This is a genomic window from Streptomyces guryensis, from assembly GCF_021261325.1.
Taxonomy (GTDB): domain Bacteria; phylum Actinomycetota; class Actinomycetes; order Streptomycetales; family Streptomycetaceae; genus Streptomyces; species Streptomyces guryensis.
This window is the reverse complement of the sequence record NZ_JAJSBI010000041.1, coordinates 1-55,452: the sequence shown is the minus strand read 5'-3', so window position 1 is coordinate 55,452 and position 55,452 is coordinate 1. Positions and strand designations below refer to the sequence as shown.

The 55,452-nt window shown below is 70.6% G+C and carries 55 protein-coding genes (1 of these 55 only partly in view); 26 read left to right on the top strand and 29 right to left on the bottom strand.

Translation table 11 applies throughout. The features are described from left to right. Window positions 1-435 carry the 5' portion of a Crp/Fnr family transcriptional regulator gene (locus tag LJ657_RS44750; protein WP_232655473.1) on the bottom strand. 282 nt of this gene lie to the left of the window's left edge, so 435 of the gene's 717 nt are visible here — the first part of the coding sequence; the start codon lies at window positions 433-435; its stop codon lies off the left edge, out of view. A 61-nt stretch (window positions 436-496) separates the two neighbouring features. Beyond that, window positions 497-1,705 carry an MFS transporter gene (locus tag LJ657_RS44745; RefSeq protein ID WP_232655472.1) on the bottom strand — a complete coding sequence of 403 codons (1,209 nt, stop codon included), beginning with the start codon at window positions 1,703-1,705 and terminating at the stop codon, window positions 497-499. A gap of 73 nt (window positions 1,706-1,778) precedes the next feature. Between LJ657_RS44745 and LJ657_RS44740 the strand changes: the two genes are divergently transcribed. The 3 genes from LJ657_RS44740 to LJ657_RS44730 all read left to right on the top strand — a co-directional run bounded on the left by LJ657_RS44740 (window position 1,779) and on the right by LJ657_RS44730 (window position 4,228). Further along, entirely contained in the window at window positions 1,779-2,774 is a 996-nt protein-coding gene (locus LJ657_RS44740) for an ArsR/SmtB family transcription factor (protein ID WP_232655471.1), read from the top strand. Window positions 2,775-2,783: 9 nt separating this feature from the next. Then, window positions 2,784-3,293 (top strand): glutathione peroxidase, encoded by a 510-nt coding sequence (locus LJ657_RS44735; RefSeq protein WP_232655470.1) that lies wholly within the window; start codon window positions 2,784-2,786, stop codon window positions 3,291-3,293. Between the two features lie 68 nt (window positions 3,294-3,361). Further along, the gene (locus LJ657_RS44730; RefSeq protein WP_232655469.1) at window positions 3,362-4,228 is read left to right on the top strand and encodes a MerR family transcriptional regulator; all 867 of its coding nucleotides are present in this window, start codon (window positions 3,362-3,364) and stop codon (window positions 4,226-4,228) included. 98 nt (window positions 4,229-4,326) lie between these two features. Here LJ657_RS44730 and LJ657_RS44725 read toward each other — a convergent pair whose 3' ends face one another. Beyond that, the gene (locus LJ657_RS44725; RefSeq protein ID WP_232655468.1) at window positions 4,327-6,222 is read right to left on the bottom strand and encodes a DUF8823 domain-containing protein; all 1,896 of its coding nucleotides are present in this window, start codon (window positions 6,220-6,222) and stop codon (window positions 4,327-4,329) included. Between the two features lie 203 nt (window positions 6,223-6,425). Continuing rightward, window positions 6,426-9,170 (bottom strand): D-alanyl-D-alanine carboxypeptidase, encoded by a 2,745-nt coding sequence (locus LJ657_RS44720; RefSeq protein WP_232655467.1) that lies wholly within the window; start codon window positions 9,168-9,170, stop codon window positions 6,426-6,428. 221 nt (window positions 9,171-9,391) lie between these two features. Between LJ657_RS44720 and LJ657_RS44715 the strand changes: the two genes are divergently transcribed. The 3 genes from LJ657_RS44715 to LJ657_RS44705 all read left to right on the top strand — a co-directional run bounded on the left by LJ657_RS44715 (window position 9,392) and on the right by LJ657_RS44705 (window position 11,783). Next, window positions 9,392-10,153: a GOLPH3/VPS74 family protein gene (locus LJ657_RS44715; protein ID WP_232655466.1), complete on the top strand. Its 762-nt coding sequence runs from the start codon at window positions 9,392-9,394 to the stop codon at window positions 10,151-10,153. A 366-nt stretch (window positions 10,154-10,519) separates the two neighbouring features. Next, a complete protein-coding gene (locus tag LJ657_RS44710) occupies window positions 10,520-11,377 on the top strand; it encodes a helix-turn-helix domain-containing protein (RefSeq protein ID WP_232655465.1) in 858 nt (285 codons plus the stop codon). A gap of 214 nt (window positions 11,378-11,591) precedes the next feature. Further along, on the top strand, window positions 11,592-11,783 hold the full coding sequence (locus LJ657_RS44705) for a DUF397 domain-containing protein (RefSeq protein ID WP_099929558.1): 192 nt from the start codon (window positions 11,592-11,594) through the stop codon (window positions 11,781-11,783). A gap of 163 nt (window positions 11,784-11,946) precedes the next feature. On the opposite strand, the gene LJ657_RS44700 is transcribed toward LJ657_RS44705, so the two are convergent. Continuing rightward, window positions 11,947-12,786 carry a hypothetical protein gene (locus tag LJ657_RS44700; RefSeq protein ID WP_232655464.1) on the bottom strand — a complete coding sequence of 280 codons (840 nt, stop codon included), beginning with the start codon at window positions 12,784-12,786 and terminating at the stop codon, window positions 11,947-11,949. Window positions 12,787-12,865: 79 nt separating this feature from the next. Between LJ657_RS44700 and LJ657_RS44695 the strand changes: the two genes are divergently transcribed. After that, window positions 12,866-13,651: an SDR family oxidoreductase gene (locus LJ657_RS44695; protein WP_232655463.1), complete on the top strand. Its 786-nt coding sequence runs from the start codon at window positions 12,866-12,868 to the stop codon at window positions 13,649-13,651. Window positions 13,652-13,813: 162 nt separating this feature from the next. After that, window positions 13,814-15,388, top strand: coding sequence for a sodium:solute symporter family protein (locus tag LJ657_RS44690; protein ID WP_232655462.1), 1,575 nt, complete (start codon window positions 13,814-13,816; stop codon window positions 15,386-15,388). Between the two features lie 95 nt (window positions 15,389-15,483). Here LJ657_RS44690 and LJ657_RS44685 read toward each other — a convergent pair whose 3' ends face one another. Next, the gene (locus LJ657_RS44685; RefSeq protein WP_232655461.1) at window positions 15,484-16,599 is read right to left on the bottom strand and encodes an ADP-ribosylglycohydrolase family protein; all 1,116 of its coding nucleotides are present in this window, start codon (window positions 16,597-16,599) and stop codon (window positions 15,484-15,486) included. 114 nt (window positions 16,600-16,713) lie between these two features. Between LJ657_RS44685 and LJ657_RS44680 the strand changes: the two genes are divergently transcribed. Next, a complete protein-coding gene (locus LJ657_RS44680) occupies window positions 16,714-16,935 on the top strand; it encodes a hypothetical protein (protein ID WP_232655460.1) in 222 nt (73 codons plus the stop codon). A gap of 384 nt (window positions 16,936-17,319) precedes the next feature. Continuing rightward, the gene (locus LJ657_RS44675) at window positions 17,320-17,826 is read left to right on the top strand and encodes a DUF2165 domain-containing protein (protein WP_232655459.1); all 507 of its coding nucleotides are present in this window, start codon (window positions 17,320-17,322) and stop codon (window positions 17,824-17,826) included. 12 nt (window positions 17,827-17,838) lie between these two features. On the opposite strand, the gene LJ657_RS44670 is transcribed toward LJ657_RS44675, so the two are convergent. The 4 genes from LJ657_RS44670 to LJ657_RS44655 all read right to left on the bottom strand — a co-directional run bounded on the left by LJ657_RS44670 (window position 17,839) and on the right by LJ657_RS44655 (window position 22,715). Further along, window positions 17,839-18,318: a hypothetical protein gene (locus LJ657_RS44670; protein ID WP_232655458.1), complete on the bottom strand. Its 480-nt coding sequence runs from the start codon at window positions 18,316-18,318 to the stop codon at window positions 17,839-17,841. Between the two features lie 213 nt (window positions 18,319-18,531). Beyond that, window positions 18,532-19,095: a hypothetical protein gene (locus LJ657_RS44665; RefSeq protein WP_232655457.1), complete on the bottom strand. Its 564-nt coding sequence runs from the start codon at window positions 19,093-19,095 to the stop codon at window positions 18,532-18,534. A 54-nt stretch (window positions 19,096-19,149) separates the two neighbouring features. Beyond that, entirely contained in the window at window positions 19,150-21,732 is a 2,583-nt protein-coding gene (locus LJ657_RS44660) for a bifunctional FO biosynthesis protein CofGH (protein ID WP_232655456.1), read from the bottom strand. Between the two features lie 137 nt (window positions 21,733-21,869). Continuing rightward, window positions 21,870-22,715, bottom strand: coding sequence for an LLM class F420-dependent oxidoreductase (locus LJ657_RS44655; protein WP_232655455.1), 846 nt, complete (start codon window positions 22,713-22,715; stop codon window positions 21,870-21,872). 84 nt (window positions 22,716-22,799) lie between these two features. Here LJ657_RS44655 and LJ657_RS44650 point away from each other — a divergent pair, with 84 nt between their 5' ends. Next, entirely contained in the window at window positions 22,800-24,275 is a 1,476-nt protein-coding gene (locus LJ657_RS44650; RefSeq protein WP_232655454.1) for a CehA/McbA family metallohydrolase, read from the top strand. A 41-nt stretch (window positions 24,276-24,316) separates the two neighbouring features. Here LJ657_RS44650 and LJ657_RS44645 read toward each other — a convergent pair whose 3' ends face one another. Next, window positions 24,317-24,898: a TetR/AcrR family transcriptional regulator gene (locus tag LJ657_RS44645; RefSeq protein WP_232655453.1), complete on the bottom strand. Its 582-nt coding sequence runs from the start codon at window positions 24,896-24,898 to the stop codon at window positions 24,317-24,319. Between the two features lie 204 nt (window positions 24,899-25,102). Between LJ657_RS44645 and LJ657_RS44640 the strand changes: the two genes are divergently transcribed. Next, window positions 25,103-25,501, top strand: coding sequence for a nitroreductase/quinone reductase family protein (locus LJ657_RS44640; protein ID WP_232655452.1), 399 nt, complete (start codon window positions 25,103-25,105; stop codon window positions 25,499-25,501). Between the two features lie 39 nt (window positions 25,502-25,540). Here the strand turns inward: LJ657_RS44640 and LJ657_RS44635 are convergent, their stop codons facing one another. The 6 genes from LJ657_RS44635 to LJ657_RS44610 all read right to left on the bottom strand — a co-directional run bounded on the left by LJ657_RS44635 (window position 25,541) and on the right by LJ657_RS44610 (window position 33,020). Then, window positions 25,541-27,004 (bottom strand): aldehyde dehydrogenase family protein, encoded by a 1,464-nt coding sequence (locus LJ657_RS44635; RefSeq protein ID WP_232655451.1) that lies wholly within the window; start codon window positions 27,002-27,004, stop codon window positions 25,541-25,543. Continuing rightward, window positions 27,001-28,731 carry an N-acyl-D-amino-acid deacylase family protein gene (locus LJ657_RS44630; protein WP_232655450.1) on the bottom strand — a complete coding sequence of 577 codons (1,731 nt, stop codon included), beginning with the start codon at window positions 28,729-28,731 and terminating at the stop codon, window positions 27,001-27,003. The genes LJ657_RS44635 and LJ657_RS44630 overlap by 4 nt, the downstream gene beginning before the upstream one ends. A 120-nt stretch (window positions 28,732-28,851) precedes the next feature. Further along, the gene (locus LJ657_RS44625) at window positions 28,852-29,970 is read right to left on the bottom strand and encodes an LLM class flavin-dependent oxidoreductase (RefSeq protein WP_269787654.1); all 1,119 of its coding nucleotides are present in this window, start codon (window positions 29,968-29,970) and stop codon (window positions 28,852-28,854) included. 115 nt (window positions 29,971-30,085) lie between these two features. Beyond that, window positions 30,086-30,856: an SDR family NAD(P)-dependent oxidoreductase gene (locus tag LJ657_RS44620; RefSeq protein WP_232655448.1), complete on the bottom strand. Its 771-nt coding sequence runs from the start codon at window positions 30,854-30,856 to the stop codon at window positions 30,086-30,088. A gap of 11 nt (window positions 30,857-30,867) precedes the next feature. Beyond that, a complete protein-coding gene (locus LJ657_RS44615; RefSeq protein ID WP_232655487.1) occupies window positions 30,868-31,770 on the bottom strand; it encodes an LLM class F420-dependent oxidoreductase in 903 nt (300 codons plus the stop codon). Between the two features lie 17 nt (window positions 31,771-31,787). Next, window positions 31,788-33,020 (bottom strand): amidohydrolase family protein, encoded by a 1,233-nt coding sequence (locus LJ657_RS44610; RefSeq protein WP_232655447.1) that lies wholly within the window; start codon window positions 33,018-33,020, stop codon window positions 31,788-31,790. Between the two features lie 231 nt (window positions 33,021-33,251). Between LJ657_RS44610 and afsR the strand changes: the two genes are divergently transcribed. Continuing rightward, entirely contained in the window at window positions 33,252-36,224 is a 2,973-nt protein-coding gene (gene afsR, locus LJ657_RS44605; RefSeq protein WP_232655446.1) for an SARP-family global regulator AfsR, read from the top strand. 203 nt (window positions 36,225-36,427) lie between these two features. Next, the gene (locus LJ657_RS44600; protein WP_232655445.1) at window positions 36,428-36,589 is read left to right on the top strand and encodes a hypothetical protein; all 162 of its coding nucleotides are present in this window, start codon (window positions 36,428-36,430) and stop codon (window positions 36,587-36,589) included. 177 nt (window positions 36,590-36,766) lie between these two features. Here the strand turns inward: LJ657_RS44600 and LJ657_RS44595 are convergent, their stop codons facing one another. Beyond that, window positions 36,767-38,326 carry a FadD3 family acyl-CoA ligase gene (locus LJ657_RS44595; RefSeq protein WP_232655486.1) on the bottom strand — a complete coding sequence of 520 codons (1,560 nt, stop codon included), beginning with the start codon at window positions 38,324-38,326 and terminating at the stop codon, window positions 36,767-36,769. Between the two features lie 132 nt (window positions 38,327-38,458). Between LJ657_RS44595 and LJ657_RS44590 the strand changes: the two genes are divergently transcribed. From LJ657_RS44590 to LJ657_RS44580, 3 genes are read left to right on the top strand one after another with little or no spacing between them, the layout of a single operon-like run. Continuing rightward, complete coding sequence (locus LJ657_RS44590; protein ID WP_232655444.1) at window positions 38,459-39,607, top strand: lipid-transfer protein; 1,149 nt, start codon at window positions 38,459-38,461, stop codon at window positions 39,605-39,607. A gap of 2 nt (window positions 39,608-39,609) precedes the next feature. Next, complete coding sequence (locus LJ657_RS44585; RefSeq protein WP_232655443.1) at window positions 39,610-40,026, top strand: Zn-ribbon domain-containing OB-fold protein; 417 nt, start codon at window positions 39,610-39,612, stop codon at window positions 40,024-40,026. Further along, window positions 40,023-40,799: an enoyl-CoA hydratase/isomerase family protein gene (locus tag LJ657_RS44580; RefSeq protein ID WP_232655442.1), complete on the top strand. Its 777-nt coding sequence runs from the start codon at window positions 40,023-40,025 to the stop codon at window positions 40,797-40,799. Before LJ657_RS44585 ends, LJ657_RS44580 begins: the two co-directional genes overlap by 4 nt. A 4-nt stretch (window positions 40,800-40,803) precedes the next feature. Here LJ657_RS44580 and LJ657_RS44575 read toward each other — a convergent pair whose 3' ends face one another. The 3 genes from LJ657_RS44575 to kbpA all read right to left on the bottom strand — a co-directional run bounded on the left by LJ657_RS44575 (window position 40,804) and on the right by kbpA (window position 44,749). Then, complete coding sequence (locus LJ657_RS44575) at window positions 40,804-41,295, bottom strand: hypothetical protein (RefSeq protein ID WP_232655441.1); 492 nt, start codon at window positions 41,293-41,295, stop codon at window positions 40,804-40,806. A gap of 135 nt (window positions 41,296-41,430) precedes the next feature. Continuing rightward, window positions 41,431-43,791 (bottom strand): protein serine/threonine kinase AfsK, encoded by a 2,361-nt coding sequence (gene afsK / locus LJ657_RS44570; protein ID WP_232655440.1) that lies wholly within the window; start codon window positions 43,789-43,791, stop codon window positions 41,431-41,433. A 211-nt stretch (window positions 43,792-44,002) separates the two neighbouring features. Further along, window positions 44,003-44,749: an AfsK-binding protein KbpA gene (gene kbpA, locus LJ657_RS44565; RefSeq protein ID WP_232655439.1), complete on the bottom strand. Its 747-nt coding sequence runs from the start codon at window positions 44,747-44,749 to the stop codon at window positions 44,003-44,005. 135 nt (window positions 44,750-44,884) lie between these two features. Here kbpA and LJ657_RS44560 point away from each other — a divergent pair, with 135 nt between their 5' ends. After that, window positions 44,885-45,520: a TetR family transcriptional regulator gene (locus LJ657_RS44560; protein ID WP_232655485.1), complete on the top strand. Its 636-nt coding sequence runs from the start codon at window positions 44,885-44,887 to the stop codon at window positions 45,518-45,520. A gap of 96 nt (window positions 45,521-45,616) precedes the next feature. On the opposite strand, the gene LJ657_RS44555 is transcribed toward LJ657_RS44560, so the two are convergent. Next, window positions 45,617-46,069, bottom strand: coding sequence for an Lrp/AsnC family transcriptional regulator (locus tag LJ657_RS44555; protein ID WP_232655438.1), 453 nt, complete (start codon window positions 46,067-46,069; stop codon window positions 45,617-45,619). An 82-nt stretch (window positions 46,070-46,151) separates the two neighbouring features. Between LJ657_RS44555 and LJ657_RS44550 the strand changes: the two genes are divergently transcribed. Beyond that, window positions 46,152-46,778 (top strand): LysE family translocator, encoded by a 627-nt coding sequence (locus LJ657_RS44550; protein WP_232655437.1) that lies wholly within the window; start codon window positions 46,152-46,154, stop codon window positions 46,776-46,778. A gap of 68 nt (window positions 46,779-46,846) precedes the next feature. Then, on the top strand, window positions 46,847-47,155 hold the full coding sequence (locus LJ657_RS44545) for a hypothetical protein (RefSeq protein ID WP_232655436.1): 309 nt from the start codon (window positions 46,847-46,849) through the stop codon (window positions 47,153-47,155). On the opposite strand, the gene LJ657_RS44540 is transcribed toward LJ657_RS44545, so the two are convergent. Both LJ657_RS44540 and LJ657_RS44535 read right to left on the bottom strand, forming a co-directional pair. Then, window positions 47,136-47,606 carry a nitroreductase family deazaflavin-dependent oxidoreductase gene (locus tag LJ657_RS44540; protein ID WP_232655435.1) on the bottom strand — a complete coding sequence of 157 codons (471 nt, stop codon included), beginning with the start codon at window positions 47,604-47,606 and terminating at the stop codon, window positions 47,136-47,138. The two genes, LJ657_RS44545 and LJ657_RS44540, sit on opposite strands and share 20 nt — an antisense overlap. Then, window positions 47,603-48,793 carry an acyl-CoA dehydrogenase family protein gene (locus LJ657_RS44535; RefSeq protein ID WP_232655434.1) on the bottom strand — a complete coding sequence of 397 codons (1,191 nt, stop codon included), beginning with the start codon at window positions 48,791-48,793 and terminating at the stop codon, window positions 47,603-47,605. The genes LJ657_RS44540 and LJ657_RS44535 overlap by 4 nt, the downstream gene beginning before the upstream one ends. An 85-nt stretch (window positions 48,794-48,878) precedes the next feature. Here LJ657_RS44535 and LJ657_RS44530 point away from each other — a divergent pair, with 85 nt between their 5' ends. Beyond that, window positions 48,879-50,072: a thiolase C-terminal domain-containing protein gene (locus LJ657_RS44530; RefSeq protein WP_232655433.1), complete on the top strand. Its 1,194-nt coding sequence runs from the start codon at window positions 48,879-48,881 to the stop codon at window positions 50,070-50,072. A 13-nt stretch (window positions 50,073-50,085) separates the two neighbouring features. On the opposite strand, the gene LJ657_RS44525 is transcribed toward LJ657_RS44530, so the two are convergent. Next, window positions 50,086-50,433 (bottom strand): DUF1330 domain-containing protein, encoded by a 348-nt coding sequence (locus LJ657_RS44525; protein WP_232655432.1) that lies wholly within the window; start codon window positions 50,431-50,433, stop codon window positions 50,086-50,088. Between the two features lie 250 nt (window positions 50,434-50,683). Here LJ657_RS44525 and LJ657_RS44520 point away from each other — a divergent pair, with 250 nt between their 5' ends. The 5 genes from LJ657_RS44520 (at window position 50,684) to LJ657_RS44500 (ending at window position 52,944) form a co-directional block, all read left to right on the top strand. After that, complete coding sequence (locus LJ657_RS44520; RefSeq protein WP_232655431.1) at window positions 50,684-51,016, top strand: type VII secretion target; 333 nt, start codon at window positions 50,684-50,686, stop codon at window positions 51,014-51,016. Beyond that, window positions 51,013-52,134 (top strand): WXG100-like domain-containing protein, encoded by a 1,122-nt coding sequence (locus LJ657_RS44515; protein ID WP_232655430.1) that lies wholly within the window; start codon window positions 51,013-51,015, stop codon window positions 52,132-52,134. The genes LJ657_RS44520 and LJ657_RS44515 overlap by 4 nt, the downstream gene beginning before the upstream one ends. A 2-nt stretch (window positions 52,135-52,136) precedes the next feature. Beyond that, window positions 52,137-52,379 (top strand): hypothetical protein, encoded by a 243-nt coding sequence (locus LJ657_RS44510; protein WP_232655429.1) that lies wholly within the window; start codon window positions 52,137-52,139, stop codon window positions 52,377-52,379. Between the two features lies 1 nt (window position 52,380). Continuing rightward, window positions 52,381-52,632 carry a hypothetical protein gene (locus tag LJ657_RS44505; protein WP_232655428.1) on the top strand — a complete coding sequence of 84 codons (252 nt, stop codon included), beginning with the start codon at window positions 52,381-52,383 and terminating at the stop codon, window positions 52,630-52,632. Window positions 52,633-52,698: 66 nt separating this feature from the next. Next, complete coding sequence (locus LJ657_RS44500) at window positions 52,699-52,944, top strand: hypothetical protein (protein WP_232655427.1); 246 nt, start codon at window positions 52,699-52,701, stop codon at window positions 52,942-52,944. Window positions 52,945-52,985: 41 nt separating this feature from the next. Here LJ657_RS44500 and LJ657_RS44495 read toward each other — a convergent pair whose 3' ends face one another. The 4 genes from LJ657_RS44495 to LJ657_RS44480 form a co-directional block, all read right to left on the bottom strand. Next, on the bottom strand, window positions 52,986-53,381 hold the full coding sequence (locus LJ657_RS44495; RefSeq protein WP_232655426.1) for a VOC family protein: 396 nt from the start codon (window positions 53,379-53,381) through the stop codon (window positions 52,986-52,988). 108 nt (window positions 53,382-53,489) lie between these two features. Next, window positions 53,490-54,260 carry an MBL fold metallo-hydrolase gene (locus LJ657_RS44490; RefSeq protein WP_232655425.1) on the bottom strand — a complete coding sequence of 257 codons (771 nt, stop codon included), beginning with the start codon at window positions 54,258-54,260 and terminating at the stop codon, window positions 53,490-53,492. Further along, window positions 54,257-54,628, bottom strand: a complete 372-nt coding sequence (locus tag LJ657_RS44485) for a hypothetical protein (RefSeq protein WP_232655424.1) — start codon at window positions 54,626-54,628, stop codon at window positions 54,257-54,259. Before LJ657_RS44485 ends, LJ657_RS44490 begins: the two co-directional genes overlap by 4 nt. Then, window positions 54,609-55,037 (bottom strand): ATP-binding protein, encoded by a 429-nt coding sequence (locus LJ657_RS44480; protein WP_232655423.1) that lies wholly within the window; start codon window positions 55,035-55,037, stop codon window positions 54,609-54,611. The genes LJ657_RS44485 and LJ657_RS44480 overlap by 20 nt, the downstream gene beginning before the upstream one ends. Window positions 55,038-55,452: the final 415 nt, after the last annotated feature.

Here is a 55,452-nt window from a genome sequence, read left to right as displayed (position 1 = left end):
GCGGAAGTCCAGGCGCCGGCGGTTGGCCCAGCGCAGCCGTTGGGCGATGATCCCGGTCAGGGTCAGGTGCACGTCCGGTCGCCGCGCCAACAGGGAGTGCACTTCGGCGGGTTTCCATATCCGCGCGATCACCAGGCCGCACGCCGTCACCGTGGCGGAGCGCGGCGCCCCGTCCAGCGCCGCCATCTCCCCGACGGTGTCGCCGCCCACCCGGACCGCGAGCAGGGACTCCTCACCGTTCTCCACCCGGGCGGTCACCTTGGCGAAGCCGGAGAGCAGCAACAGCACATGCCGGTCGGCTCCGCCCTCCCGCAACAGCACGTCACCCGCCTCGAACCGGCTCTCCACCCCCAGCGCGAGCAACTCCTGCCGGGCCTGCGGGGACACCGCCCCCAGCAGACCGCGGGCGGGCCACTTCACGGAGTCGTACGACATGGGCGCTCTCCCCCGGACGTCTCGACGAACGCACCCTTGAATGCTGCCCGCTGAAGAGCCCTCAGGGACGGGAAACGGCGGTACGCCGCGCTGCCCGGCCGCCGGCCGGCGACGCGGTGCGACGCCCGGCCCATGCCAGCGTCGACGTCACGACGGCCGACGCGGCCGCCATGACGGTCATCGCGGCGGCGGGGGAGGCCAGTTGGGCGAGGGAGCCCGCCAGGGCCGCCGCCACGCCCTGCATGGTGAGCATTCCGGCCGAGTGCAGCCCCAGGGCGTGGCCGCTCAGTTCGTCCGGGGTGAGGGCCATCAGGCGCTCCTGCTGGACGAGGCTCGCGCCGAAGCCGGCCGAGGCGACCACGGCGAGGACGGCCGACCAGGGCAGCTCGGGGCGCAGGGCGAAGAACAGGTACGGCGTGGCCAGCAGGAGGAGCAGCGGGGTGGCCAGCCGAGGGCGCAGCGCGGCCGGTACGAGACGGCCGACGGTCACGTCTCCCACGAACATGCCCAGCGCCCCGCAGGCGAACAGCGCGCCGGCCGCGTGGGGATCGTAGGAGACGTAGAGGGATTCACAGCCGACGACCAGGCCGTTGGGGACCCACAGGCCCAGGTAGGTGAGGCGGCGTGGGCGCGAGGACCACAGGAGGGCGTTGGTGCGCCAGGTCGCCGTGACGGACGGCCGGCCCGAGGAGCGCGGCGGGCGGGCGGTCAGGCCCAGCCGGGTGCCGAGGGCCGCGGTGGCGTAGAGCGCCGCCGAGATGAGCAGGCAGGCGTGCGGGGACAGGATCGTCAGCAGGGCGCCGCCGGTCGCGAACCCGGCGACCTGCATCAGCCCGGAGAGCATGTTGAACACCGAACGTCCCAGCAGATAGCCGTCCTTGGAGAGGATCTCGTTCAGCAGCCCCCAGCGCACTCCCCCGCCCAGCGAGGCGATCAGGCCCTGGACGAGGACGACGCCGAAGACGGCCGCGACGGGCAGACCGGGCAGGGCGAGGACGGCCGTACCGACCGCGAAGGCGAGACCGATGCCGGCCAGCGTGGACCTCGGCGGCAGCCGGTCGGCGCCCGACATCAGGAAGGTGGCTCCGAGCACCTGCGCCAGCTGCGGCCCGAACATGCTCACCGCCGAGAGCAGCGGCGAGCCGGTGACCCGGTAGACCAGCGTGCCCAGGGCCAGGGCGCCGATCGTCTGTGCAGCGGTGTGGGCGGCGGAGGCGAGGAAGAACGGGGTGAACTCGGGGGTCCGGAACAGGTCTCGGTAGCTGCGCATGCACGGAGTCTCGGGAGGGCCGGAACGCGCACGTTATTGTTTCGCGCTGACGCGAAAGGTCGTGGGAGGCGGCATGGGCTGGTGGCAGATCAACGCCGACACCCTCGCGGGCAGCCGGTTCGTGCTGTCGCCGATGGCCGAGACCCTCGCCTCCCTCAAGCTGCTGCACGCGGGCGAGGCCGCACACCCGGGCGAGCGGGCCTGGCTGGACCGGCATCTGCCCGGCTACCGCGCACGGCTGGCCGCCGATCCCGTCGCCGCGCTGCTCCTGCGCGCCGGGCTCGGGCGGGTCTGGACCGCCGACTTCCTCGCGCCCACCCCGGGCGACGGGGAGACCTTCGAGGAAGGAGCCGCACGGATACGGGCCACCACCGCCGACCGGGCCCGCGCCGACCTCGTCGTCTCCCTGGCCGGCGGCCCGCTGCCCGCCGCCCTCGACCGCGACGACCTGCCCGAGTGCGCGGCCGACCTCTTCTGCTACGTCTGGACCGAGACCGTACGACCGTACTGGGACCGGCGCCGGCGCATCCTGGAGGCCGATGTCGTCGCCCGCATCGCGCAGGTCAGCCAGGGCGGCTGGGCGACGGTGCTGGACGCGCTGCGTCCCGGGCGGACGCGCTGGCTCGGTGACAACCGGCTGCAGGTGAACCTGCACGAGTACCCGCCGCGTGAGATCTCCGGCGCCGAACTCGTCTTCGTCCCGGTGACCCCGCAGCGGCAGGGCGGCTGGGTCTCCTGGGAGGACACCCGGCAGCGGTACGCCCTCGTCTACCCGTGCACGGGTGCCCTCGCCGGCGGCCGCCCGTCCGCGGTACCCGCGAGTCTGGCCGCCCTGCTCGGCCCCGCCCGCGCCGGAGTCCTGGCCCTCCTCGCCTCCCCCATGAGCACGAGCCAGCTGGTCGCGGTGACCGGTCAGGGCCTCGGCTCGGTCGGCCGGCATCTGAAGGTGCTGCTGGACGCCGGGCTGGTGGAGCGGCGGCGCGCGGGCCGCTCGGTGCTGTACTCACGCACGACGGCGGGTGACGTCCTGGTGGAGGCCCGGAACCGGCCCGACACCTACCGGAGTTAGCATCCGCTTATGACGACTGCAGACAGCAACGGCGCCGCCCCCCTCGACGTGGAGATCGGCGCCCTCAAGGGTGGCTCCGCCGGCCTCTCCCAGTACGAGGGCAAGGCCGTCCTCATTGTGAACGTGGCCTCCAAGTGCGGGCTGACCCCGCAGTACACCGGCCTTGAGCGCCTCCACGAGCGCTACGCCGAACAGGGCTTCACCGTCCTCGGCGTGCCCTGCAACCAGTTCCTCGGGCAGGAGCCGGGCAGCGCCGAGGAGATCGCCGAGTTCTGCTCGGCGACGTACGGCGTGACCTTCCCGCTGACCGAGAAGGTCGATGTGAACGGCGAGGACCGGCACCCCCTCTACGACCGCCTCACCGGTTTCGCGGACGCCGAGGGCCACACCGGCGACATCCGCTGGAACTTCGAGAAGTTCCTGATCGGCCGGGACGGCAAGGTCGTCGCCCGCTTCTCCCCGCAGACCGAGCCGGAGGCGGCGGAAGTCGTCGCGGCGGTGGAGAGCGCCCTCGCGTAGCCAGGCGTTGACCTTGCCCCTGGGGCAAGGACGAGCGTTCCCGTCACCGGGCGGAAAGGACCCGTCCGGTGACGGAGGATGCTCAGGTGGACGACGAACTGCTCACCATCGGCGCGTTCGCGGCCCGGGCGCGCCTGTCGGCCAAGGCACTACGGCTCTACGACCGCCTCGGCCTGCTCGCCCCCGCGCACGTCGACGAGCTCAGCGGCTACCGCTACTACCGCGCCGACCAGGTGGAACGGGCCCGACTGGTGGCCCTGCTGCGGCAGCTCGACATGCCGCTCGCCCGGATCGCCGACGTGGTGGAGGCGGACGGCAGCGAGGCCGCCGACCGGCTCGCCGCCTACTGGGCGGACGTCGAGACGCGCGTCGCGGGGCAGCGGACGCTCGCCGAGTACCTCCGTGGACGACTGTCGGGGAGGAGCTCCGAGATGTACGGGAAGTTCGTGGTCGAGACGGTGGAAGTGCCCGAACAGGTGGTGATCACCCAGTCCCGGCACACGCTGACGGACGAGCTGCCGGCGTGGATCGACGCGTCGCTGGACCGGCTGCTGCCGGCGGCGGGCGAGTGCGGGGGTGTCGCGGCGGCGCCCTACGTCGTCTACCACTCCGAGGTGTCCATGGAGAGCGACGGCCCCGCCGAGACCTGTGTGCCGGTCGCGGACGAGGCCGCGGCCCGGGAGTGGGCCGAGCGGCAGGGCCGGGCCTGGGACACGAAGGTGCGCGTGGAACCCGCCCAGCGGCTGGCGTACACCAGGATCACCAAGGCGCAGGTCGCCGCCCCGCAGATCGGCGCCGCCTTCGAGGCGGTGGAGCAGTGGATCGCCGCGCGGGGGCTGGAGCAGGCGGGGCCGTGCCGGGAGGTGTACTTCGCGGACTGGGCTGCGGCGGGGCCGCAGGACGCGGTGTGCGACGTCGCCTTTCCGGTGAGGTGAGCGTTTTCGGCCCGTCCGGCCTCTGAGGACGAGGCCGTTCAGGACGAAGCCGGGGTCTGGGGGCGCGGCCCCCAGCTCACGGTCACTTCAACTCGTCGTCACTTCAACTCGTCCGGACAGGGCGTGCCGCGCGGCAGCTGGTACGGCGCCCCGAGCCGGTAGGTCCCCGCCTTCGGGGCCAGCAGGATCGTCCACTTGTCGCCCTTGTCGTCCTCCTGCGTCTGCATCAGACAGCCGTTGACGTTGTCGTACGACTTGGGCGTGCCGTCGGCGCGGTGCTTGGAGGCGTAGGTCTCCTGCGGGGGTTTGACGCCCTTGCCCTTGGTGTCGACGAGGCCGAGCCACGGGGAATAGGGGACGCGGATCAGGACGCGGGCGGGCTTCTTGACCTCGATGGTCAGCTCGCCCTGGGCCGCGCGGTCGACGATGGCGGGCGGGTCGGCGAGCGGGGTGGGGTCGGTGACGCGGAACAGCTGCCAGTTGGCGTCGCCCCAGATCTGCTTCAGATACGGCATGCCCCGCTGCACGAGCTCCCGCTCGCGCTGGCCGCCGTCGCCGTCCGGTTCGCCCTTGGGCAGGACGACGAAGTGGACGGCCCAGCGCTGCAGCCACTCGTGGTAGTTCGCCGAGTTGAGGGTGTCGTCGTAGAAGAGGGGGTTGCGCTCCATGTCGGCCTGGCGGTTCCAGCCGCGGGCCAGGTTGACGTACGGGGCGAGGGCGGAGGCCTCGCGGTGGGAGCGGGCGGGGACGACCTCGACGCGGCCCTTCTCGGCACCGACGCCCTGGAGCTCGTTCACGAGGGGGGCGAGCTCGCGCGCCCAGGACGCGGCGGGCGACGTGTGGATGATGTCGTCCACCGACTTGAAGCCGATCCAGACGACGAAGCCGGCGAACGCGAGCACCGTGACGTACCACTTGCGCGAACGCGGAACCGTGAACGGGAGCGCCGCGACCAGGGTCACGCCGGCGAACAGCATCGCCAGCCGGGTGATGTTGGATCCGATCTGCGAGCTGACCAGCCAGACCGCGAGGACCGAGATGCCGTAGACCGCGGCCGTCAGGCGGACCGTCGTCCACTTCTTCGGGACGAGCACGAAGGCGAGGACGGCGTACAGGAACGGCAGGATCACCGACCAGATCGTCATCGGCTGGGTGCCGGAGAAGGGGAACAGCCAGGCCGACACGGCCACCACCGCGGCCGGGGTGAGCCCCAGGGCCCAGGCGCCGGGACGGCGCTTCTGCAGGAACAGAGCGACGGCCACCAGCCCCACGAACAGGCCGGCGACCGGTGACGACATCGTCGCCAGCGCGGCCAGCGGGGCCGCGCACAGGGCCTTCGCCCACCGTTTGTAGCGCCACTTGTACGGCCAGCAGAAGACGGTGGCGACCGCGCCCAGCGCGAACATCGTGCCCAGGCCGAAGGTCACCCGGCCCGAGACCGCGTTGCACAGGAACGCGAAAAGACCCGCCAGGGACGCCCACAGCGGGTTCTTCACACTCCGGCTGCGGATGAGGAGCATCGTCAGCAGGCCGGCCGAGAACGTCCCCGCGATCATCATCGTCGTACGGACGCCGAGCACCGACATCAGATACGGCGAGACCACGCTGTACGACACCGGGTGCATCCCGCCGTACCAGGCCAGGTTGTACGCCGAGTCCGGGTGCCGGCCGACGAACTCGGCCCACGCGTCCTGCGCCGCCAGATCGCCGCCACTGTTCGCGAAGGTGAAGAACCAGACGATGTGGAGTACTCCGGACAGGGCGGTGAGGGAGAGCACCGGGTGGCGCAGCAGCCGCTCGCGCAGGGCGAGGAAGGCGGCCTCCGCACGTGACGTGCTGTCGATCGTCGCCCGCTCGCTCAGCTGCGGACGATCGGTGTCAGTTCCATGCATACCGGGCATACCGTCCGTGCGCGGTGCGGGTACGCGTATTCGCGGGCCGTTTCCCGGGCCCGGATCGGCGTCGTCGGCGTGTGTCGGCTCCGCAGTGGCCACCTGAAGGCACTCCCCGTGGTGTCCCGTCTTTCTGTTCCGGGACGCGTCCCGTTGTCCGCTGGTTCGCGGCTGCGTCCCCGGGGATTTCCCGGTCGCGTCCCGTGAGCGGCGGCCTGCCCCGTTTCGTGACGCTAGCACGCACCCCGTCGGAGGGCTCCCTGGCGGGCCCTCCGACGGGGTGCGACGACATCCGCGGCCCGACGTCAGCCGAGGCGTTCGAGCTTCGCCGCGAAGCCGGGTTCGGCGAGGTCCTTCTGCAGCGCGACCGGGACCTTGACCGCGCCGCTGGAGCCGTCGCCCACGGTGAGCGTGCCCACCTTGGTGCCGGCCTTCGCGGTGTGCGGCAGGTCGGCGGCGTCGAAGGACAGCTTCACCTTCAGGCCCGCCCAGCCGACCGCGGCGACGTCCTTGGTGAGCACGATCGGCGTGTGCCCGCCGAGCTGGTCGTCCACGTAGCCGACGACGTCGCCCTTCTTCAGTATCTTCGTCGAGGTCAGCGCGTTCTGGGCGGCGATCATCGCCGTCTTGCTGACACCGTTGACGGTGTCGATGATCGGCGCCGTGTGCTGGCCGAGGATCGCGCCGACGACGGTGACCGTCTCGCCGCCGACCTGCTTGGTGGCGGCGAACAGGAGGTTGCCGCCGGCCTTGGTGGTCGTACCCGTCTTGATGCCGATGGCGCCGTTGTAGGGGACGAGCTTGTCGAAGTTGGGCCACTTCGTGCCGGAGGGGTCGGTCCAGGAGGGAAGCTTGGTGATGTCCATCAGGGCCGGGATCTTCACCAGCTGGTTGCCGAGCTCCACCTGGTCCTCGGCTGTGGAGACGGTGGTCTCCTTGAGGCCGGAGGCGTCGGTGTAGGTGGTGTTCTTCATCCCGAGCTGCTTGGCGGTGTCGTTCATCTTCTTGATGAACGCCGCCTCGGAGCCCGCGTCCCAGCGGGCCAGCAGGCGCGCGATGTTGTTCGCGGACGGGATCATGATCGCCGACAGCGCCTGCTTCTCGGTGAGGACGTCGCCCTTCTTGACGGTGTTGAGGGTCGACTCGTTGTCCTTGTCGTAGCCGCCCTCCTTCTCCGCCAGGGCGTCGACCGTGATCTTCTCGCCCTCCTCGCCCGGCTTCAGCGGGTGGTCCTTGAGGACGATGTACGCCGTCATGGCCTTGGCGACGGAGCCGATGGGGACGGGGGTCGGCTTGCCGAAAGTCCCCATCGTGCCGATGCCGTTGACGTCCAGCCGGCCCTGCCCCTCGTTCGGCCAGGGGAGGCCGGCCTTGCTGCCGCCGAAGGTGTACGAGTCGTCGGCGGTCAGCGCGAGGGTGGGGGTGGGCAGCGGGCGCACGGCCTGCACGATCGCAAAGACGATCGCGAGGAGCAGGACCAGAGGGGTCCAGATCTTGACCCTGCGGATGATCGTGCGGACCGGGGTCTGTGGCGGCGGAGGCGTGTTCGTCAGCTCGGCCAGCAGGTCCAGCGGCGGCTTCGGGGGCAGCGGCTGCTGGGCGGTGCGCTCGGGGCCGACCTGGGGGACGGGGGCGGTCGCGTCCGCGGGCTTGCGGGTGCGGGGTTCGTCCAGGGGCTTGAGGGCTACGAATGTGCTGGTGCGCTCGGCTTCGGACGGCTCGGGGGTCTTGACGTCCTTGACGTCCTTGACGTCCTTGACCTCTTTGGCGTCCCTGACGCCCTTGAGGGTGCCACCGAGCTTGAGCATGGTGGTGGGCTGGTCGACCTGGGGCTTGGTGGGGCGCTTGAAGATGGCGGTGGGCTGATCGATGGGCTGGTCGTCGACCTCGGCCTCGGCTTCGCCTTCGGCCTTGGTGCTCCCACCCGCACCACCCGTACCACTTTCGTCGTCGGCTGCGGGTGGCCCCTTCGGGGCTTCCCCGCCGTCGGCGACCGCGGGTCCGTCACCGGTTTCGCGCTGGTCGCCGGTTTCGACGTCGGCGCCCGTTTCGGCTTCAGCACCGGCATCGGCGGCGGACTCGGGCGCGGCCTCCGTTGCCGAGTCTGCACCCGCGCCGGGCTCGCGCGCAGCATCCGCGTCCGAGCCGGCGTCCGTTTCGGACTCGGCGGCCGCATCGAGGCCGGGGCCGGCGTCTTCCGGTCCCGCTTCCGGCTCGTCGGAGTCGGGGGCAGTGTCGTGCTCGGCATCGCTGTCGGCGTCGGGCCGCGGTTCCGCTTCCGCCTCCGAGGCACCGCCCTCGCCGGCCTCAGCGGCCGTCTGCGCGTTCTGGGGCTCCTTGGGGTCCTTGGAGTCCCCGGAGCGGACCCAAGCCGCCACAGCAGCCCGAAGCCGGGCGTCACCGGCCTCTCCGCCCTTGGCCGCACCGGCGTCGTCGGCCGAATCCGCACTCTCGGACGCGTCATCGTCACCGACAGCCGCCGCGTCCTCGCCCGCGGAGTCCTCCGCCTCCGCGGTCCCGGACTCCTCAGCCGCGGCCTCCTCGCCTTCACGCTCCTCGGCCGGGGTCTTCCCGGGCGCAGGCTCCTCGGCCACGGTCTCCCCGGCTTCAAGCTCCCCGGCCTGAGGCTCCTCAGCCGCGGCCTCCTCAACCTCCGGCGCCTCAGACGCAGGTCCCCCCACCGAGGCCCCCTCGGCCGCGGCCTCCCCGGCCGTACGCTCCGGCTCGGTTTCCCGAGCCGAGGTCTCCTCGGCCGCAGGCTTCCCGGCCTCACCCTCCTCAGCCGCGGGCCCGTCGGACTCCCCGGTCTTCAGGTCCCGTACCGAGAACACCCGTGTTGCCGTGTCCACGCCGCCGCGTGGCTCGGACGTATCGGAGGAGGCGGACTGTGAGCCGCTCTCCCTGGCCACCGGGAGCCGGGGATCGCGGGCCGGGCGCTCCTGGCCGCCGGATTCGGGAACCGGGCCCGTGTTCCCCGACGTCGGTTCTGCCGACGACTCGCGCTGCTTCGACCTGTCGGGGGACTCGCCCGCCACCGATGCCTCCTCCATGCCGCACGCCGTCCGTGCGACCTACCGAACCGTGAACCGCCGCCCGCGACACCGCTCAAACACGCTGTCCGAACCATGTACCAGTGTCCTGTGTGCGGGCTTAACCCCTGCGGTAGACGAGAACGACATACCTACCGGTTCCCTCACAAACAGGTCACGCACCCTCGACAGACCAATGTGAGAGGGGTCACCCTGTCTTTCATCCACGCGGGGAGGCATGGATGGGCAGGAGCCGCAGAACTATTCCGGAGGAGCTTCTGCTGCTGGCATTGGACCCGGCCACGGGTACCACTGCACAGCCGCAGTCGCTCGACCTCGGTCTGGCCGGAGCGCAGCTAGTGGAGCTGGCGCTGGCCGGACGGATAGCCCCAGACGGGGATCGTATCGCCGTGGTAGCCCCACGGCCGACTGGAGATCCAACTTTGGACTGTGCGTTGGAGTTGCTGCGAAGGCGTGGCGCTCCCGTGCGTGCAGTGAACTGGATCGGCGGGCCCCGGCTGGGGCTGCGCCAGATCTACCTCGCTCATCTGGAGCGGTGCGGCATGGTGCATGCCGTGGCGGGCCAGATGTGCGGAGTGCTGCCGACGACTCGCTACCAGGCGACGGACACCGAGATCAGCCGGGAGATCAGGGCCCGGCTGGACTCCGCGATCCGCACCGGCGTACCGCCGGACCCGCGGACCGCGGCGCTCGCCGCACTGGCGCACGCGGTCGGCCTCGGCAAGCACCTGTATCCGGGGAACGAGGGGCGTTCGTCCCGTTCCCGGCTGCGGGATCTGATCAGGCACGACCCCATGGGCGGTCTCGTCGCGCACGCGGTGATGGACGTCCAGAACGGCGTGGGCGCACAGCCACGCCGCAACCCGGCCGCCCCGGCCGGCCGTCAGGCCGCCGCCGGACCGGCCAGGTCCGCACCGGAACCCGCTCGTGGCGTTCCGATGCAGCCGCGCCGCGGTTCCATGGCGCGCGTCGTGGCCCACTGAGCCGCAGTCCCACGACGAACGGCACGAACCGCAGAGCAGCACGTACCGCAGCACCACGCACCGCAACGCACCACGCACCGCCGAGCGCCGCACCGAGCCTGCACAGGCAGTCCCCGAGACCCGGTACGGGAGCCGCTGGTCCGCGCGGGGCAGCGGGGCCGTACGCCATCCGTCCATGCGGATGCCGTAACGGTTCCCCTGCCCCGCGCGGCCGTTTTTCCATGAACCCATGAACTGGCGTGCGTGCAGCGCATATACGCCGTTTTCCAGCGGTACCAAGTGCCTTGGTGGCAGTCTGCTCAACAGCAGATACGCAAAGTGGCAAAGTACAGCTAGTGCAGGCACGCAGCCGGAGGTGCACGTCTCGTGGCGTCCAATGTCAATCCCACCGTCAGGCGACGCCGGCTGGGCCAGGAGCTGCGTCGGCTCCGCGAGCTCAAGGGCATGACGGCCGAAGAGGTCGCCGAGCGGCTGCTGGTTTCGCAGTCGAAGATCAGCCGGCTGGAGAACGGCCGGCGCAGCATCAGCCAGCGCGACGTCCGTGACCTGTGCGGGGTGTACGAGGTGGAGGACCACCGGATCGTCGACTCGCTGATGCAGATGGCCAAGGACAGCCGCCAGCAGGGCTGGTGGCATTCCTTCGGCGATATTCCGTACAGCGTCTACATCGGGCTGGAGACGGACGCGGCGAGTCTGCGGGTGTACGACCCCCAGGTCGTCCCGGGGCTGCTGCAGACCCGGCAGTACGCGGAGGCGCTGATCGCGGGGGCGCTGCCGGAGACGGCCACCGCGGACGTCGGGAAGCGCGTCGACGTGCGCCTGCGCCGGCAGGAACGAATCACCGCCCCGGAGAACCCGCTCCGGCTGTGGACGGTGATGGACGAGGCGGCCCTGCGCCGGGTCGTGGGCAACCGCTCCCTCATGCGCGACCAGCTGGAGCACCTCGTCGAGCAGTCCCAACTGCCGCACGTCACCGTGCAGGTGATCCCCTTCGACATGGGCGCCCATCCGGGGCTGAACGGCCAGTACGCGATCCTGGAGTTCCCGGACGCGGCGGACTCCAGCGTCGTCTACATCGAGGGCGTCACCAGCGACCTGTACCTGGAGAAGGCCAACGACGTGCAGAAGTACAGCGTGATGTACGAGCACCTGAGGGCGCAGGCCCTGAACGCGGACCAGTCACGGCAGCTCATCGCGGACATCGCGAAGGACTACGCCCGCTGAAGCGCCGCAAGGTACACCTTCCCGGGGCCAGACTGGAAGACCCACCTGGAATATGCCACCCGGTCGAGTGAATGGTCACTTCGTACGTCGAGGTTGGCGAGTAGCGTCGATCACGCCACCACACACCAAGGGTTGGCGCAAACCGCGTTGTGGGTTCGGAGTCGGATCCGTCGTGCGGTGACAGCAACTCAACAACTGGCATTACGGAGCAAAAATGGCAATTCGTCAGGGCGCCACGGACACCTGGACCAAGTCGTCGTACTCCACGGGCAACGGCGCGTGCGTCGAGATCAAGTCACCGGTCCGCGCGGCGATGGCCGTCCGGGACTCCAAGGTCACCGACGGCCCCGTACTGGCCTTCCCGGCCGACGCGTGGAACACCTTCGTCGGCTCGATCAAGGCCTAGGAGGGGGGAGGATCCGCTGATCCTCGACTGCGTTCGCCTTCCACAATTTCACAAGCAGCACCTGAAGAGCCCTCTCGTCCAGCCCGCCGTCCTTGCCGAGGGGGCTCGGCTTGTGTCCGCCGCCTGAGCCGGTCCACGTGCCTACCTGAGCCGGTCCACGTGCCTACCTGAGCCGGTCCACGTACTTGTCCGTCCCCGGCACCGTCGGGACGAACGGCGCCACCAGCTCCACCCTCCCCAGCCCCGCCTCCTGCACCGGCCCGTCCAGGTCCGCGAAATACGCCTCCCAGCACTCCCGCGGATCCGCCTCCAGGAACCACAGCAGGGTCAGCCTGGTCCCCACCCCCTCGACCTGCTTGACGTACGTCATGCGATCGCCGGGCAGGGGCGTCGGGCGGAAGACGGTCACCATCGCGGCCGGTGAGCCCGCCACCCGCCTGGGCAGGTACCGGGAGCGCAGCCACTCCAGCAACTCCGTCCGCTGCTCCGCCGATTCGGCGTCGATCACCTCGACGATCAGGCCCGCGTACGGGTGGTCGAGGGCGTGGACGTCGCGGGGCCCGGCGGCCCCGTCCCGGTAGACCGTCGCCTCGTGGTCCTGGAAGGCCGTGAAGACGTGCGTACGGTCCTGGTAGACCCGGGCATCCCGGTTGAGCCGCTTGTTGATCGCGACGGTCCACCGCATGTGGTCGTCGTAGCGGCCGTCCGTGATCCAGTACGTCGAGATGTAGCAGCCGGCGGTGACGGGCTGGGCGATCGCCGACTTCTCGGGGTAGCGCAGGAGTTGGAGGTCGCGGGTCGCCACCCAGCGGCGCCCGGCGTACATCCAGGGCATGGCCATCGCGCCGGCGTAGTAGTGGTCGTCCTCGTACCAGCGGTTGTACGCGTACTCGTGGCCCGGGTGGGGCTCGACCATGGTGATGAGCGCATGGCCGGGGCGGACTCCGTACGGCCCCACGGCGGCCAGCTCGGCGTACACCTCGCTACGGGTTTCCTCGCTCATGTCGCTCCCCTTCCGTCCTCGGCCGGTCGCCCATACTCTGACGCCCCGTCAGATAAACCGCCATACCCGGGAGGCTCCGATGTCACTGCTCACGGGCAAGACCGTCGTCGTGTCGGGGGTCGGCGCCGGGCTCGGCCATCAGGTCGCGGCGGCGGTCGTGCGCGACGGCGGCAACGCGGTGCTCGGGGCGCGCACGGAGGCCAACCTCGCCAAGAGCGCCGCCGAGATCGATCCGGACGGGGCGCACACGGCGCACCGTGCGACCGACATCAGGGACGAGGCGCAGTGCGAGGCGCTGGCGGCGCTCGCGCGGGAGCGGTTCGGGCGGATCGACGCGGTCGTCCATGTGGCCGCGATGGACGGCTACTTCGGCGGTCTGGCGGACGCGGACTTCGTGAGCTGGCAGCAGGTGATCGACGTGAACCTGCTGGGGTCGCTGCGGATGACGCGGGCGTGCCTGCCCGCCCTGAAGGCGTGCGGAGGCTCGGTGGTGTTCATCGGGACCCAGTCGTCGGTGGCGGCCCCCACCCAGGTGAGGCAGGCGGCGTACGCGGCCTCGAAGGGGGCGCTGACGAGCGCGATGTACTCCCTGGCCCGGGAGCTCGGGCCGCATCGCATACGGGTCAACACCGTGCTCCCGGGCTGGATGTGGGGGCCGCCTGTGCAGGCGTACGTCCAGTTCACGGCGCAGACGGAGGGCGTGCCCGAGGCCGACGTACGGCAGCGGCTGACCGGGCGGATGGCGCTGCCGGACCTGGCGACGGACGGGGACGTGGCGGACGCCGCGGTCTTCCTGGCCTCGGACCGGGCGCGGGCCATCACGGGCCAGTCGCTGCTGGTCAACGCAGGGGAGCTGATGCGCTGACCCTCACCACCGACCCCCCATGACACATGTTCATGTGCGTGAACACAGGTCAACACAAGGAACATTTTTACCTTCCCTTGACCTGACGCTTGCTTGTCGTGCCCACGTAAGCACACCCACGATGAGCGAGCCGTTCACAAGGCGGACCCTGGGAGGGGCCACATGAACAGTCTCGACTGGGCCGTGCTCATCGGCTACTTCGGTGTGATGGTCGCGATCGGCGTCTGGTCGCACAAGCAGGTGGGCAACGTCAGCGACTTCTTCACAGCCGGCGGCAAGATGCCGTGGTGGCTGTCCGGCATCTCGCACCACATGTCGGGCTACAGCGCGGTCCTGTTCACGGGCTACGCGGGCATCGCCTACACCTACGGCGTGACCTCCTTCGTCACCTGGTCCTTCCCGATCGCGCTGGGCGTCGCCATCGGCTCGAAACTGTTCGCGCCGCGCGTCAACCGGCTGCGCTCACGACTCCATGTGGCCTCCCCGCTGGAGTACCTGAAGAACCGTTACGACCTGAAGACCCAGCAGGCGCTTGCCTGGTCGGGCATGCTGCTGAAGATCGTGGACGTGGGCGCGAAGTGGGCGGCGATCGCGACACTGCTGTCCGTCTTCACCGGCATCACGCTCAACCAGGGCATCCTCATCACCGGCGCGATCACCGCCGTCTACTGCACCATCGGCGGTCTGTGGGCGGACGCGCTGACCGAACTCGGCCAGTTCGTCATCCAGTTGCTGGCGGGCGTCTCGATGTTCGTCGCCGTCGTACTGAAACTGAACGACAAGGGCATCGGCTTCCTCGGTGCCTGGGACGAGCCGGCCCTGCACGGCCACGGAAAGCCGCTGGTGGGCCCCTACGGCACGGTGTTCCTGCTCGCCTTCCTCTTCATCAAGCTCTTCGAGTACAACGGCGGCATGCTCAACCAGGCCCAGCGCTACATGGCCACGGGCAGCGCCCGCGAGGCCGAGCGGTCGGCGCGGCTGTCGGCGGCGCTGTGGCTGGTCTGGCCGGTGGTCCTCTTCTTCCCCATGTGGATGTCCCCGCTCCTGGTCCACGCCCAGAAGCCGGACGGCTCCGACTCCTACGGCCTGATGACCGAACAGCTGCTGCCGCACGGCCTGTTGGGTCTGGTCATCGTCGGGTTCTTCTCGCACACGATGGCCATGTGCTCCTCCGACGCGAACGCGATCGCGGCCGTCTTCACCCGGGACGCTGCGCCGGTGCTGTCCCGGCGGGCCCGGGAGTGGGGCCCGCGCTCGGGCCTGATCGCGGCCCGGGTGACCACCGTGGTCTTCCTCGCCCTGTCGATGGCGGTGGCGACGCAGGTCAACTCCCCCACCTTCAAGGACATCATCACGGTGGTCATCAAGTGGGTCGCCGGTCTGATGGGCCCGATCGCCATCCCGATGATGCTGGGTCTGCTGCGGCCGTTCCGCCGCTCCGGCCCCACGGCGGCGCTGACCAGCTGGTCCATGGGCCTGCTCGCCTTCTGGCTGGTCAACTACCCCATCAACTGGAACGTCGACGGCGGTGTCCCGCTCCAGTACCAGGTCTCGATCCCGCTGGCGGTCTCCCTGGTCCTCTACATACTCATCGGCTTCCTCAAGCCGGAGGACACCCCGGAGCGCCTCGCCGTCATCGAGCGCATCAACACGGACGACGACAGCTCGGCCGCGGCGGCGATCCCGACTCCGGCGGGCCCGGCGGAGGACGCCGTGGGCACGGCGGTGAAGGACTAGCACCTCTTGAGGCTGCCAGGTCCCGGGGCACCGCTTGAGGCGGCAGGCCAGGTCCCGGGGTTGCCCCTCTGGGCGGCCAGGTCCCGGGGCCTGTCCTAGGCCCTCGGATAGCGGGCGAGCCAGCCGGGGGACGACCCCGCCGGCCCGTGCAGAGCCGGACCCTGGGTCATCTCCATGGCGAAGTCGTCGGCCAGCTCCAGAAGCGTCGGGCGGCCTTCCAGTTCGGCCAGCCAGGCCGGGGGGAGGGCCGTCTCGCCGTGCAGGGCGCCGAGGAGGCCACCGGTCAGGGCCGCTGTCGCGCCCGAGGGGCCGTCCTGGTTCACGGCGAGGCACAGCCCGTGCCGGAAGTCCTCCCCCACCAGTGCGCAGTACACGGCAGCGGCCAGCACGCCCTCCGCCGATCCGTCCCCGGCCAGCTCCTCGACCCTCACGGGCGTGGGCATGCCCTGCCGTACCGCGCCCAGCGCATGCTGCAGCGCGTCCGACACCGGCTGATGCCCCGGCCGCGCGGCGAGCAGCGCGAGCGCGCGCTGCACGGCCCCGTCGAGGGTCTCGCCGCGGGCCAGACCGTGCACGATCACGGCGTACGCCCCCGCCGACAGATAGGCCACCGGGTGCCCGTGGGTCTGCGCCGCGCACTCCACCGCCAGCTGGACCACCAGCTGCGGCTCCCAGCCGACCAGCAGCCCGAAGGGCGCGGAACGCGCGGTCGCCTCGGGCCCGATCTCACCGGGGCTCTTGGGCGCGTCCAGGGTCCCCATGTGCTCGTCCCCGAACCCGAGCAGCAGCGAACGCGCAGGGTCCCGCCGGGCGTACAGCCACTCCTCCCGCGCCAGCCAGCCGTCGTCCTTACGACGCTCGTCGGGCCCCCAGTCGCGCTGGGTGGCCGCCCATCGCAGATACGCCCGGTGCAGATCGGTCGGCGGATGCCAGGCACCGGTGTCGCGGCGCACCTGCGCCCGGATCAGTCCGTCGACGGTGAACAGGGTCAGCTGCGTGATGTGAGTGACGGCACCACGTCTGCCGTACGCAAAGGCGAAGTCCGCGATGCCCTCGGCCCCGTACCCCTCCTGGATCCCGTCGAGATCCAGCCCGTCGACGGGCGCCCCCAGCGCATCGCCCACGGCGGCCCCGAGCAGCGTCCCCCGCACCCGGCTCCGAAAATCCTGCTGCTCGACACGGCCCCATATGGCCCCGGCTGGCGCACTCACCAAGACCTCCCCGATGGCTCCGCCCGACGCATGACAGTGCAGCACTGTAATCGAACGGGAACGGTCGGTTTAGAGGGCGGAGCGGTATGCGAGACATGACAGGAGTGGTCCCGAGTGACCCTGAGTGATCAGTTATCGGCTGATGCGGCGCTCGACTTGCCGTCGCTGACGGGCGGCGCGGTCGGGATCGGGATCGGGATGGACGTCCACGTCAATCTGCGCCGAGTCGTCGTCGAATGGCGCGCGACGGCGCGTATCCTCGCCGACCCCGAACTGACCGCACAGCTCACCCGTCGGCTGCCGGACCAGGACCACGGCGAGGTGACCGCGCCGTGAGCCCCAAGCGTGGCGACGCCGTCGCCCCACCACCGGTAGGCATGGAATGGCGCCTGCGATCGCAACGAACGAGGCGGCGAAGGGATGGGGTGAGCTGGGCGCGGAGGCTCCGGGGAACACCCGACGCCGCTTCGAGGCCTTGCGCGACGCCCCTGCGTCCCGAGCGGATCCGGACCGTCAGCACCGACCGCACGGCCGGCCGTCCGTCCGTCCGTCCGTCCGTCCAGAGGCAACCTCGGCGGCCAGGAGTATCCCCAGTCGGACACCGAGTAGCCGCAGGGCGGCTTACACCAACTCCCCCGCCAGGGACATGATTTCGGGTCGCTCCTGATTCTGGTCGAAATTGATCTCGAACACGCCACCACGTGAGGGAAGATGGCCGTCATGGCATCGACACCCCCACGAAGCGCACTCAACCTCACCGCCACCCTCCTCACCGCGAGTGTCGCCCTCTACATCGCCCTCGTGGCCTTCGGCAACATCACCGACTTCGGTACCAATCAGGCGTTTGTGCAGCATGTGCTGGCCATGGACACCACGTTCAAGGACGACGACCTGATGTGGAGAGCCGTCACCAGCAAGGGACTTCAGAACGCGGCGTACGTCGCGATCATCGTCTGGGAGACCCTCGCCGCCCTCGTCCTCATATACGGCACCTGGCTCTGGGCCCGGCGGGACTACGCCCGTGCCCGCTCCATCTCCACGTACGGCCTGCTGATGCTCCTGCTGCTCTTCGGTGCCGGGTTCATCGCGATCGGCGGTGAGTGGTTCTCCATGTGGCAGTCGAAGACCTGGAACGGGCTGGAGGCGGCGACCCGGGTGATCGTGTTCACCGGGGTCGTGCTGCTGGTGGTGCAGCTGACCGACCGGAAGACCGACTCAACTACCTGATGAGCACCGCGGCTACTTGTTGGCCGCGGTCTTCTTCTCCGCGTAATAGGCATAGGCGAAGCCTCCGTTGTCGGAACCGGTCACATCGGCGTTGAAGCTGATGGGGCCGGGACCGGAACGAGGGGCGGACACCTGCACGCTTTGCTGGAAGATCGACCCGTCACAAGTGCTGGTATGCCTCACCGAAGGAACATACCTACCGTTGACGGTGAAGTTGATGACGGCCTTGCCCTTCCCCGTGCAGGTAAAGGCGAATGTCACGCTCAGAACGTTTTCAGGTACCGCGGGCACGGTGTTTCCGAGCTGTGGCTGCAGGCGGCCATATCCGCTGCCGAGGGCCTCTCTGCCACTGAACGCCTGATCCAGAATCGTCTTTGCGTCCTTGCCGTCCGAAGCCGGGGCGGTGGAAGACGGGCTCGTACGGGGCTCAGGTGCCGATGAGGCGGTCGGCTCACTGGAATCGCAGGCGCCGGTCAGCGCCACCGCGGCCACGAGGCACAGCAGGGCCGCTTTCCGTCGCAACCCACTTCCCGTCACGATTTCTGCCGCCCGATCGACATGTCGCCCTTGCGCGGGGCCTTCACGACAATGGTCTTGGTCTTGACGTCACAGGGAGCCACGACCCACGTCTTCACCGAGGTGAGCTTCCAGCCCACCTGCCCGAGGACGGACCGTCGGCTGGTGCCGGAGTCGGGACCGGCCCCGCTACTTGACCACCGCTACTTTCGTTCCCGCCGAAGCGAACGTCCACAGCGCCGCCCCGTCCGCCACCCGCATCCGGATGCCGCCCGTCTGCCCGCCCGACGCAGGCGGCGGCGAAGCGCCGTCCACCGCGTTGGAAAAGGCGACGTTGACGCCGGATCTGACCGAGAAGTACACGATGTGTTCGATCTTCACGCCGTCGGAGCCGGTGATGGCGCCCCGGGTGCGGGCGCCGACCGTGTACGTGCCCGGGGCCGGGCTCACCGTCCCCGGCCACACCGCGAACGTACGGCGGGCCGCGTCGCTCGCGTCGACCAGCCACACCGTCTTCTTCCCCAGGGAGTAGACGACGCGCCGCCCGGTCCCGGAGCCGGCCGGCACCGCTGCCGGTGCCGTGGACCTGGTGGGCGTGGGATGCGCGCCCGCCGACGCCGACGCGCTCGGCCGGGCGGCGACCGCGTGGGGCTTCTGCCCCTTGTCGGCCTGTACGGCCAGGACGACGACAGCGGCGATCGCTCCCACCGTCAGACCGGTCACCCAGACCTTCGGGGCTGGCACGGCACGCATCTCCTCAGCTCCACATCCCCATGTCCTCATGGAACAGGGGTCGGATCATCGTACTCAGTCCAGGACCGGCAGAAGTTCCGGCAAGTGCCCGTCGGACACCGCCGCCGACCGCTGCCGTTCCTCCGGGACCTCCCCGTACAGCGTCGTCCGCGGCTTCGCCGGGCGGCCGGCCGCGTCCGCCACCGCGATCAGGTCCTTGACCGACTTGTACGAGCCGTAGGAGGAGCCCGCCATGCGGGAGATCGTCTCCTCCATCAGCGTCCCGCCCAGGTCGTTGGCGCCGGAGCGGAGCATCTCGGCCGCGCCCTCCGTGCCCAGCTTCACCCAGCTGGTCTGGATGTTGGGGATGTGGGGGTGGAGGAGGAGGCGGGCCATCGCGGTCACCGCGCGGTTGTCCCTCGTCGTCGGGCCGGGGCGGGCGATGCCCGCCAGGTACACGGGCGCGTTGGTGTGGATGAAGGGGAGCGTCACGAACTCCGTGAAGCCGCCCGTCTGTTGCTGGACGCGGGACAGGGTCCGCAGGTGGCCGAGCCAGTGGCGCGGCTGGTCCACATGGCCGTACATCATCGTCGACGACGACCGGATGCCCAGCTCGTGCGCGGTCGTGACGACCTCGATCCAGGTCGCCGTCGGCAGCTTGCCCTTGGTCAGGACCCAGCGGACCTCGTCGTCGAGGATCTCGGCGGCCGTGCCGGGGATGGTGTCCAGGCCCGCCTCCTTGGCCGCACTCAGCCACTCCCGGATGGACATCCCGGTCCGCGTCGCGCCGTTCACGACCTCCATGGGCGAGAAGGCGTGGACATGCATCCCGGGGACGCGGGACTTCACCGCCTTCGCGATGTCGAAGTACGCCGTACCCGGCAGGTCGGGGTGGATGCCGCCCTGCATGCAGACCTCCACCGCGCCCAGGTCCCAGGCCTGCTGGGCCCGGTCCGCGACCTGCTCCAGGGAGAGGGTGTAGGCGTCCGCGTCCGTCCTGCGCTGTGCGAACGCGCAGAAGCGGCAGCCGGTGTAGCAGACGTTGGTGAAGTTGATGTTGCGGGTGACGATGTAGGTCACGTCGTCGCCGACGGCCGACTTCCGTACGTCGTCCGCGATGCGCGTGAGCGCGTCGAGTGCGGGGCCGTCGGCGTGCAGGAGGGCCAGGGCCTCCGTGTCCGTGAGGCGGGTCGGGTCGTCGGCCGCCGTCGCCAGCGCCGCCCTCACGTCCGTGTCGATGCGTTCCGGCAGCATCCCGGGGGCGGCGGCCTCGCGCAGGGCGGCCCAGTCGCCGTACACCTCGTCGAAGTCTTCGCGGCGGTCGGACGTACGGCCCTCGGTGTCGATCGAGGAGTGCAGATCCGTACGGCCGGAGGCGACGAACGCCTCCTCCGGTTCCTGCCACGCGATCCCCTCCACCAGCGCCTCGGACCGCGCGAGGCCCGTCTCCGGGTCGGCCAGGGCGCGCACGTGCGGGCGCAGCCGCGGGTCCAGCCAGGGCTCGCCGCGCTGGACGAACTCCGGGTAGACGCAGAGGCGTTCACGCAGCTCGAAACCGGCGGCGCGGGAGCGCTCGGTGAGTTCCTCGATCTGCGGCCAGGGGCGTTCCGGGTTCACGTGGTCGATCGTCAGGGGGGACACTCCGCCCCAGTCGTCGATGCCGGCACCGATCAGCCGCTCGTACTCGGAGTCGACGAGGTTGGGCGGGGCCTGGAGGTTGGCACTCGGGCCCATGATGTGGCGGGCGACGGCCACCGTCGCGACCAGTTCGTCCAGTTCCGCGTCCGGCATGCCGCGCATCGCGGTGTCCGGCTTGGCGCGGAAGTTCTGAATGATCAGTTCCTGGATGCCGTGGTAGGCGCGGGAGATCTTACGGAGCGCGAAAAGGGACTCCGCGCGCTCCTCGTACGTCTCTCCGATGCCGATCAGGAGGCCGGACGTGAAGGGGACCGAGGAGCGGCCCGCGTCCTCCAGCACCCGCAGGCGCACGGCGGGTTCCTTGTCCGGGGAGCCGTGATGCGGGCCGCCTGGTTCGGACCACAGCCGGGTGGCGGTCGTCTCCAGCATCATGCCCATGGAGGGGGCGACGGGCTTGAGCCGCTGGAAGTCCGTCCAGGACATCACGCCGGGGTTGAGGTGGGGCAGCAGGCCCGTCTCCTCCAGGATGCGGATGGAGATGGCGCGGACGTAGGCGATGGTGTCGTCGTAGCCGTGCGCGTCGAGCCATTCGCGCGCCTCGGGCCAGCGGTCCTCGGGCTTGTCGCCCAGCGTGATCAGGGCTTCCTTGCAGCCGAGGGCCGCGCCCTTGCGGGCGATGTCGAGGACCTCTTCCGGGGACATGAACATCCCGTGGCCGGCGCGGCGGAGTTTGCCGGGGACGGTGACGAAGGTGCAGTAGTGGCACTTGTCCCGGCACAGCCGGGTGACGGGGATGAAGACGCTCTTCGAGTACGTGATGACGCCGGGGCGGCCGGCCGCGTCGAGGCCTGCGTCGCGGACGCGGGCGGCGGAGGCGGCTAGGTCGGTGAGGGCCCCGCCGCGGGCCTGGAGCAGGACGGCGGCCTCGGTGACGTCCAGGGCGACGCCGTCGCGGGCACGTTTGAGGGCGCGACGCATGGAGTTGTCGGTGGGGCCGGTTCCGGTCGCGGATGTCGTCATTCCTTGAGCATACGTTCGAGGTTCGCCGGCCCGGAGACGGTCTGGGGGCGGTTCGGTGCGTCGCCGGGTGCCGGTTCGTCGTGGCTGGTCGCGCAGTTTCCCGCGCCCCTGAAAGGGTCGGCTGTCCTACCCCGGGTTCACAGGTACTGAGCGTAGTCGTCCAGCACCCGCAGCACCTCCGCCTCCCCCGCCGGCGGCAGCTGCACCACGACCTCCTCGATGCCCAGCTCCGCGTAGTGCGCGAGCTTGCCGGGGCTGGGGAAGACCGCGTACGGGACCACCTGGAGGGCCGACGGGTCGCGGCCCGCGGCCGCCCAGGCCGACCGCAGCACCGGCAGTGACTCCGTCAGCCCGCGGCCGCCGATCGGCAGCCAGCCGTCTGCGTACTCGCAGATGTGCGCGAAGAGCTTGGGCCCGGCGGCTCCGCCGACGAGGGTGCGCGGCCCGACCACCGGTCCGCGCGGCTTCTGCACCGGCTTGGGGTGGGCATGCGAAGCCCGCACGCTCCCGAACTCCCCCTCGTACGCTGCGGTTTCGTCACTCCACAGCGCACGCATCAGCGCCATCCGGTCCCGCACCAGCTCCCGCCGGGTGCGCCACTCGACTCCGTGGTCGGCGGCTTCCTCGACGTTCCAGCCGAAGCCGAGGCCGAGGGTGAAGCGGCCGCCGGAGAGGTGGTCGAGCGTCGCGATCTGCTTGGCGAGGTCGATCGGGTCGTGCTGCGCGATCAGCGTGATACCGGTGCCGAGGCCGAGCCGCTCGGTGACCGCGGCCGCCTGGCCGAGCGCGACGAAGGGGTCGAGGGTGCGGCCGTACTCGGGCGGCAGCTCACCGCCCGCCGGGTACGGCGTCACACGCTCCACCGGAATGTGCGTGTGCTCGGGCAGATACAGGCCGGCGAACCCGCGCTGCTCCAGCTCACGGGCGAGCCGGACGGGGGCGATGGTCTCGTCGGTGAGGAAGATCGTCACGGCGATTCGCATGGGTCATCTGTACCGGGCGCGGCCCCATATGTCGATACCGACCGGTCGGTCGATGCCTGTGACGTTCACAGGCGCCGTGCGGGCATGGCATCGCATGCCCGGTCGGCCTACGTTGGATGTGTGACGACGATCCGCGGCACTCTGCCTCCGGGCTCCCCGGACTATGTGTACCTCCCCGTCGAAGTCCCTTCCGGCGTAAGCGAGTTGAAGGTCTCCTACGCCTATGACCGCCCCTCCGTCCCACCCGGCGTCCCCGGCAACGCGCTCGACATCGGCCTCTTCGACGAGCGCGGGACCGGGCTGGGCGGGGAGGGGTTCCGGGGGTGGTCGGGCGGGGCGCGTACGGAGTTCTTCGTACGGGCGGACGACGCGACGCCCGGATACCTCGCCGGTCCGATCCGCCCCGGCACCTGGAACGTCGTGCTGGGCCCGTACACGGTGGCCCCGCAGGGGCTGTCGTACGAGCTCACGGTCACGTTCACGCACGGGGCGCCGGGCGAGACGCCGGAGCCGGTGTATCCGCCGACGCGGGCGAAGGGCCGGGGCCGCGCCTGGTACCGCGGCGACTGCCACCTGCACTCCTGGTACTCCGACGGCCGACGCACGCCGGCCGAGATCGCCGCCCTCGCGCGGGCGGCCGGCCTGGACTTCATCAACTCCTCGGACCACAACACCCACTCCTCGCACCCGCATTGGGCGTCGGAGGCGGGCGAGGACCTGCTGATCATGCTCGGTGAGGAGGTGACGACGAGGAACGGCCACGTCCTCGCCCTCGGCACCGAGCCCGGCACCTTCGTCGACTGGCGCTACCGGGCCCGCGACCACCGCTTCGGCCGCTTCGCCGACCAGATCCACCGCACCGGCGGCCTGGTCGTCCCCGCCCACCCGCACGCCACCTGTGTCGGCTGCGGCTGGAAGTTCGGCTTCGGGCAGGCGGACGCGGTCGAAGTGTGGAACGGGCCGTGGACGCCGGACGACGAGGTGACACTGGCGGAATGGGACAACCAGCTGGTCACGTCCGTACGGGAAAGGCGGGAGGGGCGTGAAGGGCAGGAGGGGCAGGAGGGGCGTGATTGGCTCCCGGCCATGGGCAACAGCGACGCACACCGCGATCCGGACACGGTGGGACTGCCGCAGACGGTCGTCCTCGCCGACGGCCTCACCCGGGAGGCGATCCAGGAGGGCATCCGGGCGGGGCGGTCGTACGTCGCCGAGTCCAAGAACGTGTCCGTGTCCTTCACGGCGTCCTCCACCGCGGCCGGGGACGAGGGCCGGCATGCGGGGCCGGGCGAGCGGCTGGAGGTCGACGCCGACACCCCCGTCACCGTCCGCGTGGAGGTCTCGGGCGCCCCGCGCTGCACGATCCGCATCGTCACCGACCAGGGCGTCCTGTTCACGACCGAGCCACTGCCGGTGACGGGTTCCGGCACCGCTGAGTGGCATACGACGGCCTCGTACGCGGCCTATGTGCGGGCGGAGGTGCGGCACGAAGCGGCGGTGGGGCCGGTGCCGGGGGTGATGGCCGCCTTCACCAACCCGGTCTTCCTCGGGGCGCCGTAGCGGTGCGGGCTGGTTCTCTCGGCTTTCCCTCGGCGCGTTCTTCAGGGCGTGGGTGCGGTGAGATACCGCTGGACCGTGGGGCCGAGCCAGTCCACGATCTCCTCGCGGTCGAGCGCCACGCTCGCCGGGAACCGCAGCACGTAGCGCGTCAGCGCGAGCCCCAGCACGGTCGAGGCGCACAGTGCCGCTCGCGCCGGTGCCTGCTCCGGCTCGGGGCCCACCCGGCGGGCCAGCGGGATCAACTGCTCGCGCAGCACGCTCTGCATGCGATCGGCGGCGGCCGGGTCGGTCGCGCCGACCCGCATCAGCGCGGTGAGCTCCCCGTTCTCCTCCCACAGGGTGAGGAAGTGGCGCACCAGCGTACGGCCGATCTCCTCGCTCGGTTCGAGGGGCAGGCCGGGCAGCCCGGGGTCGATCGCGACGGCCGCCGCGAACAGGCCCGCCTTGTTGCCGTAGTAGCGCATCACCATCGACGGGTCGATCTTCGCGTCGCGCGCGATGGCCCGGATGGTCGCCTTCTCGTAGCCGTCCGCCGCGAACCGCTCGCGGGCCGCGGCGAGGATCGTGGCACGGGTGGCGTCGGAACGCCGTGCGGCCTGCTGGTTCTCGGTGGTGCCGGTCATGCCGGCAAACATAGGCCAACGCGTGTTGACAGTCCAGAACTGCGGGTCCACGTCTGCCGACGAGGGTTGACCGACAGCGTTGGCGAACTCCCGGCCGATGCGTCCAGGGGTCACCCCGGGCAGGGCCCCACCGTCTCCGGTCGAGGAGGCGTGGGAGACATTGAAGGGCACCATCGCCGCAGCCGAACAAGGAGTCCCGACACCATGCCCCGCCCCGCGCACTCGGAGACCAAGTACCGCTTCGCCACCGCGTTCCAGCGCCGCCTCAACCCCGTCATGCGCCGCCTGCCGCTCCAGACCCTGCTGGAGACCACGGGCCGCACCTCGGGCCTGCCCCGCCGCACCCCGCTCGGCGGGCGCCGGGTCGGCGACTCCTTCTGGCTGGTCTCGGAGTTCGGGGAGCGTTCGCAGTACGTTCGCAACATCCAGGCCGACCCGCGGGTACGGGTCCGGCTGCGGGGCCGCTGGCACACCGGCACGGCGCACCTGCTCCCCGACGACGACCCGATCGCCCGCCTGCGCGCACTGCGTTCACCGAACAGCGTGGCGGTGCGGGTGATCGGGGCGGGGTTGCTCACGGTGCGGGTCGATCTGGAGGACTGAGGCCAGATACGGTTTCGGGTCGCCGCGTACCGGCCGGGCTCACCCCGGCCACACGATCGCCTGCACCTCGCCGTACGCATGCAGCGCGTACGACCCCACGTCCCGCCCCACCCCGCTCTTCTTGAACCCGCCGAACGGCGCCTCCATGTTGCGGCCCACGGTGTTGACGCCGACCCCGCCCGCCCTCAGCTGCCGTGCCACGCGGAAGGCCCTCGCCACGTCTCCCGACCAGACGTAGTCGATGAGGCCGTAGTCGGTGTCGTTGGCGAGGGCGATCCCTTCTTCCTCCTCCTCGAAGGGGATGACGGTCACGACCGGGCCGAAGATCTCCTCGCGGGCCACGCGCATGTCGTTGGTGCAGTCGGCGAGGAGGGTCGGAAGGACGTAGAAGCCCCGGTCGAGGGAGGTCGGGCGTTCACCGCCCGTGACCACCACCGCGCCCTCCTTGCGGCCCAGTTCGACGTACGACTCCACCCGGTCCCGATGGGCGGCCGAGATCACCGGGCCGACCACGGTGTCCGGCTCCCTCGGGTCCCCGGTCCTCAACCTGCCCGCATACGCCGCCAGTTGCTCCACGACGCGGTCGTACACACCCCGCTGCGCCAGCACCCGTGTCGGTGCCGTGCAGATCTGTCCGCTGTAGAAGGAGAACGTGGTGCCGATCCCCGCCACCGCCGAGCCGAGGTCCGCGTCGTCGAGGACGACCGCGGCGCCCTTCCCGCCCAGCTCCAGGAGCTGCCGCTTCATGGACCGCCCGCACACCTCGCCGATCCGCTGCCCGACCGCCGTCGACCCGGTGAAGCTCACCATGTCGACGTCGGGGGACGCGACGGCGGCCTCACCGACCTCCACCGCCCGCCCGGAGACCACGTTCACCACACCCGCCGGGACTCCCGCCGCCTCCAGCGCCTCCGCCATCCGGTAGACGGAGAGGGGGTCCTGGGGGGCCGGTTTCACCACCACCGTGTTTCCCATGGCGAGGGCGGGGGCGATCTTGCCGGCCGGGTTGGCCCACGGGTTGTTGTACGAGGTGATGCAGGTGACGACGCCGACCGGCTGGCGGACGGCCACGGCGCCCATCACGCCCGCTCTCCCCATCGGGCCCGCCTCGTTGATCTGCGGCGGGATCGCCCACTCGGCGGGCTCCACGCGCGCGTACCGCCGGAAGCGGGCCACGCCCACGCCGACCTGCATGGCCCGCGCCGTCCCCGTCGTCGCACCGGTCTCCGCCTGCGCCAGTTCGGCGTACGGCCCGAACCGGCTCGCGATGATGTCCGCCGCGCGGCCGAGCACCGCCGCCCTTTCCTCGGGCGGGGTCCTCGACCACGGCCCGAAGGCCTCGCGGGCCGCGGCACAGGCCGCGTGCACCTGATCCCGCGAGGCCTCCGGAGCCCACCCGACGGTCTCCTCGGTCGCCGGGTCGACGACCTCGTAGTGGCCGCCGTCCGGCTCGACCCACCGGCCGCCGACGAACAGCCGCTGCCCGTCCGCCACTTGAGTCACCTGGTGCTCACCGTCCGGGTGTCCCGCCCCGACCGCAGCACTCTCCCCGGTACGGCGCCGCTCACCACGTCGTCCCGGATCGCCTCGACCCCGTTGACCCACACGGCCCGTACCCCGATCGCCCTGGCGTCCAGCCGCGGACTGTCACCCGGCAGGTCGTGCACCAGGGTGGCCGTGCCCGCGTCGATCCGCTCCGGGTCGAAGAGGACCAGATCCGCATGGAACCCCTCCTCCACCCGGCCCCGTTCACGCAGCCCGAAGAGCCGGGCCGGGTCGTCGGTCAGCATCTTCACCGCCTGCTCCAGACCGACCAGCTTCCGCCGCCGCAGACAGTCGCCCAGGAAACGGGTGGTGTACGGGGCTCCGCACATGCGGTCCAGGTGCGCGCCGGCGTCGGACCCGCCGAGCAGTACGTCCTCGTGCTGCCAGGTCTCGGCGCGCAGCGCCCAGGACGCGGGGTCGTTGTCGGTGGGCATGGGCCAAAGGACCGTACGCAGCTCGTCGGCCGCGCAGATCTCGACCAGGCACTGGAACGGCTCCTGCCCCCGCTCCGCCGCGATCTCCTCGACGACCCTTCCCGTCAGCCCCTGGTTCGCCTCGCTGTACGTGTCCCCTATGACGTACCGTCCGAAGTTCGTGAGCCGCCGGAAGACGCCGGCCTCCTTCGACGTGGCGCGCTCCAGCAGCTCCGCGCGTACGTCCGGGTCGCGCAGCTTCGCGATCCGCTCCGGGACCGGGAGCCCGAGGACCGGACCCCACCCCGGTATCAGGTTCAGCGCGCAGAAGGTGCCCAGCGACATGTTCATCGGCGTCAGGATCGGCATGGTCAGCGCGACCACCCGGCCCCCGGCCTTCCGCGCCTGTTCGCTCGCGTACAGCTGCCGGGGCACGCGTTCCGGTACGGAGGCGTCGATGGTGAGGACGTTCCAGTTCAGGGGGCGTCCCGCGACCGCGCTCATCTCCGCGAACAGCTCGATCTCCGCGTCACTGAACTGGTCGAGGCAGCCGGCGACGATCGCCTCGATCTGGGTGCCCTCGTGCTCGCCGACGGCGCGCGCGAGCGCCAGCAGCTCGGCGGGCCGCGCATGCCGGGAGGCCACCGGCTTCCCGTCCCCGTCCGAGTGCGTGGACGACTGGGTGGTGGAAAAGCCCCAGGCCCCGGCGTCCATGGCTGCGTGCAGCAACCGAACGATCTCCGCCAGCTGCTCCTCACTCGGCTGCCCGCCGACCGCGTCCGGCCCCATCACATACCGGCGCAGGGCACAGTGCCCGACCATGAACCCCGCGTTGACCGCGATACGCCCCTCAAGGGCGTCCAGGTAGTCGCCGAAGGTATGCCAGCTCCAGGGCGCCCCCTCCTCCAGCGCGACCAGCGACATGCCCTCGACCTTGGACATCATGCGGCGCGTGTAGTCCGCGTCACCGGGCCGCGCGGGGTTGAGGGGCGCAAGCGTGAAGCCACAGTTTCCGGCGGCGACGGTGGTCACCCCGTGGTTCAAGGACGGCGTGGCATACGGATCCCAGAACAACTGGGCGTCGTAGTGCGTATGCGGGTCGACGAACCCCGGGGCGAGAACCAACCCGGAGGCGTCCTCGCTGGTCCGGGCTTCTTCGGTGACGATGCCGATGCCGGCGATACGCCCGTCGCGGATCCCGACGTCGGCGGTGAAGGCAGGTGCACCGGTCCCGTCGACAACGGTCGCACCCTTGATGAGGTGGTCAAGCATGGGGCTCCCTTTTCAACTGCGGAAAGATCTCCCTGCCCAGGGGCGCGGGGCTGTATCGATGTGCGGCTCCGCCGCGTGGGCGCGACCAGCCACACACGACCCCGCACCCGCCAAGGGCGATTACGTGGCAGCCCGGAACCGCGAAGTCCGGTGCACGGGATCGGTGTCGATCTTCGGAATCACGTGCTCCCCGATCAGCCGGATCGTCTGCAACGTCTCCTCCTTCGGCACCCCCACCGGCAGCCCGAAGCTCAGCTGATCCGCCCCCGCCTGCTCCCACCGCTTGCACTGCGTGAGCACCTCGTCCGGATCACCGCAGATCAGCAACTCCTCCTCGATCAACAGCTCCACGAACTCCGGGGTGTACTCCGGCAGTGTCTCGGGCCACACCGGGAAGCCCTCGGGCCGCGGGAAGGTGTCGTGGTACCGGAAGACCAGCGAGGGCAGATAGTGCAGGCCGCCGTGCACGGCGATGTCGATCGCCTCCGCGTGCGTCGGCGCACAGATGGCCGTCGTCGTCACCATCACGTTGTCGTTGACGAAGTCCCCGACCGGCTCGGCGTTCACCACCGCCGTCTTGTACTGCTCCAGCACCCACTCCATGTCGGACACCTTCTGGATGCTGAACCCGAGCACCCCGAGCCCCTTGCGGGCGGCCATGGCGTACGAGGGCGGCGAACCGGCGGCGTACCACATCGCGGGGTGCGACTTCCCGTACGGCTTCGGGAGCACCTTCCTCGGCGGCAGCTGCCAGTGCTTGCCCTGGAAGCCGACGTACTCGTCCTGGAGCCACATCTTCGGGAACTCGGCGATCGTCTCCTCCCAGATCTCCTTGGTGTAGTTCATGTCGGTCACACCCGGTATGAACCCGAGGATCTCGTGCGAACCGGCGCCCCGCCCGCTGCCGAACTCGAAGCGGTTTCCGGTGAGATGGTCGAGCATGGCGACCTTCTCGGCGACCTTCACCGGGTGGTTGACCTGGGCCAGCGGGTTGAAGATGCCGGACCCCAGATGGATCCGTTCCGTCGCGTGCGCCAGGTATCCCAGGAACACGTCGTTCGCGGAGAGGTGCGAGTACTCCTCCAGGAAGTGGTGCTCGGAGGCCCAGGCGTACTTGAAGCCCGACTGGTCCGCCTGGATGACGTACTCGGTCTCCTCCATCAGTGCCTTGTGCTCGGCGAGCGGGTCGGTCTCGGCGCGCTTGCCCACGTATCCCTGTACAAAGAGCCCGAATTCCAAGGAGGTTCACCGTCCCCGGTTCTGAATGTTTCTGACGCACCGTCAGTTTCGGATGACTGTTGCACCACCCTCATGGAGGGTCAATAGCTGATGGGCAGTCAGATGCCCTCTGGGTTCAGAAGACGCTGACCCCCGCCAGCCAGCCCCCGTCGATCACGAACGGCTGCCCGGTGATGTACGAGGAGTCGTCGGAGGTCAGGAACAGCGCGAGCCGCGCCACCTCCTGCGGCCTCCCGATCCGGCCGAGGGGCACGAGCTTGCGGTACAGCTCGTCCAGGGCCCGGCCCGTCTCCTCCGCGTCCGCCGCCGGGTCCAGCTGGGCCGGGTTGGACATGGCGGTGTCGATGGCACCGGGGCACATCGCGTTGACGCGGATGCGCCGGTCGGCGAGTTCCAGGGCGGCGACCCGGGTGAGGCCGAGGATCGCGTGCTTGGTGGCGGCGTACGTGCCGACGGCCGCCATGCCGGTCACGGCCGTGTACGAGGCGGTGTTGACGATCGTGCCGCCGTCCTCCATCACCGGCGCGACGGTCTTGATGCCGAGGAAGCAGCCGACCTGGTTGACCTGTACGACCTGCATGAACTCGTCGAGGGGTGTGTCCAGGAGGGAGTTGAAGCGCAGGATGCCGGCGTTGTTGACCAGACCGTCTATCCGGCCCAGCGAGTTCTTCACGGCGCTCACCGCCGACCGCCACTGGTCCTCCTGGCTCACGTCCAGGTGGACGTAGCGCGCGCCCAGCTCCTTCGCGAGGGCGCCGCCCTGGTCGTCGAGGACGTCGGCGATCACGACCTCGGCCCCCTCCGCTCTGAACAGGCGGGCCTCCTGCTCCCCCTGTCCGCGCGCCGCCCCGGTGACGATCACGACGCGTCCGTCCAGCTTGCCCATGCCGTAGCTCCTCAGAGAGTGGGCGCCACTTCGGCGCCGAAGGCCGCCATCTGGTCGGTGAGTTCGGTGCGGCCGCGGCTGCGGAACCGCACCTGGATCTGGTGCACGCCCATCGCGGAGTACGCGCGCAGGGACTCGGCGAGCGCGTCCGGGGGGCCGGTGAGGGTGCGGCGGCCGACGTCCCAGGCGGGCGTACCGAGGTACAGGGGCTCGGTGATGGCGCCGATCGTGAAGGGTGCGTCGATGCCCGCCTCTTCGCGCAGCCGCCGTATCCGCTCGATCTGCGCGGGCAGCCGGTCCCGCGGGTCGCCCTGCGGCAGCCAGCCGTCTCCCTTGAGGGCGGCCCGGCGCACGGCGGCCGGGGACGATCCGCCGACCCACACCGGCACGCGCTCCTGGGCCGGCCTCGGCCGCTGTCCCAGCCCCTCGAAGGCGTAGAGCTTGCCGTGGTGTTCGGGGAACTCGTCCGGGCCGAGGGCGGCGCGCAGGGCGTCGATCGACTCGTCGAGCACGGCCCCGCGCCGGTCGAAGTCGACGCCCAGCACCTCGAACTCCTCCCGTACGTGCCCGGCGCCGACGCCCAGGATCAGGCGGCCGCCCGCCAGGTGGTCGAGGGTGGCGTACTGCTTGGCCGTCAGCAGCGGGTGCCGCAGCCCCACGACGGCGACATGGCTGAGCAGCCGCACCCGTTCGGTCACCCCCGCCAGGAAGCCCAGGGTGGCGACGGGGTCGTACCAGACCGTGCTCATGGCGGGGGCCAGCCGGCGCGGGATCGCGACGTGGTCGCAGCTCGCGAGATAGCCGAAGCCGGCCCGGTCGGCGCTGCGGGCGATCTCCACCAGGTCCTCGGGGCCGGCACCGGCCTCCCAGCCCTCGGCGTAGATCGTGCTCTGGGACTGGACGGGCAGCTGCATCCCGTACGTCGGGGCACTCACCGCCAGAGTCCCTCAGGGGTGAGCCCCAGCAGCTCGATGGCGTTCCCGCGCACGATCCGCTCCACCGCCTCCGGGGCCAGGTGGCCCATCTGCGCCTCGCCGACCTGCCTCGACTTCGGCCAGGTGGAGTCGGAGTGGGGGTAGTCGGTCTCGTAGAGGACGTTCCCGACGCCGATCGCGTCGAGGTTCCTCAGCCCGAAGGCGTCGTCGAAGAAGCAGCCGTAGACGTGCTCGGCGAAGAGTTCGGACGGCGGGCGGTGGACCTTGTCGGCGACTCCGCCCCAGCCGCGGTTCTCCTCCCAGACGACGTCGGCGCGTTCGAGGATGTACGGGATCCAGCCGATCTGGCCCTCCGCATACATGATCCTGAGGTTGGGGAAGCGTTCGAACTTGCCGCTCATCAGCCAGTCCACCATCGAGAAGCAGCAGTTGGCGAAGGTGATGGTGGAACCCACGGCGGGCGGGGCGTCCTTGGACGTCGAAGGCATACGGCTGCTGGAGCCGATGTGCATGGCGATGACCGTGCCGGTCTCGGCACACGCGGCGAGGAAGGGGTCCCAGTCGTCGGAGTGGACGGAGGGGAGGCCCAGGTGCGGGGGTATCTCGGAGAAGGCGACGGCGCGGACTCCGCGGGCGGCGTTGCGCCGGACCTCCGCCGCCGCCAGCTCGGCGTCCCAGAGGGGGATGAGCGTGAGGGGTATGAGCCGGCCCTGGGCCTGCGGCCCGCACCACTCCTCCACCATCCAGTCGTTGTAGGCCTGGACGCAGAGCAGGCCCAGTTCGTGGTCTGCGGCCTCGGTGAAGGTCTGGCCGCAGAAGCGCGGGAAGCTCGGGAAGCAGACGGAGGACTGGACGTGGTTGACGTCCATGTCGGCGAGGCGCTGCGGGACGTCGTACGAGCCCGGTCGCATCTGCTCGTAGGTGATGACCTCCAGTTTGATCTCGTCCCTGCTGTAGCCGACGGCGGTGTCCAGGCGGGTGAGGGGCCGCTGGAGGCCCTCGTACAGCCACCAGTCGCCGAGCGGGCCGTCGTCGCCGGGGGCGCCCATCACGGGACGGAAGCGGCCGCCGAGGAAGGAGATCTCCTTCAGCGGGGCGCGGACTATGCGGGGGCCGGTGTCGAGGTACTTCTTCGGCAGGCGGCTCTGCCAGACGTCGGCGGGCTCCACGGTGTGGTCGTCGACGGAGATGATCAGCGGGAAGTCCGGGATGTCCTTCGTGGTCTCCATGGCGGTCACGGTAGCGCTGATCTGACGGGTCGTCAGCTATACGGTTGCGGGTGCTTGGCGGCTTCTTCTTGCTCGGGTCTGTTCGGATCTGTGCCAGGCGGCATGCGAAGAGCAGGTGAGGGCCTTGTGATATCCCGCGCGTCTCTCTGTGCAAGCGCTCTCCACAGCTGACGCGTCCGCCATGAACAAGGCAAACTGACGTAGTTGCCCACTGTGTATAGGGAGACGGCGATGGACGGTGTACCGCGAGTGCCGGAACAGAGGCGGGCCGGCTCCTCTGCGCTGCAGCCATCAGCGGCTCCGCCGCGGGCTGCCCCGCTGAGCTTCGGCGTGCTCGGTCCGGTACGAGCCCGACGCGGATCGGAGCAACTGAGCACCGGCTCCCCGCAGCAACGTGCCCTGCTCGCCGCGCTGCTGCTGCGCGAGGGCCGCACGGCCACCGCGGGCGAGCTGATCGACGCCCTGTGGGGCGAGGAGCCGCCCTCGCAGGCGCTGGCGGCGCTGCGGACGTACGCCTCCCGGCTGCGGAAGGTGCTGGACCCCGGGGTCCTGGTGAGCGAGTCCGGCGGGTACGCGGTGCGCGGCCTGGGCGACGGCGCGCTGGATCTGGCGGTGGCGCAGGAGCTGGCCGCCGAGGCGGAGAAGGCGCGCAACTCCGGGGACCTGTGCCGTGCGCGGGACGTGCTGGGCCGGGCGCTGGCGCTGTGGGACGGCGAGGCGCTGGCGGGTGTGCCGGGGCCGTACGCGGAGGCCCAGCGGGTCCGCCTGGAGGAGTGGCGGCTCCAACTCCTCGAATCCCGCCTGGACATGGACCTGGAGCAGGGCTGCCATGCGGAGGCGGTGTCGGAACTGACCGCCCTGACGGCCGCGCACCCCCTGCGCGAGCGCCTGCGCGAACTGCTGATGCTGGCGCTGTACCGCAGCGGCCGCCAGGCGGAGGCGCTGGCGGTGTACGCCGACACCCGCCGCCTGCTGGCGGACGAGCTGGGGGTGGACCCGCGGCCGGGACTGCGGGAGCTGCAGCAGCGGATCCTGCGGGCGGACCCGGGGCTTGCGGAGCCGACGTCCCCGCAGGCCGAGCCGGCCGCCGCCCCGGTCCGCCCGGCCCAACTGCCCGCGACGGTCCCGGACTTCACGGGCCGCGCGGCCTTCGTCCACGAACTCAGCGAGGTGCTGTCCTCGGCCGAGGGCCGGGTGATGGCGGTGTCGGCGCTGGCGGGCATCGGCGGCGTCGGCAAGACGACGCTGGCCGTGCACGTCGCCCACCAGGCCCGGACGGTCTTCCCGGACGGCCAGTTGTACGTCGACCTGCAGGGCGCCGGGTCACGGGCGGCGGAGCCGGAGACGGTCCTGGGCTCCTTCCTGCGGGCCCTGGGCACGGCGGACTCGGCGATCCCGGACTCCCTGGAGGAACGGGCCGCCCTCTACCGCTCGGTGCTGGACGGCCGCCGGGTGCTGGTCCTGCTCGACAACGCCCGGGACGCGGCCCAGGTGCGGCCGCTGCTGCCCGGCACGGAGGGCTGCGCGGCGCTGGTGACCTCGCGGGTGCGGATGGTCGATCTCGCCGGGGCCCATCTGGTGGACCTGGACGTCATGTCCCCCGAAGAGGCGCTGTCCCTGTTCACGAAGATCGTGGGCGAGGAACGGGTCGCGAGCGAGCGCGAGGCCGCCCTGGACGTGGTGGCGGCCTGCGGTTTCCTCCCCCTCGCCATCCGTATCGCGGCCTCCCGGCTGGCGGCCCGCCGCACCTGGACCGTCTCCGTACTGGCCGCGAAACTCGCGGACGAACGCAGACGCCTGGACGAACTGCAGGCCGGCGACCTGGCGGTGAAGGCCACCTTCGAACTGGGCTACGGCGCGCTGGAACCGGCCCAGGCACGGGCATTCAGGCTGCTGGGCCTGGCGGACGGGCCGGACATGTCGCTGGCGGCGGCCGCGGCGGTCCTCGACCTCTCCCTGGAGGAGACGGAGGACCTGCTGGAGTCGCTGGTCGACACTTCGCTGCTGGAGTCGGCGGCGCCCGGCCGCTACCGCTACCACGACCTGGTGCGGCTCTACGCGCGTGCGTGCGCGGAGCGGGACGAGTGGCCGCCGAGCGAGCCGGATGCGGCGATGTCGCGGTTGCTGGACTTCTATCTGGCGACGGCGGCCGGGGTCTACTCGATCGAGCGCCCGGGCGACCGCCTGGTGAAGCATCTGGAGGCCACCCAGTACCCCGGGCTGACCTTCACCGACCCCAAGGCCGCGGTCGACTGGCTGTACTCGGAGGCCAACTGCCTGCTGGCCTGCGTACGGCAGAGCGCCGGAAGCGGAATGCTGCGGCGCGCGGTCGATCTGCTGTGGGTCACCAAGGACCTCGCGGAGTCCGGTGCCAACTCCCACCAGTACGAGACGACCGCGGTGGCCCTGCGGGACCTCGCCCACGAGACGGGCGACGGCCGGGCCGAGGGACGCGCCCGTACGGCGCTGACCAACGCCCTGCTGGTCTCCGACCGGTTCGCGCAGGCCGACGAGGAGGCCCGGCTCGCCACGCTCCTCGCCCAGCAGGCGGGGGATCTCGCGCCATGCTGCTGGGCGCCGAACGACCGCGGCATCATCGCCTTCTACGAAGGCCGCAACGACGACGGGGAACGCCACCTCCAGGAGGCGATCGCCAACTACCGCGCCGACGGGAACCTGCCCGGTGAGGCCAGCGCCCTGTGCAACCTCTCGCGCATCCAGGTCAAGCTGGGACGTATGAAGAGCGCTGCCGACCTCGCCCGGCGCGGGGTCGCCATCTACGACCAGCTGGGTATGACGGTCCGGCTGGCCAACGGCCGGCTCGCGCTGGGCATCGCGCTGAGCGCGGCCGGTCACTACAGCGAGGCGCTCGGAGAACTCCACGAGGCGCTGCGGCTGTTCCGGGAGAATCGGCAGCGGCTGTGGGAGGGTACGGCGAACTTCCGTATCGCCGAGGCCCATCTCGCGGGAGGCCGACCGGCGCTGGCGGCCCAGCACGCGGAGACGGCTCTCGCCCTGAGGGTCATCGGGGGCGACTGGATGCTGGCCAACGTCCTGACCACGCTCGGACTGGCGCTCAGCCGGCTGGGGCAGACGGACCGGGCCAATGCCTGCTGGAGCGAGGCGCTCGGCATCCACGAGGAGTTCGGCGCCGCCGAGGCCGAGCAGGTCAGGGCGCTGCTCAGTCCGGCGGAGGCCGCCTGAGCAGCGGCCCGCAGCGCACGTTGATTGTTTGTTTATCGCGGGCCGCCATGCTCATCACTGCTGGTCCGTCGCGTCGGGGGGCAGACGGCTCGGCACCTGGCCGCACCACTAGGGTGAACGGCCGCAGTGCCCGTCCGGCGGTCCTCGGGGGAGTCGCCGGGCGGGCCTCGCCATCCAGAACGTTCGACAGGAAGGTGCGGAGGATGACCGACGCCTCGAAGAAGCACAAGATCAGCCCGCTGGAGAACCACGCCGGCTCGGAGGAAGACGCGCCGATCACGCCTGCGGAGAACCACGCCGGGGGCACGACCGGCGGCGAGACCATCAACCCCCTGGAGAACCACGCCGGTTCCGAGGAGGCGTAAGGACACACCCGTTGGTACCCACCTCGGTCACGACGGGGGATCGGCCGCGGCGGCTCGGAGGGGGAGCCACCGCGGCCGTGGCGTGTACGGCCAAACCGCCCACGGCCTGAGCGCCACGGCCCCGTTCACGTTCCCGGCCGGGGCATGGGCCGCCTTCCTGGCGGAGTTCGACCCCCATCACCCCCGCAGCTTCCCCTTCACGACCTTCCCGCTGGCGTTCCGCGGCAACTCCCCCACGAAGTCCACCGCCCTCGGCACCTTGTAGTTCGCCATCTCGCGCCGCGACCAGGCCATCAGGTCGTCGGCCGTCAGCGTGGCCCCCGGCCGCCGTACGACGTACGCCTTGCCGACCTCTCCCAGCCGCGCGTCCGGTACGCCGATGACCGCGACGTCGGCCACGTCCGGGTGCAGGCCCAGCAGTTGCTCTATCTCCGCCGGGTAGGCGTTGAAGCCGCCGACGATGAACATGTCCTTGATCCGGTCGGTGATCCGCAGGTTCCCGTCGGTGTCCAGGACGCCCACGTCCCCGGTCCGAAGCCAGCCGTCTTCCGTCAGGACCTCCGCCGTGGCCGCCTCGTCCTCGTAGTAGCCGCGCATGACGTTGAAGCCGCGGACCAGGACCTCGCCGGGCTCGCCGACCCGGGCCCCGACCCGTACCTCGGTGCCGGGGATCGCCCGGCCGGACGTCGAGGCGATCACCGTGGGGTCGTCGCCGCGCCGGCACATCGTCACGATGCCGCTGGCCTCCGAGAGGCCGTACGCCGTGAGGACCGTCTCCACGCCCAGTTCGCCGCGCAGCCGCTCCACCAGCCGCAGCGGCACCACCGCCGCGCCGGTCACCACCAGGCGCAGCGCCGAGAGGTCATGGGTGTCGCGGGCCGGGTGGTCCAGCAGGGACTGGTGCAGGGTCGGCGGTCCCGGCAGCACCGACACCCGCTCCGCCGCGATGTTCGCCAGGGCCGTGTCGATGTTGAACACCGGCTGGGGAACCATCGTCGCGCCGCGCATCAGACAGGCCAGGACTCCGGCCTTGTAACCGAAGGTGTGGAAGAACGGGTTCACGATCAGATAGCGGTCGCCCTGCCGGAGCCCCGCCAGATCACACCAGATCTCGTACGCCCGCAGCGTCTGCGCGTGTGTGATCACCGCGCCCTTGGGACGGCCCGTCGTACCGGACGTGAAGACGATGTCCGACGGCCAGGATCCGTCCACCGCCGCCGAACGCGCCCGCACCTCGGCCGGTCCGACCCCCTCCCCGCCCGCGAGGAAGTCCTTCCAGGTGCGGAAGTCCTCGGGCGCGTCGTCCGACAGCACCACCACCTGGTCGAGACCCGGCAACCCCGGCCCCCGGTCGACCGCCCGCCGCAGGGACGCCACATACGACGTTCCCAGGAACGTCCCCGTCACGAACAGCAGCCGCGCCCCGCTCCTGCGCAGGACATCCGCCGCCTCCGCGCCCTTGAAGCGCGTGTTGATCGGCACGAGCACCGCCCCGGCCGACACCGCGCCCAGTGCCGCCACGATCCAGTCGAGCGAGTTCGGGGCCCAGATCGCGACCCGGTCGCCCGGCGCGATGCCCGTCGCCAGGCAGGCCGCGGTCGACCGTTCGACGCGGGCGCCCAGTTCGGCGTACGAGATCCTGGTACGGCCGTCCACCACCGCCTCGGTGTCGGCGTACCGCTCGGCCGCCGACCGGACGAGTCCCGGAATGCTGCCCCACTCCACGTCACCGCGCACAACAGCCCCCAACCCTTCCCCACCTCTCAACTCCGTTCGAGCCGGGGAGACCTCATTGCTGACTACCCGTCAGATTAGCTGTAGCCTGACGCCCTGTCAGCTGATGGGACAGCATGCGGAGGTTGCACCAGCATGGCCGGAATCAAGGACACCACCGCGATCGTCGGCATCGGGCAGACCCCCTTCGCCAGACACCTCGCCGACGACGAGCGCACCCTCGCCTGCCGTGCCGTCCTCGCCGCCCTCGACGACGCCGGCATCGCACCGGGAGAGGTCGACGCGCTCTCCTCCTACACCATGGAGGAGACCGACGAGGTGGAGCTGGCCAAGGCCGTCGGCTTCGGTGACCTCACCTTCTTCAGCAAGGTCGGGTACGGGGGCGGCGGTTCGTGCGCCACCGTCGCCCATCTCGCCGCCGCCATCGCCGCCGGTCAGGCCACCGTCGGCGTCGCCTGGCGCTCACGCAAGCGGGGCAGCGGCCCCCGCCCGTGGAAGAACACCACCGTCCAACTGCCCACCCCCGCCCAGTGGACCCGCCCCTTCGGCCTGCTCCGCCCCGCTGACGAGATCGCCATGCTGACGCGCCGCTACATGCACGAGTACGGCGCGACCCGCGACCACCTCTTCAACGTCGCCCTCGCCTGCCGGAACAGGGCCAACCAGAACCCCGCCGCCGTGATGTACGAGCGGCCCCTGACCCGCGAGATGTACATGACCTCCCGCTGGATCAGCGAACCCCTCTGCCTCTTCGACAACTGCCTTGAGACGGACGGTGCGCTGGCGTGCGTGGTGGTGTCGGCGGAGCGGGCGCGCGACTGCCGACGACGGCCCGTCTACGTCCACTCCGCCGCCCAGGGCCTGCCCGCCCAGCACCACGGCATGGTCAACTACTGGAACGACGACCCGCTCACCGGCCCCGCCTGGACCGCCGCCCGGCACCTGTGGAAGCACGCCGACTTCACGCCCCAGGACGTCGACGTCGCCCAGATCTACGACGCGTTCACCGCGCTCATACCGCTCTCCCTGGAGGGCTACGGCTTCTGCGGGCGCGGCGAGGGCGGCGCGTTCACCGAGCAGGGGGCCCTGGAGATCGGCGGGCGGCTGCCCCTCAACACCAGCGGCGGAGGGCTGAGCGAGGCCTATGTCCACGGCTTCAACCTCATCACCGAAGGCGTACGGCAGCTCCGCGGCACCAGCACCGCGCAGGTCCCGGACGCCGCCACCTGCCTCGTCACCGCCGGCGAGGGAGTACCGACCTCCGCCCTTCTGCTGAGGAGTTGACCATGCTCGATCCCGTCATCGACTCCGACGGAGCCCCCTTCTGGGGCCACGCCCGCCAGGGCGAACTCCGCGTCCAGGCCTGCGGCGACTGCGGCGAGCCCCGCTTCCCGCCCCGTCCCTGCTGCCCGCACTGCCAGTCCTTCGCGAGCGAGTGGCGGGAGGTCGCCGGTCACGGGCGTATCTGGTCGTACGTCGTGCCCCACCCGCCGCTCCTGCCCGACTACGCGGACCAGGCCCCGTACAACGTGATCGTCGTCGAGCTCACCGACGCCCCGCGCATCCGTCTCGTCGGCAACCTCGTCGCCGAGGCGGGTGCGCGGCTCGACTCGGTGCCGGCCGGGCGCATCCGGATCGGCGCCAAGGTGCAGGTGGTGTTCAGCGGCGAGGGGCTTCCGCAGTGGGTTCTGGAGCGCTCATGACCACCGCTGTGCGTCTCACTTCCGACAAGGACACCGGCGTCGCGGTCGTGACCCTCGACCGGCCCGAGCGGCTCAACGCCGTCGACCTGGCCATGCGGGACGAACTCCAGGAGACCTGGCGGGAGTTGCGGTTCGACGACTCCGTACGCGCCGTCGTTCTCACCGGGGCCGGTGAGCGCGCCTTCTGCACGGGCCTCGACCGGAACGCCGTCGTGCCCCAGCCCCACTCCCCCTACATGGCGGACGATCCGCTCCTCCGCGTCGGCCCCAAGGCGAACGACCTGTGGAAGCCGGTCGTCGCCGCCGTACGGGGAATGGCCTGCGGGGGCGCCTTCTACCTCCTCGGGGAGGCGGACTTCGTCGTCGCCGACACCACCGCCGCCTTCTTCGACCCGCACACCACGTACGGCATGGTCAGCGCCTACGAGTCCGTGCTCATGGCGCAGCGCATGCCGTACGGCGAGGTCGCGCGGATGATGCTGATGGGGACGGCGGAGCGGATGTCCGCGGGGCGGGCCTTCGACATCGGGCTCGTCTCCGAACTCACCGAGGCCGGCGGGGCGTTGGCGGCGGCGACGGAGTGCGCCACGGTGATCGCCGGGTATCCGGCGGAGGGCGTCCAGGGGACCGTGCGGGCCCTGTGGGCGGCGCGGGAGAGCGCCGTCGCCCAGGGGTTCGCGCAGGCGGCCCACCTGGTCGCGCTCGGGAACCTGCCGGAGGAGCGGCAGGCGGAGCTGTTCGCCGGGCGGCGCGGAGGGTTCCGGACGCGCTAGGACGTCAGGTCGCCGTCGGCGCCTGGTCCGCCACCTCGCAGTGCTCGACGCGGGCGACGAGGGCACTGCTGCCGCCCACGTTCACGCGCACCGTCGCCGTCCCCTTCGCGGGTACGTCCGCCCGGTCGACCCGGGTGGCGACGATCCCGTTCTCGGCGTCCCGGAAGGTGACGGTGACCTCGAAGGTGCCCGCGGTGTCGTTCGGGTTGCTGACCTCGACGGTCGCGTACGGCTGCTTCACGGTCGCGCACGTCAGCAGGACCGCCATGGCGGGCGACGCCGTAGCGGCCGTGGGCGACGAGTACGAACCGCTGCCTCCGGTCGTGGTGGTGGTCGTGTGCGACGACGTGTCGTGGTCCTGCGACGAGCTGCTGCACCCGCCGCTGCCGTGGTGGTGCTTGCCGATGCCGTGGTGCCGTCCCGAGAAGCCCGTCAGCGACAGGATCACGAACCCGGTGACAGCCGCGTACCTGAGTGTGCGCCCCCGTGTGTTCACGCCGTCACTGTAGCGAACCGCTGTCACGCCCATGTCACCGCGTGGCGACGGCCGCGCACCCGGCGTAGCGTCTAGGTGGGACGGCCGCCGTCCACACCCTTCCGTGACACCGGTACGACGGCCGTCTCCAGCAGCTCAGGCGGTCCGGGCGGTCCCCGTCCCCTTCTCCGCGTCCAGCGCGTACACGCAGCGGTCCTTGCTGCACGCGTACACGACGCCGTCCTTGACCACCGGGGAGCCGGTGATCTCGCCGCCGGTGGCGAGTTTCCAGCGCAGCCGGCCGTCGTCGGCCTTCAGGGTGTACAGCAGGTGGTCCGTGGAGCCGAAGTGGATGCGCCCCTCCGCCACCGCGGGGGCGCCGACGATGTCGCCGCCCGCCTGGAAGCGCCACTTGGGGGTGCCGGTGACCGCGTCCAGGGTGTACAGCCCCTTGCCGCTGCCGACGTGGACATGCCCGGCCGCCACCAGCACCGGGTCGATCGACGCCCGGGACTCGGTGGCGATGCGCCAGCGGTCGCGGCCGTCGGCGGCGTCGAGGGCGTAGACCGTGCCGAGGTAGTCGACCAGGTAGATGCCGCCGCCGGTGACCGCGGGGCCGGGCGCGAAGGTGGGCGGGCAGAGGAAGACCGCGGGGGCCTCGAAGTGCCACTTCACATGGCCGCTCGCCACGTCGATCGCCAGGACCCGGGTGCCGGCGGAGACGTACACGTAGCCGTCCGGAGCGTGGGTCACCCGCACCGGGACGCCGCCGCAGGAGGCCGCGTCGCCGATCGGGTAGGACCAGCGCTCCTTGCCGGTGCGGGCGTCCAGGGCGCGCAGCCGGGCGTCCTGCCAGACGTAGACCGTGCCCTCGTGGACGGCGGGGCCGGCCTCGGGCGACTCGAAGTCGGTCTGCGCGCCGGTGAGTTCCCACAGCTTCTGGCCGTTCGATGCCTCCCATGCCTGGACTCCGCCGCCGCGCGTACCGGTGACGACCGTGCCCCGGTCCGCCTTGAGGGAGTACACCCAGGCGTCCGTGGACAGCCGCCACAGGTCGGCGCCCTCACGGCAGTCCAGGGCGAACAGTGTCGGCCCGTCGGAGGCGTGGATACGGCCGTCGGCGACCGCCATCGACCAGGCGACGTCCCGTGTCTTGAAGCGCCGGCGGCCGGTGGCCACGTCCAGGGCGTGCACCTCGAAGGAGGTGACGTAGACGAGGTCGCCGGAGACCGACGGGGTGCCCCACACATCGTTCGACATGCGGAAACGCCAGGGGCGCCAGCCTGCCGCGGACTCGGGAGGCGCGGGCAGCGAGGCGGGTACGACAGGGCCTACGGCAGGATCCGCGCCGTTGACGCCGGGGCGCGGTTTGGACCAGGAGGCGGCTAGCGCGGCCTCCGGAGGAGGTGCCTTCACGGCGGCGGCACGGACGTCGGAGACCCGGGGCCCCGGCCCGATGGGCACCTGGGCGCCGGCCAGCCGGACGGGGCCGGTGTCGGGGGCGCCGAGGGACACGGGGGACGGCGGTACGACGGGGTCGTGCGAGGGCGGGGGCGGTACGGGGGCGGGGCGGGCGCCGCCGCCGCTGCGGCCGCCGCCCTGGCCCGGCTTCCCCGCCGGACGGCCGTTGCGGCGCGCCTCGATCAGGCTCACCGCCCGCTCGGGCAGCCAGGCCGAGGCCGTACCGCTGTCGTCGGTGCCGGAGCCGAAGAGGTGGGGGGCCAGCTGGGCCTGGAGGTCGGCCGGGTTGGGCCGGCCGGTGGCCTCCATCTGCATGAGGGACTCGATCAGCGGGCGCAGTTCCTCCGGAAGGCCCTCCAGGTCCGGGCCCTCCCGCAGCAGCATGAAGACCGTCTCGACCGGGTTGGCGCCGTGGAAGGGCGGGTGCCCGGTGGCGGCGAAGACCAGCATCGAGCCGAGCGAGAAGACGTCGCTCGCGCCGGTCACGGACCGCGAGTCCTTCGCCTGCTCCGGCGACATGTAGGCGGGCGTGCCGACCGCCACGTTCGTCATCGTCAGACGTGTGTTCGATACGCCTGAGGCGATACCGAAGTCGATCACCCGGGGACCGTCCTCGACGACGAGGACGTTCGAGGGCTTCAGGTCCCGGTGCACCAGCCCGGCACCGTGGATCGACTGCAGCGCCTCGGCCACGCCCGCCGCGAGCCAGCGCACCGCCTGGGCCGGGAGCGGCCCGCACTCGTTCACTATTTCTTCGAGGGAGGGCGCGGGCACGTACGCGGTGGCCAGCCACGGCACGGCGGCGCGCGCGTCGGCGTCGACCACGGCCGCCGTGTAGAAGCCGGACACCGCCCGGGCGGCCTCGACCTCGCGCGAGAAGCGGACGCGGAACAGCTGGTCCTCGGCGAGCTCCGTACGGACCGTCTTGATCGCCACGCGCCGTCCGGACGCCGAGCGCGCGAGATAGACCAGCCCCATGCCGCCGGCACCGAGCCGCCCCAGCACCTCGAACGGACCGATACGCCGCGGATCGTGCTGCGTCAGCTGATCCACCACTTGCCTGCCACCTCCCCGTACGGGCCGCGCCGGCCACATCTCTACGCGACCCCGTGCAGCGTCTCACCACCGCACCGCCATGGCGGCACGCAACCCTGATTCTTCCTGTCCCGGGCACTGGTTGCGAACCCGGGCCCGAGTCGGGATGCCTCACCCCAAAACGGTACGTTTCACCGCTCGGTCTGTTTCAGTCGGTCTATTTCAGCAGTTTTCAGTCGCTCTGCTTCGGTCGTTCCAGCACCGCGAACGACGCCCCCTGATTGTCGGTGACGACGGCCACCCTTCCGTACGACGTCTCGAATACTGGCGCCCAGATCCGACCCCCGAGACGGCTCACCGTCCCGAGTGCGGCGTCACAGTCCTCGACGCCGAAGTGGACCAGGAAGTGGGGAGGCATCTCCGCCGGAAACACGTCCGAGACGGCCGCCCGCCCGAAGTCGGGCCTGGCGTCCGGCCCGAACAGGGCGTCGTGGAAGAGATCGCCGTAGAAGGTGTTGGCGACCTCCACTTCCCGGGCGTACAGCTCGGCCCAGGCGAAGGTGCCGGGCTCGTGCCGCCTGCCGAAGCCCGGGTGGCCGCCCGGCTCCCAGAGGCCGAAGACGGCGCCCTCGGGGTCGGTGACCAGCGCGGCCGTGCCCAGCTCCGCGACCGGTGTGGGCGCCGTGACGACCTGCCCGCCGGCCGCCCAGATCCGGTCGGCCAGCGCCTCGGCGTCCGGCGTCGCGAAGTACACGGTCCACACGGTGGGCAGCCGCCCATCCGTCTTGCGCGCGAGCGCGGCGACCGGCTCCCCCTCCTGACGGGCCCACACGGAGCCGCCGGACACCTCCGGCCGGTCCTCGAAGGTCCACCCGAAGAGCTCGCCGTAGAAGCGCTTGCCCGCCTCCACGTCGGGAAGCTGCGCGTCCACCCAGCAGGGGACGCCCTCTCCGTACGCGGATGCCCTGTTTTCGGCCATACCGCCAAACTAACGGCGACTCACGCACCCCGCAGGACCAGGCACACCAGCCTCCGCCCTCTCGTGCACCCCATTTGCAGTCGGCCGAATCGCGCTCCCATCACCCCTCGGTAAGCTGACGACATGACAGGACAAGTGCGTACCGTCGACGGCCGCGTGGCCGGCCGGCGTGGGCAGGCGACCCGGCAGAAGCTGCTCGACTGCCTCAGCGAGATGCTCAGCTCCTCCCCTTACCGGGACGTCAAAGTCATCGATGTCGCCCGGAAGGCGGGGACTTCACCCGCGACCTTCTACCAGTACTTCCCGGACGTCGAGGGCGCCGTCCTGGAGATCGCCGAGCAAATGGCCACCGAGGGCGGCCAGTTGACGGCGCTTCTTGAGGGCCGTTCCTGGGTCGGCAAGGCCGGCTGGCAGACCGCACAGGAACTCGTGGACGGCTTCCTGGAGTTCTGGCGCAGGAACGACGCGATCCTGCGCGTCGTCGACCTCGGTGCGGCCGAGGGCGACAAACGGTTCTACAAGATCCGTATGAAGATCCTGAACTCGGTGAACAACTCCCTCACCGACTCGATCAGCGAACTGCAGTCCAAGGGCAGGGTCGACAAGGACGTGAACCCGGCGGCGGTCGCCGGTTCACTGGTCGCGATGCTCGCGGCCGTCGCCTCGCACCAGAAGGGATTCCAGACGTGGGGCGTCAAGCAGGCTGAACTCAAGCCGAATCTGGCGCTGTTGGTGCACCTGGGCGTGACCGGCAAGAAGCCGACGAAATAGATCTCTCCACGGGTCTCCTCACAGATCTCTTTTTCCAGGCCCGAGTCCTGTCTGGCAGGCGGCGGCTCACCCGAGGGTGAGCCGCCGCCTGCTGCGCTATGCGGGCAGCGGACGGTCCCGCACCACGTGCTTCATCACCAGCGTCGAGGTCAGCCGCTGCACTCCCGGCAGCGTCGCCAGCCGCTCGTCGTACAGCCGCTGGAAGGCGGCGAGGTCCGCGGTGGCCACCCGCAGCAGGTAGTCGGGCTCACCGAACAGCCGTTGCGCGTCCAGGACATGGGGGATGTCCGCGAGCGCCCGCTCGAACCCGGCGACCGTGTCCCGGTCCTCCTGCCGCATGGACACGAAGACCAGCGCCTCGAAGGTCAGCCCCACGGCGCCCGGGTCCACCACCGCCCGGTACCCGCTGATCGCCCCCGACCGCTCCAGCTCCCGCAGCCGCCGATGACACGGCGAGACACTCAGCCGCACCCGCCCGGCCAGCTCGGTCACGGTCAGCCGCCCGTCCTGTTGCAGCTCGGCAAGGATTTTCCGATCCACGTCGTCCATGGGGCATATCTTTCCACTACTGGGCCGGTTGTGGACAAAATCCGAGAACACCTTCGGGCCATTCACGCCTAATGTCGCCCATATGAACACCGGACTGCTGCTCTCCTTCCTCGCCCTCGACATCCTGCTGGTGTGCGTGCCGGGTGCCGACTGGGCGTACGCGATCTCGGCCGGCCTGCGCGGCCGTTCCGTCGGGTGGGCGGTGGGCGGTCTGGTCGCCGGGTACGCGCTGCACACGGGGCTGGCGGTGGCCGGACTCGCGGTACTGGTGGCGGGCGAGCCGCGCCTGCTGACCGCGCTGACGGTGGCGGGGGCCGGGTACCTGGTGTGGTTGGGGTGGGGGGTGCTGCGGCGGCCCGGTGTGCCGGGTGCGGCGGACGAACCCGGTTCCGGCGAGACCTCCCGCGTCCGCGTCTTCCTGCGCGGCGCGACGATCAGCGGCCTGAACCCCAAGGGCCTGCTGCTGTACGTGTCGGTCCTGCCCCAGTTCCTGACTACCCGGGGCGACCTGCCCGTCCCCGTCCAGACCGCCACCCTCGGCCTGCTCCACATGGCGTGCTGCGCCGCGGTCTACCTCACGGTCGGACTCGGCGCCCGTGCGGTCCTGGGCACCCGCCCGTCCGCGGCCCGCGCGGTGACGCGGACGTCGGGCGCGGCGATGCTGGGGATCGGGGCGTTCCTGCTGGTCCAGAGGCTGGCGATGCTCTGAGTAATTCTGAGCCGGTTTACGTACGTATGGGCAAGTAGTCCGTGTACTCCGCGAAAGGAGAGGCGCTCATGATCCTCCTGAAGCGAGCGGCTCTGGCTGTGGCCTCGGCCGCGCTCGTGGCGGGCACCGCGGGTATCGCCGCGGGGCCGGCCTTCGCAACGGGCCAGCCCGGCAAGACCTGCGGCGACCCCGGCGCGACCAGCTCCCCCGGAAACGCCTCGGGTGCCCGAGGCTCCGCCTTCAACGAAGACCCCGGTGGGGTCGCCGGCGCCGTGTACGCCGGTAACGGCCCGGGTTCCACCCTGCACTCCAACAGTGGCAACGCGGTCTCCCAGTACGACGTCGCCTGCTACCAGGTCACCCAGCACGCCTCGTGACCCTGAACACCCGTATCTCCCGCTCCACCCGAGCCTGATACGTCGCATACGGCGGCCAGAAGGCCAACAACGCCTTCCAGGCCGCCGCCCTCTCCTCCCCCTCCAGCAGCCGGGCCGAGACCGGGATGTCCTGGCCCTTCCAGCTGATCTCAGCATCGGGATGTGCGAGGAGGTTGTGCGTCCAGGCGGGATGGTCGGTTCGGCCGAAGTTGGAGCCGATGAGGAGCCAGCCGCCCTCCTCCGGCATACAGGCGAGGGGCGTACGACGCGGAAGGCCGCTCCTCGCACCCGTGCTCGTCAGGATCACGCCGGGCAGCATCTGCGCGCTGAGCAGGTACTTTCCGCGCGTGAGCCGGTGTACGGCCTTGTCGAGTGCCGGCACGACATGCGGCGCCACCTTCGTGAAGCCCCTCGTCGACGACACCTTCTGCACCAGCCGTTCGCCGATCACACCGCCACCTCCCAGCCCTGCTCGAAAAGGTGCGCCGCGTCGGCGGCGTGCGCCCGCAGCCGGTGTACCGGCCCGAACAGCAGCTCGTCGCCGGAGGCGCGCTTGAAGTACAGATGCGCCTCGTGCTCCCAGGTGAAACCGATACCGCCGTGCAACTGGATCCCCTCGGCGGCGGCACCGCGCAGTGCCTCCAGGGTTTGCGCGAGAGCGAGGCCGCCCACCCGCTCGCCGTGGGTGGTGGCCCAGGCGGCGTAGTAGGCGGCCGAGCGCGCCGCCTGGACCTGGACGTACACGTCGGCCAGCCGGTGCTTGACGGCCTGGAAGGACCCGATCGCCCGGCCGAACTGTTCGCGCTGCCTGACGTGTTCGACGGTCCGTTGGAGTGCGCGGTCGGCGGCCCCGACGGCTTCGCAGGCGAGCACTGCGGCGGTCGTGTCGCCGACGGCGGACAGCGCCCCGAGCACGCCGTCCCCGTCGTCCGCCCCCAGCAACTCTGCTTCCACGTCCCGTAGTTGAACACGCGCCTGTGGCCGGGTCGCGTCGAGCGCGGTCTGCCGTACGCGTACGAGCCCGGCGGCGTCCCCCGTCACGAGGAAGAGGAGGGTGCGCGAGCGGGCGAAACCGCCGGTGTGGGCGCCGACCACCAGGAGCTGCGCGCTGTGGCCGTCCAGCACCTGGTCGACCTGCCCGTACAGCCGCCAGCCGTCGCCCGCCCGCCTGGCCTGTACGCCCCCCGCCCGGCCCCCGCCCGCCCAGTCGCCGCCGCCCGTGCCGGTGAGGGCGAGGGCGGTGGCGAGGTCGGCGCCCGGGACGGCCAGGGCGGCGGTGAGGGTGCCGTCGGCGATGCGGGGCAGCAGGCCGGCGCGCTGGGTGTCGGTGCCCAGGGCGAGGATCAGGGGTGCGGCGAGCACACAGGTCGCGAGGAGCGGGGAGGGGGCAAGGGTCCTGCCCGACTCCTCTGCCGCCAGGGCGAGTTCGGTCACCGAGCAGCCGATTCCGCCGTACGCCTCCGGGAGGGCGAGTCCCGGCAGGCCGAGCTGGTCGGCAAGGGCGGTCCACAGGGCCGGGTCGTGTCCGGCGGGGGTGTCGAGGGCGGCGCGCAGCTCCTCGGGGCCGCAGCGTTTGTGGAGCAGTTCACGCAGGGTGCGGCGGATCCCCTCCTGCTCGGCCGTGAAGCCGGCGTCCATGGCACTCCCCTCTCTTCCCTCCGGATCTGACGGTCCGTCATATTAGGAGGGCCGGAACGATATGCACAGAGGCAGGAGGCCGCTCATGACCCCCCGGACGACACACCGGACGACTCCCCGGAGCCGGAAGGTCGCCGTGGTCGGCGTGGCCCTCTCCGACTGCGGCCGCGTGGACGACGCGACCCCGTACACCCTGCACGCCCAGGCGGCCCGCCGTGCGCTGGCCGACGCGGGGCTCGCCCGGGAGGTGGTGGACGGCTTCGCGTCCGCGGGCACCGGCACCCTCGCCCCCGTGGAGGTGGCCGAGTACCTCGGCCTGCGCCCGACCTGGGTCGACTCGACGGCGGTCGGGGGTTCGGCCTGGGAGGTGATGGCGGCCCACGCGGCGGACGCGATAGCGGCGGGACACGCGAACGCGGTCCTGCTGGCATACGGCTCGACGGCCCGCGCGGACATCAGGGCGGGCCGCCGCACCGGCAACCTCTCCTTCGGCGCGCGGGGCCCGCTGCAGTTCGAAGTCCCCTACGGCCACACCCTGATCGCCAAGTACGCGATGGCGGCCCGCCGCCACATGATCGAACATGGCACGACCATCGAGCAGTTGGCGTCCGTCGCCGTGCAGGCGAGGGCCAACGCCGCGCTGAACCCGGACGCGATGTTCCGCACCCCGGTCACCGTGGACGAGGTCCTCTCCGGCCCGATGATCGCGGACCCCTTCACCAAGCTGCACTGCTGCATACGTTCCGACGGCGGAGCGGCGGTGCTGCTGGCGGCCGAGGAGTACGTACGGGACTGCCGTACCGCTCCGGTCTGGGTGCTCGGCACCGGGGAGCACGTCTCGCACGCCGCGATGTCCGAGTGGCCCGACTTCACGGTCTCGCCGGCGGCGGTGAGCGGGCGGCTGGCGTTCGAGCGGGCGGGGGTGCGGGCGGAGGAGATGGACTTCGCGCAGATCTACGACGCGTTCACCTACATGACGCTGGTGACGCTGGAGGATCTCGGGTTCTGCGGAAAGGGCGAGGGCGGGGCGTTCGTGGAGAAGGGGCGGCTGAGGGTCGAGGGCGGGGAGCTTCCGGTAAACACGGACGGGGGTGGGCTGTCGGCCCAACACCCCGGGATGCGGGGTCTGTTCCTGCTCGTGGAGGCGGTGCGGCAGCTGCGAGGCGAGGCGGGGGCGCGGCAGGTCCGGGCGTCCGACGGGGAGTTGCCGCGCCTGGGGGTGGCGTCGGGCACCGGGGGCTGGTTCTGCTCCTCCGGGACGGTGGTGCTGGGCAGGTGACCGGCGGCGAGGGCTACTCGGCGGGCAGGGCCTCCCGCATCGCACGTGCGGTGGAGGCGGGGTCGTACTCCCCGGGAACGCCGTCGACCAGGATGATGTCACCCTCGATGTGCCGCGAGCGCAAAGGCGCGATCTCCTGGTACGCGGCTGAGTCCCACCAGGCCCGCGCCTCGGCGATCCCGGGAAAACCGATCACCACGACGTGCCCGGGCCAGCTGCCCTCCTTCACCTCGTGCTGCGTGCCGTGCACCAGGAAACGGCCGCCGTACGGCTCCAGGGTGCCGGTGATGCGCTCCATGTACTCGGCGATCTCCGGGTGCGGGGCGGCTTCCTGCAGGTGGGCTATGGCGTAGGCGGTCATGGCGTGTTGTCGTCCTTCCGGTCGGTCGGGCTCCGTATGCCGACGATCGTGACAGGACGAGACATCGGGGTCGATGACCTCACAGGTAAGCGGCCTGGCCGCCCTGTAGGAATCCAGCCAAAGGGCGCGTCATCATCGCGTCTTGATCCCGCAAACAGTCCTTTTGAACCCGCAAACACTCCTTCACGGCGGATCACTGGCTCCGGTACTGCTGGTGTCTGCCTATGTACTCGACGACGGGGGAGCAGGAATGAGCCAGTTCGGTGTCGACCCAGACACGCTGAACGAGCTTGCCGGGAAGTTCGACAGGGAAGCGAAGGACCTGGCGAAGCCGGTCGACGCCTTCGCGGCGACCGCGTCCCAGATCGGAGAGGCCTTCGGCCTGCTCGGCGCCTGCGACGGTGCGGCGCAGAAGTACCAGACGCTGCTGAACGGCACCCTCAAGGCGCTCGGGCAGCTGCCCGCCGTTTTCGCCAGCGACGGTGACCGGCTGCGTCTCAACGCCACCAACTACAAGAACTCGGACCAGACCGCCGTGGACCACCTCCGCGCCGCGACCCGGCCGGCCGGAGGCCCGGCGTGAGCATCAACAGCTGGATCGACGGCAAGGTCCTGGACATCCTCCAGGCCTGCGGGGTGGAGCTCCCCGGCGGCAACGGCGACACGCTCCGCACCATCGCCGGTGCCTGGGACACCATGGGCAAGGAGCTGACAGAGGTCGCGCACGCCCTCGACGTGCAGATCCAGGGCGTCGACAAGCAGGGCTGGCACGGTGAGGCCCGCGACGCCTTCGAGAAGCACTGGGCGGAGCAGAAGCGCGTCATCGACGACGTGGCGCACAACTTCCACCAGGTGGCCGACGGGCTGCGGGCGTACGCCGACGAGATCGACAAGATCAACGAGGAGATCATCGACATCTGCGTCCAGATCGCCGAGATGGAGATCGCGGGCGCGGCACTGTCCTTCTTCACCGGTTTCCTCTCCGACCTCGTCGCGAACACGGCCGTGGCCACGCGGGTGGCCAAGATCATCGACCTGGTGAAGTTGTTCACTTCGGCGGCTGAGAAGGTGGCGGCGCTGCTGGAGCGGTTCGGCAAGCTCAGCGAGGAAGGGGCGGTGAAGCTGGCGAAGGTGGCCGAGTTCGCCGCGAAGTTCCTCAAGAAGGGTGCCGAGAGCTTCGTCACGAACTTCGTGGCGGACTCGGGCAGCGCGATGCTCAACCAGGCCGTTCACGGCCAGCCCGTGACCGTCGGAGACGATCTCGCCAACGGCGCTTGGGCCGCGGGCGGAACGGCCGTGTTCACCGGGGGCGGCGCGGCGCTCGCCGACACAGCCGGACTGACCGGGGTGGCCGGCAACATCCTGAGGGGAGACGGCCTGCTCGGCACTACCGTCAACGGCGCAGCGGGCAACGTGACCGGTGGGCTCACGGCTGACATCGCCAACAACCAGGACGCCTCGACGATGGGCCAGGACGCCCTCACGAACGCCGCCACCGGTGCCTTCGGGAACGCCCAGAACCATGGCGTCAACCATGCCCTGGAACAGCACGGGAGTCTCGGCGGCAAGAACCTCAGTGACCGGGGCGAGCTGGCCGACAGCGCGTTCAAGAACACCGTGGGAACCACGTTGAACACGGGCGTCTACGCTGCCGGCTCCGGCATCGAGGCGGATGTCCAGGATCTGGCGAAGGACGAGTGAGCATGATCGGCGACGTGAGACTTGCGGCCACATGGACCCCTAACCCGGACCACCCCGCCACCTGGGCCGGCTTCTTCTGGGCGTTCCTCGGGGTTGGCGGGTGCGTGATCGTCGTCATCGGCGCCGCCCTGACCGTCGCTCTCTGGAACGTCAGCGATCAGAAGAAGGTGGGCAACTACGTTCTCGGGCCGGTGATCCTCGCGATCGGTCTTGCCATCGCCGGCTGGGCCTTCGGGCTGTGGTGACGTGCGCGACGGGCTCGGCGACATGATGCTGGCAGGGGTCGCGCACAACAACCCGAACTACGACCCCGGCTGGCTCCCCTTCTTCGCGGCGCTCGTGATGCTCGCGGGGTTCGTGATCGTCCTTGTCGGTGGAGCCATGTCCATCGGTGTGCGGGACCTCGCAGGTCGAAGGAAGTGGGCCGGTTACGCGATTGGACCGGTGACCATCACGATCGGTCTTGCTGTCATCGCCCTTGGCGTGTGGCTGTGGTGACCGCGTGACACCGCGCGACCTTGGCCCCGTGCCGCTCCCGTTCCGGACGAGTGAGGTGTGGGCGCCGTGAGACTTGCGGCTGCCTGGACCCCGAACCCCCATCATCCGTTCACCTGGGGACATTTCTTCGGGTTCCTCGTCGTGGCCGGTGGAGGCGCGCTCATCCTTGCGGGAGTGCTCGCAACCGTCACCACGTGGCGCAGCACCGAGCAACCGCGTTACCGGGGGCAATGGCGTGTGCTCCTCGGCACGATGGGGTGCTTCACGGTTGTGGGCCTTGCGATCACCGCTCTCGGCGTATGGCTGTACTGACGCGCGTGCGCGGAATCCGGTCGGTGATCCGAGAAAGACGGTTAGTCCGGCGGTGCCAAGGTGCGCAGGACGTCGAACTCGTTGCCCTCGGGGTCAGCCATGACCACCCAGTTCCGACCTGGGCCCTGGCCCACATCCACCCTGACGGCGCCGAGACCGAGCAATCTGGTCACCTCGTCCGCGGTGCTGCCGTCGATCGGGCTGACGTCGAGGTGAAGCCGGTTCTTGACCGTCTTGCCCTCAGGCACACGGATGAACACCAGGGTGGGCGGCATCTGGCGGTCCCGGACGTCCTCGACGGTCGGCGCCCAAGAGCCGATCTCGACCTTGCCCTCGCTCCGGTCGATCACCTTGAAATCCAGGACCTCGCACCAGAACGCCGCGAGCCTCTCCGGATCACGGCAGTCAACGGTCAACTCGGTGAACCTGCTCGTCATGCTTCCCCCCAGACAGCGCGGACGGGACTCAGCGTAGGTCGCCCGCCCGCCAGATCCGAGATCCTGTCGACCAGAGACACCAGACAGGCTTGATCTGCAAGAAACCGCCTAGCCGATCGAGAAGGTGGCATCGGGAGCGGCGTAGTCGACGGGACCGTCGAACCGCGCCGAGGCACGCGCCACCGCTTGCTGCGGCGTGAGGAAGCGGCCGACGTGCGTGACGATCAGTCGGCCCGCCCCGGCCGTGCTTGCGGTGTCGCCGGTGTCCTCGGGCGTGTGGTGCACCTGTGCACCCTCGACCGGCGCCTGTGCGCTCTCGGCTTCGCACAACAACGCGTCGCATCCCTCTGCCAGCTCCGTGAGGCTCGGGCACGGTGCTGTGTCCCCGGAGTACACCAGCGACTTGCCCGCTGCCTCGATACGTACGGCGAAGGCCGGAATTCCGTGCGACACCGCCCGGCTGGTCAGTCGGAGCGAGCCAACGACCGCCTGATGCCCGTCGTGCAACTCGGTGACCGCGAAGGCGGATTCGATCGGGCTGCGAACCGGAGTGTTGGTGAGAAAACCAGCCAGCCGGTCAGCGATTCCAGGCGGACCGAAGAGCGGGATCGGCGCTTCGAGGTGAATGTCCGCGTACAGGGCGCCGTAGTAGGCGGTGAGCAGGTCCGCGCTGTGATCGGCGTGCAGATGTGAGATCCAGATCGCATCGAGTTCATCCAGCCGCACATGACGCTGTAGCGGGCCGAGCGTGCCGCTACCGGCGTCCACCCAGATACGGGTGTCCCCGCTCGACACCAGATAGCCGGAGCACGGATTGTCCACGCTCGGGTAGGGCGTCGCGCAGCCCAGGACCGTGAGATGAAGTAGCTCGTCGCTCATTCCAGGATGCTAGAACACGTGATCCAGAAGTCATGGCGGCGCAACTGGGCCATGTCCTCGCGGCATTGGACTTGGAGCCGCACGTACAGGCGTACCGGATCGTCCCCGGCGCGCCGGGGCGGAGGCTGGGAGCGGGGCGGGCGCTGCCAGCAGGTCTCCTCGGGCGGGAAGGGCAGGTAGCGGCCGGCCGCGCGGTTGCGCCTGGCCCAGCGGCGCCACCTGGCGTCGTGCGGGTTCGGAAGCCGCCAGACGTACGGGTCCGGCGCCCGGGTCTCCTGCGCGAGGGCCCAATCACCGGACGCGGGACGGGTGTTGGAGCACGACCGGGTGAACAGGCGGACGGCGTGGTCATAAAGCAGCCGGAACATGGCCTGTCCTCTCCGGCCGCTCCGGGAGCATGAACCGCGCCCACACGCACTTCGTGTGCGGCAGCTGGGCGTGGCCCCAGCCGTGGGCCAGCAGCCTCACCAAGGTGAGCCCGCGCCCGCCCTCGGCGTCCGGGCCGGGGTCGCACGGCTTGGGGAGCCGGTCCCGGTCGGGGTCGTGGACCTCCAGGAAGAGGTACGGCTCCCGGAGCGTGAGGGTGACCTTGACCTGGGCGTGGGTCACCTGGCAGTGGGCTACGGCATTGGTCACGAGCTCGTTCGCCGAGAGGGTGACGTCGTCGGCGAGTTCGTCGGTGATCCCCCAGTCCGCGAGCGTTTTGCTGACGCGTTGACGTGCGCCGGGGACATGCCTTCTGTGCTTGGGGATGCGGAAGGTCTCGGTTTCGGGCATGGGGGTGCCGTACCTCCTGACGTGTCGTCAAGATGCGGAGCTGCAAGCAGCTTGTTCACATGAGAGTAGGGTCCAATTCAAAGCAATCGCAATCACTCAAGGTGCATACATGCTGTTAGATATATGTTCGATTGCGGGATGCTCTACAGTTTCGGTGCGACAGAGAGGGGCCTGGAATGCCCGTAGCGGGACGACCGACCGTGCGCAGTAGGCGACTTGGCGCCGCACTCAAGACGTACCGGCTGGCAGCGAAGATGGATCAACTCCAGGCCGCCGAGGTGATCGCCGCCCACCTGACCATCCCCTCGTAGCGTGGAGCCCGTGATTGCAGGGGAAGTTGGGATTCATGGGGTCCAAGAAGAAGCCGCCGTACGACGCTGAGTTCCGTGAGGGCGCGGTGCGCATCGTGGTCGAG

Bases quoted from the DNA above. Each gene is read 5' to 3' on its own strand.
- LJ657_RS44735 (WP_232655470.1), top strand. From the start codon at position 2,784: ATGACGACTGCAGACAGCAACGGCGCCGCCCCCCTCGACGTGGAGATC.
- kbpA (WP_232655439.1), bottom strand. From the start codon at position 44,749: ATGGCCGAAAACAGGGCATCCGCGTACGGAGAGGGCGTCCCCTGCTGG.
- LJ657_RS44585 (WP_232655443.1), top strand. From the start codon at position 39,610: ATGCTCGATCCCGTCATCGACTCCGACGGAGCCCCCTTCTGGGGCCAC.
- LJ657_RS44610 (WP_232655447.1), bottom strand. From the start codon at position 33,020: ATGGAGACCACGAAGGACATCCCGGACTTCCCGCTGATCATCTCCGTC.
- LJ657_RS44490 (WP_232655425.1), bottom strand. From the start codon at position 54,260: ATGAGCGACGAGCTACTTCATCTCACGGTCCTGGGCTGCGCGACGCCC.
- LJ657_RS44660 (WP_232655456.1), bottom strand. From the start codon at position 21,732: ATGACGACATCCGCGACCGGAACCGGCCCCACCGACAACTCCATGCGT.
- LJ657_RS44715 (WP_232655466.1), top strand. From the start codon at position 9,392: ATGGGCAGGAGCCGCAGAACTATTCCGGAGGAGCTTCTGCTGCTGGCA.
- LJ657_RS44745 (WP_232655472.1), bottom strand. From the start codon at position 1,705: ATGCGCAGCTACCGAGACCTGTTCCGGACCCCCGAGTTCACCCCGTTC.
- LJ657_RS44675 (WP_232655459.1), top strand. From the start codon at position 17,320: ATGGCATCGACACCCCCACGAAGCGCACTCAACCTCACCGCCACCCTC.
- LJ657_RS44545 (WP_232655436.1), top strand. From the start codon at position 46,847: ATGATCCTCCTGAAGCGAGCGGCTCTGGCTGTGGCCTCGGCCGCGCTC.
- LJ657_RS44645 (WP_232655453.1), bottom strand. From the start codon at position 24,898: ATGACCGGCACCACCGAGAACCAGCAGGCCGCACGGCGTTCCGACGCC.
- LJ657_RS44525 (WP_232655432.1), bottom strand. From the start codon at position 50,433: ATGACCGCCTACGCCATAGCCCACCTGCAGGAAGCCGCCCCGCACCCG.
- LJ657_RS44700 (WP_232655464.1), bottom strand. From the start codon at position 12,786: ATGAGCGAGGAAACCCGTAGCGAGGTGTACGCCGAGCTGGCCGCCGTG.
- afsR (WP_232655446.1), top strand. From the start codon at position 33,252: ATGGACGGTGTACCGCGAGTGCCGGAACAGAGGCGGGCCGGCTCCTCT.
- LJ657_RS44665 (WP_232655457.1), bottom strand. From the start codon at position 19,095: ATGCGTGCCGTGCCAGCCCCGAAGGTCTGGGTGACCGGTCTGACGGTG.
- LJ657_RS44655 (WP_232655455.1), bottom strand. From the start codon at position 22,715: ATGCGAATCGCCGTGACGATCTTCCTCACCGACGAGACCATCGCCCCC.
- LJ657_RS44640 (WP_232655452.1), top strand. From the start codon at position 25,103: ATGCCCCGCCCCGCGCACTCGGAGACCAAGTACCGCTTCGCCACCGCG.
- LJ657_RS44485 (WP_232655424.1), bottom strand. From the start codon at position 54,628: ATGTTCCGGCTGCTTTATGACCACGCCGTCCGCCTGTTCACCCGGTCG.
- LJ657_RS44480 (WP_232655423.1), bottom strand. From the start codon at position 55,037: ATGCCCGAAACCGAGACCTTCCGCATCCCCAAGCACAGAAGGCATGTC.
- LJ657_RS44615 (WP_232655487.1), bottom strand. From the start codon at position 31,770: ATGCAGCTGCCCGTCCAGTCCCAGAGCACGATCTACGCCGAGGGCTGG.
- LJ657_RS44495 (WP_232655426.1), bottom strand. From the start codon at position 53,381: ATGACGAGCAGGTTCACCGAGTTGACCGTTGACTGCCGTGATCCGGAG.
- LJ657_RS44590 (WP_232655444.1), top strand. From the start codon at position 38,459: ATGGCCGGAATCAAGGACACCACCGCGATCGTCGGCATCGGGCAGACC.
- LJ657_RS44695 (WP_232655463.1), top strand. From the start codon at position 12,866: ATGTCACTGCTCACGGGCAAGACCGTCGTCGTGTCGGGGGTCGGCGCC.
- LJ657_RS44535 (WP_232655434.1), bottom strand. From the start codon at position 48,793: ATGGACGCCGGCTTCACGGCCGAGCAGGAGGGGATCCGCCGCACCCTG.
- LJ657_RS44555 (WP_232655438.1), bottom strand. From the start codon at position 46,069: ATGGACGACGTGGATCGGAAAATCCTTGCCGAGCTGCAACAGGACGGG.
- LJ657_RS44550 (WP_232655437.1), top strand. From the start codon at position 46,152: ATGAACACCGGACTGCTGCTCTCCTTCCTCGCCCTCGACATCCTGCTG.
- LJ657_RS44580 (WP_232655442.1), top strand. From the start codon at position 40,023: ATGACCACCGCTGTGCGTCTCACTTCCGACAAGGACACCGGCGTCGCG.
- LJ657_RS44630 (WP_232655450.1), bottom strand. From the start codon at position 28,731: ATGCTTGACCACCTCATCAAGGGTGCGACCGTTGTCGACGGGACCGGT.
- LJ657_RS44510 (WP_232655429.1), top strand. From the start codon at position 52,137: ATGATCGGCGACGTGAGACTTGCGGCCACATGGACCCCTAACCCGGAC.
- LJ657_RS44600 (WP_232655445.1), top strand. From the start codon at position 36,428: ATGACCGACGCCTCGAAGAAGCACAAGATCAGCCCGCTGGAGAACCAC.
- LJ657_RS44720 (WP_232655467.1), bottom strand. From the start codon at position 9,170: ATGGAGGAGGCATCGGTGGCGGGCGAGTCCCCCGACAGGTCGAAGCAG.
- LJ657_RS44650 (WP_232655454.1), top strand. From the start codon at position 22,800: ATGGCATCGCATGCCCGGTCGGCCTACGTTGGATGTGTGACGACGATC.
- LJ657_RS44620 (WP_232655448.1), bottom strand. From the start codon at position 30,856: ATGGGCAAGCTGGACGGACGCGTCGTGATCGTCACCGGGGCGGCGCGC.
- LJ657_RS44740 (WP_232655471.1), top strand. From the start codon at position 1,779: ATGGGCTGGTGGCAGATCAACGCCGACACCCTCGCGGGCAGCCGGTTC.
- LJ657_RS44530 (WP_232655433.1), top strand. From the start codon at position 48,879: ATGACCCCCCGGACGACACACCGGACGACTCCCCGGAGCCGGAAGGTC.
- LJ657_RS44520 (WP_232655431.1), top strand. From the start codon at position 50,684: ATGAGCCAGTTCGGTGTCGACCCAGACACGCTGAACGAGCTTGCCGGG.
- LJ657_RS44690 (WP_232655462.1), top strand. From the start codon at position 13,814: ATGAACAGTCTCGACTGGGCCGTGCTCATCGGCTACTTCGGTGTGATG.
- LJ657_RS44705 (WP_099929558.1), top strand. From the start codon at position 11,592: ATGGCAATTCGTCAGGGCGCCACGGACACCTGGACCAAGTCGTCGTAC.